Origin of the sequence: Treponema sp. UBA7567 (assembly GCF_002476655.1) — a bacterium.
GTDB lineage: Bacteria > Spirochaetota > Spirochaetia > Treponematales > Treponemataceae > Treponema_D.
On sequence record NZ_DLLH01000073.1, the window covers coordinates 1 to 57,671 of the forward strand.

Here is a 57,671-nt window from a genome sequence, read left to right on the forward strand (position 1 = left end):
TTGAGCACAAATGGCAGTATGACAAGCTCTGTTCTATGAATTGTGATTTTATTCAAGGATATTTGTTCAGCAAGCCGATTAGCGCGGATGATGTTCCTGAATTTTCAGTTGCGGTTTGATTTATGACTTTGCTTGAAACTTATTACAATAAATTTAACGAAGAGCATCGCCTTTCGACACGGCATGGAATTGTAGAATATACAGTTGCTCAAAAATATATTCACGAGTGCATAGGCGAACGGAAAAATCTTAAAATTCTTGATGTTGGAGCTGGAACCGGACGCTATTCTGTGGCTTTAGCTCAAGAAGGTCATTTTGTTACGGCGGTTGAGCTTGTTGAACGAAATCGGAAGGTAATTGAGTCAAAGCATCAGACTGGAGTTCATATCTGGCCGGGAAATGCCCTTGACTTGAGTTTTCTGGATGCGGATTTTTTTGACATAGCCTTGATTTTTGGGCCGATGTATCATTTGCACACGAAAGAAGAAAGAATTAAGGTTTTTGAACAGGCTAAGCGAGTAACAAAAAAAGGCGGTTTTATTCTTGTTGCCTATGTTATGAACGATTACAGTATAATCGAATACTGCTTTAAGAAAAACAAAATAAAAGAGTGTTTTGAAAACGGCAGCGTGACAGAAGATTTTAAAACCGTAAGCAGCGAAAAAGAGCTTTACAGTTACCTTCGGCTTGATGATATAAATGAATTGAATAAAATAGCTGGTCTTGAACGCATAAAAATTATTGCGGCGGACGGTCCTTCTGACTATATGCGCCGGGAATTAAATGCAATGGACGAAGAAACATTTGAGCTTTTTGTAAAATATCAGCTGGCAAATGCAGAACGGATTGAATTGCTCGGTGCTTCTAGCCATACTGTCGATGTTCTAAAAAATACAAAATAATTCAAAAATTGCGTTAGCGATGATAGTCCCAGCGTCAGCTGTCCCCGGAAGGGACGGAGCGAATGCGGAGGGGCGGTCGTAGCGACGGCGCAGCCGTAACGCCCTTGCATATTCCTGAAGAATTTTATAAACTGTGCAAAATGACATTTTGTTGATTTTTGTCAAACTCAATTTTTTTATTTTTATGGGAGAAAACTATGGCAAAGAAATATGCATTTTTGTTTCCTGGACAGGGTGCTCAGGCACAGGGAATGATTAAGGATATTTGTGAAGCATATCCGGAAGCGCAAAAGGTTGTTGACGAAGCTTCTAAGATTGCTGGAAAAGATGTTGCAAAACTTTTGTGGGATACTCCTCAGGAAGAGCTTAACCGCTCGGATAACAGTCAGCTTGCGATTACTACGGCAAGTATTGCGATAATGGCCGCTCTTAAAACAAAGGGAATTGAGCCTTCTGCTGCGATGGGATTTTCGCTCGGAGAATTTCCTGCTCTTTATGCCGCCGGAATTTTGTCTTTTGAAGATGTTATCAAAATTGTATGCCAGCGTGGTTCGATAATGCAGACTGTCTGTGAACAGATTGCTGAAGAGAATGCTGGAAATGCGCCTGGAATGAGCGCTGTTCTTGGTTTGCCGCCAGAAAAAGTTGAAGAAATCGCTGCCGGAATCGATGGCGCTTATGCCGCAAATTTGAATTCTGTAAAACAGACTGTAGTTGCAGGAACTGCCGACGGGCTTGCTAAGGTAGAAGAAGCGGCGAAGGCTTGCGGGGCGCGTCGTGTTGTACGTCTTGCTGTTGCTGGTCCTTTCCACTCGCCGCTTATGCAGAGAGCTGCTGATAATTTTAAGGTGGCGCTTGAACCTTTTACGTTTGCAGATCCAAAAATTACGCTTTTTTCTAATGTGACAGGAAAAAAAGTTACAGAAGGCGCGCCTGCAAAGGCAAGTGCGGTTGAGCATCTTACTAATCCGGTTCGCTGGACTGACGAAGAAAAAGTTCTTGCTGATTTGATTAAGGAAGATGGAAGTGAGTGGGCTGTTCTTGAAGTTGGTCCTGGAAAAGTTTTGTCTGGTCTTTGGGGACAGACTGAATTTGGTGCGACTTTGCCTGCTGTTGCTGTAAATACTGCTGAAGTTTTGGCAGCACTTTAATAAATTTGGGAGGAAGTATGTTGCTTCAGAATAAAAAGGCTCTTGTGACTGGTTCTAGCCGTGGAATTGGCCGTGGAATTGTTGAATCTTTTATTAAAAACGGTTGTGAAGTTTGGGGACTTTGTTCTAAAGAAAGTGCCGGAAAAGCAGAAATCGAAGCTCTTGCAAAAGAAAACGGTGTGGCTTTTCACGAAATTTATGCTGATGTAGGCAATGCTGAGCAGGTGACAGAAGTTGTAAAAGCCGCTCTTGCAGAAGCCGGCGGTTTTGATGTTCTTGTAAACAACGCTGGAATTACGCGCGATGGTCTTTCGTTCAGAATGAAAAAAGCTGATTGGGACGATGTTTTGAGAGTCAACCTTACGGCTGCTTTCTTAATCTGTCAGATTGTTTCTAACGATATGATCAGAAAACGTTCTGGTTCAATTATCAATATGTCTTCGATTGTCGGAGTTCATGGAAACGGCGGTCAGGTTAACTACGCTGCTTCTAAAGGCGGTCTTATTGCTTATTCTAAATCTCTGGCTGCAGAAGTTGGAGGCCGCGGTGTTCGTGTAAACTGCATTGCTCCTGGTTTTATCGAAACTGATATGACTAATGTTCTTAAAGAGGAATTGAAACAGGCTATGATTGAAAAAATTCCTCTCAAACGACCTGGAACTCCGGAAGATGTTGCAAATACCGCTCTTTACCTTGCGAGCGACTTGAGTTCTTATGTGACAGCACAAGTTATTGGTGTTGACGGTGGAATGGGCGCGTAAAATTTTACGCTGACAAAGACTTGTTTTTGCCGTATATTTCTTGCTTGCGCGCCTTTATGGCGCGTTTTTTTATTCTATTTTTAATTTTTTCAGGAATATTTCTGTAAAAATTTGCGGAGAATCTTTGTTCTGATAGTATATTCCCGCTTTAAAATAATTGCGTTCATCGGAGAGGACTATTTCTGAAAAGGTTATGCTTTCTTTTTTTTCTCCATCGCGGAAAATTGTGAGTTTTTTGTCTTCTGTTTGAATTTTGATTGTAGTCTCTTTTGAAGGAATCCAAGCACCAAGCTCAATTTTTATTGGATCACCGTTTATTTCGTCTACTTTATCTGCTTCGTAATAATTTCGGATCTTTGCAACGATTTTTCCTTGTTCTGCTTCGATTCGGCAGAGCGGACGGTCTGTTGCTTTTCCGTTTGCATTTGGGAGTTTGCTTGCCAAAAACTGCCCGACAGTAAATTTTGCTTCTGAGGCGTTGGAGCAGTTTCCGAAAAAAGTGTAGGTGAAAGAATGAGTTCCTTTAAGCGCCCATTTTGTTTTTTGGGCAAGTTCTACGCGGACTGAAGAACCGTTTGGAGATTTTCCCTGATCGGAGGCATCGAGTGAAATTCTTATCCAATCTGTGTTGTTTTTGTCCGTGTATTTTGAAAAATATTTGTTTTTGAAATTTGAGTTTTGGGCGAGAGATGCGGTTATCATGCCGCCGTCTTTAGTTCCTGACGGATACTGGAGATTAAAATCGATGTTTCCAGAACTGTCGGCTGGAATGAGCGGGACAGGACTTTGTCTTTTTTCGAGTTCTTCTGATGTGGCGTAAGGCATGACATAAGGTGAGTATTCGCCGCTGCTTGAAGCACAGCCTGCAAGAACTGCATTTAATGCGATTATTTTAAGAAATAATTTAGCGTTCATTTTTTTCTATTTTATAGTCTTTATTTTGAATTGTCTGCTTGTTATTTGATAGTTTAGCAATGAAAAAAACACTTGCTTAAAATGACAAAAACTGATATTTTGTCATAGTAAATTAAAAGAAAGTTAAAATCAGCTTGAAATTTTGCTGGTTTATTATTTTAAACAGTTTTGCGTGGCAAACTGGATTTTTCTATAGGAGGCATGATAAAAATTACATCCGTGTAATTTTTATCATTACAGTTTGCTCAAGCGTTGCTTTTACAAACTGTGATTCTCGCCATCTGTAGCTTGCCGCTAACGCGGAGTTTTATAAGGAGAAAAAGATGAGAAAAATTGTTGTTACAGGACTTGGTTGTGTAAGTCCAGTCGGAAATTCTGCTGACGAAACTTGGGCTGCCCTCAAGGCAGGAAAAAGCGGGGTTGCTCCAATTGCCGGATATGATGCAACTCCTTTTAAAGTAAAATACGACGCTGAAGTAAAAGATTTTAAAGCCAGCGATTATATGGATGCAAAAGAAGCTCGCAAAATGGCACGCTTTACACAGTTTGCTGTTGCTGCTAGTAAAATGGCTCTTGACGATGCAAAACTTTCTGGAAACGAGGCTGTGCTTGACAAGGCTGGTGTTTATCTTGGCGTTGGAATCGGTGGTTTTGAAGTTACAGAAGCCGGATTCAAATCATATTTTAGCTCAAACTTTACACGCACTCCTCCAATGACAATTCCTGAGCTTATTCCAAACGAAGCTGCAGGAAATATTTGTATCGTAAACAACATTCACGGTCCGGCTCACACTGTTTGTACCGCCTGTGCTTCTGGAACAGATGCGATTGGCTATGCTCTTGATCAGATTCGTGCAGGACGTGTGGATGTTGCTCTTGCCGGCGGAACAGAATCTGCAATCAACGGATTTACAAACTTGAGTTTTGGCGTTTTGCAGGCACTTTCTTCAAAATGGACAGACAATCCTTCAAAAGCAAGCCGTCCGTTCGACAAAGACCGTGATGGATTTGTTATGGGCGAAGGTTCAACAATCCTTATTTTGGAAGAATACGAGCATGCAAAAGCACGTGGCGCTAAAATTTATGCAGAAGTTGCAGGATACGGAGCAACAACAGATGGTTACCACCTTACAGCTCCAAACCCGAACGGAATCGAAGGGGCACGCGCAATGACTCTTGCTCTCGAAGATGCTCATGTAAAACCGGAAGATGTTGTTTACTACAACGCCCACGGAACTTCAACACACTTGAACGATGCTGGCGAAACAAAAATGCTCAAAAACGCATTTGGCGACGCTGCATACAAATTGCACATTTCTTCGACAAAATCAATGACAGGACACTGTCTTGGAAACGCAGGCTCGCTCGAAGCTTTTGTCTGTGTAAAAGCAATCGAAGACAACTTTATTCCACCAACAATCAACCTTGACAATCCGGACGTAGAAGGCGGATGCGACCTTGACTATACGCCAAACAAGGGACTTTCAATCGACGTTCCAGTTGCAATGAGCGGAAACTTCGGTTTTGGCGGACACAACGGAATCTTGGTTTTCAAGAGAGCAAACTAATTAAAAAAACTCTAAAAAACGCTTATTGCGAAAATTTTAGGGTTGATTTTTTACAAAAGAGGGCGTGCCGGCTTGCGCCGTCGCGCTTTTCGCGGTTCCGCTGACGCTCCATTGGACGCAGCGAGCTGCTTCCCAACGGCAGAGCCGCCGCTACAATCGCTCACGCGAGCAAAATGCCTGCTAAAAATGCAGGCTCTTTTTTTATAGGAGTTAAGATAAAAACAGCCGAAAATGGCGTCTGTTTTTATCTTTCTAAGTTTGCGTTGCAAACTTACTAATTAACTGCAATTTCTCACTTTGCTACGAAATTGCAATAAAAAGTCAATCCTAAAACTGAAGTTTTAATCTTGACTTTTTATAGGAGAAAAAAAATGGCATTTACAGATATTGAATCACTTTTACCGCACAGAAAACCTTTTTTGTTTGTAGATACAATCGAAAGTTATGACGAAAACGGCTGTGTATGTACACGCAAATTTACAGAAGAGGATTTTTTCTTTAAAGGACACTTTCCTGAATATCCTGTAGTTCCTGGGGTAATTCTTGTAGAAACAATGGCACAGGGCGGTGGAGCCGCATTGAGTCTTCAGAAAAAATTTGACGAAGGAAGCCTGTTCTTCCTTGCGACAGTAAACAACGTAAAATTTAAGCATCAAGTACGTCCAGGCGACACCGTAAGAATGGAAGTAGTAAACAAACGCTGCACTAAAAACATGGTTGTACAGGAAGGAAAAGCCTACGTAGGCGAAACCCTCTGCGCCCAAGCCGAGTGGATGTGTCTCGTAGGAAAAGGCAACTAGCAAAAAGAATGCAAAATAGCCTTTAAAAGAGGCGAGTGGGCACGATTGTGCGTTAGCGGCGGGAAGGGCGCGCTCTGCGCGTTGCGCAAGCAATGCAGGCGAAAGCCGGGAACCCTGGACAGAGTGGCCTGCCAAAGGCAGGTAACGCCCAAATTTTGCATTTTAATGAAAAAAAATTATTTCGTGATATAATTTAGTTATGTTTGATGCAGGATATATCTGTAAAAAAATTTATAAAGCTGTTTATCTCGTCAGATTGATGGGACATTCTCAAGACCCTGTGGCGTATATTCATATTAAGGCCGGGCGGGAAGCTTTTGTTGAAGCGAATGAACTTTATGAGCAGTTTGCGAAAATTAAATGGAACACGTCGCTTTCGACTGCTGATTTGGAAATTTCGCTTGATGAAAGTCTTGCGGAAAATGCCCTGAAAATCGAATTTGTTGAAGATTTTTTTGATGATGAAACTGGACGGACAAATAAATATCCTGTTCACGAAGAAGATTCGGTTATTGTTTTTTAGTTGCCGTAAATCTGAATTTTTCGAGCCCTGTTTTTTTTGAGTATTGAGCGCAAGAAAAGCAGGGTTATTTTTTTGAAGAAAGTGATTTTCTAAACTGGTTTGTTTTTTATGCCGATTTTCTAAAAGGAATAGTTTAAATTTTTGGTTTTTCTGAAATTTTGTGGGGGGGGCGGATTTTGGAAAATTGCCTTTTTTTGAACTGGATTTGAAAAAATGAATAATGTTTTTTTTAAGAAAGATTTTTATTTGCAGTTTATTGACGGAAAAATTTGCGGTTTAGGCGGAATTAAAAAGTTTTTGAGCGTTGCAGTGTTTTTGCTTGCGGCAACTTTTTTTTGTGTGGCAACGGATTATAAATGGAACGGCGCTTCGAGCGGAAATTGGGGCGAGGCTAAAAACTGGAATGTTATTGACGAAAACGGGAACGAAAGCGCTTCAAGTGTTTGTCCAGGAGCTGGGGATTCTGTGAGATTTGATACAGAAGTTACAATCACTGATTCTGTAATCGCCGGAAAAATTGTTGCAGAAAAAGGTCTTGTTTTTGAATCTGATTTAAGCGCGGCGGAAATTGAAGTTAAAAATGGAAATTTATCTGTTGGCGGAAATGTTCTTGTAAATGCAGATGTGAAGATTGAGTGCTCTAAAGTTACTTTTGAAGGAAATCTAGTAAGCCGTTCGAAGGATTCAAAAAAAGATGTTTCGATAACTGGCGACTGCGTTTTTAAGGGGACTGTTGGCTCGAAAGTAAGCGCTTCTAATAACGAAAAAATTAAGAATTTGTCAGTAAGCGGTTCTGTTACTGCTTTTGGCGATTTTTATACAAGCGGAACTTTAACTTTTAGTAAAGATGTGGTTTTGGCTGCGGACGATATTGTTTTTTCGGCAGAAAACAATATTTCGTTTAAAGGCGGCATAAAAGGAAGCGCGTCTGGAAACGGCACTGTTTATTTTGGTGGAACTACAGCAACGGCTTGCGAAATTGAACTTGACGGTTCCGTAATAGATGTGAACAATTTGGTTTTTAACGGAAATGCGGTTTTGAACTCAAGTGTTTCTGCGGCAAAAGACATTGTTTTTAATTCAAATGCAGTTTTGAACTCAAGTATTTCTGCGAAAAACGATATTCATTTTAATGGCAGTGAAGACAGCGTAAAAATCGGATGGTGGACGAATCTTTCTTCTGAGTCCGGCAGCATTTTTTTTGGAAGCGAAACTTCTCCTGTTAAGGTAAGCCTGTCTAATTCTTCTGGAACAATCAGCGTTAATACTAAAAATAGCGGAAAAACATTTTTTTACGGCGGCTTGAACGGAAATTTTGGACTTTATGTGAGCGGAAATGCAGAAATTTATGGAGACAATGTTTTTTCTGGAGAAGTAAACCTTGAAAATTGCAGCGAGTTGATTTTTAAGGGGGCAAATACTTTTGACAATCTTGTAATTGCAAAAAACTGCGGGAATTTAATTTTTATCGAAAAAAACAGTTTTAAAAATACTGTAAACCTTGAAAATTGCGGAATTGTTGAGTTTTACGGAAACAATACTTTTAGCAAAAAGTTTTTTATTAAGGCGGAAACTCTTGCATCAACTGTAAAATTTAAAAATGGTTCATATCAATCATTTTCTTCTATGGAGCTGAAAGGTTCAAGCTCTGAAAATACGGTTACTCTTTCTCTTTCTGTGTTGGATTCTTCTAGTGAAGAGAAGTGGTATGCGGTTTTTTCGGAAAATCCGGTTTCAGAAAACTTTAAATATTCAATAATCGATAAGTCTGTTTCTGTAGTTTCTGTCGGCTCATCGGAAGAAAAACTTCTCGGATTGATTCCTTCGGACAAAACTGTCAAAGATTCTGTGCCGGACAGCCCGACTTCTGAAACTTGGTTTTCGCACAAATATTTTTGGCTTGGAAAATCTGACTCAAACTGGGCAAATTCGTCAAACTGGGCTTACGACGAAGAGGGAAATTATTCGGCTTCTGTTTTTCCTTCGGTTGATGGCGGAAAAAGCGAAATTGTCGTTGCAAAGGGAAACTCTAGCTTAAGTTCTCCTTATATTTTGACGCTCGAAAAAGACGTTAACTTAAAAAGTCTTACTGTAAATAAAGACGCGGCAATTGATTTGCAAAATTTTAGTGTAACTTGCGCAGAAAATTTTACAAATAACGGAACTTTGCGGTTAAAGGGCGAAGGTCAGATAATTTCGGCAAAAATGATCAACGGTTCGGACAGCACTGTTGAATATTATGGAGATTTTTCGGATTTTGTTTGGAATGGAAGCGGCGCTGATTATTTTGAATACGAAAATTTAAAAATTACAGGCCGCGGTAAAACTTCACAGAAAATCAAGGTTTTAAAAGAAGTCTTTGTTGAAACGAGTGGAGATTTTAGTTTTGGAGCGGAGAATGTTTTTTTGGGCGCGGTGAATGTTGAAAACTGCGGAAATTTGGTTTTTGCTGAAAAAAATATTTTTTCTGATGAGGTGAATATAAAAAACTGCGGAGATTTAAGTTTTTTTGGTCAGAATGATTTTAATGGAACTGTCGCTTTGCTTAAGGTTGGAAATGCCGTGATAAACGGTGATTCTGACGGTTGTGTTCTTTCTGGCGGCGCAGAATGTAAAACTTTGAACGCGAAATGTCCTGTAAAATTGAATGGAGATGTGACGACGACGGAAACAAAAACTTTTGAAGAAATTGTTTGCGGTCAGTTTTATGAAAAATCCGTTTTTGCGGCTTCCGATGCTGTTTTGACGGACAAAAAAGCAGTTTATGTAAAAGGTGGCTTGAGTTCAGAGAATAAAAAATTAAAAATAGACGCCAGCGCATTTTGCAAAAGTTCCATTGACGGATTTTTAGAACTAGAAATAACAAAAACACTCGAAGTTGCAGGGAATGTCGGCAGCACAACGCCGCTCGGAGCAATCATTGTTTTAGAAAATGCAATTTTTTCGAGCGCAGAGCCTGTTCAAAAAGTTTTTTCTGTTGGAAATCAAAAATATTCTGGGAAGGTTACGGCTCGGTCTGGGCTTGAAATAAAGGCCGGGGCTGATGGCGCAAATGTTTCTGGCGTTGTATTTTCTGGTTTTGACGTTGCCGGCGCTCTTTCGTTGACTGCGGATTCTGCGGAACTTTTTTGTGCTGATTATATTTCTTCTGGCGAGCAAGTTTTTAATTGTGCTGGCGGAGTAAAAATCCTTTCGGAAAATACTGGAATTTCTGGAAACTGGCAGTGCAAAAATGGCAGAATTGAATTAAATGAAACTGCTTTGGTTTTAGATTTTTCGGACGGCTCGTTGGAAAATTCTTTTGAATTAAAGTCAGAACTCGAGGCTAAAGACGTTTTCTTTTATTCCGGCAAATTGACCGTTGCAAGCGGAAAAACTCTCAAAACTGGCAATTTTGCCGCTTTTGGAAAAAATTATTCTAAAAATGACTCTCGTTTTTCTGCGGAAGAAAATTCGCGGTTTGCATATTTTTGGGACGATACAGATTCATCAATTTTTAAATATAAAGAAAGCGGAAGCGGGGCGGAGCTTTCTGTAAACGGCGCAATTTTTGAAGTTTCAAAAAATTTTTACGCAAATGGACTTGATATAGAAGGTCTTGAATTAAAAATTCCGGACAATTCCGCATCAAATCCGCAGTTCAATTCAAGTTCCACTGTTACAAAAAATCAATGGGGAATTCCTTATGCGGTTGCATTCAATTCAAAAATAACGAAAACAACGGTCAAAGGCGGATGGCTTGCGGCAGGAGCGGATTCTCAAAATTGCGAGAACGGTTTGCAGAATTCAAATGTTCAGTTTGCCGTTCCAAAAATTAAAAAAGCATACTCGGTTTACGACGATGTAATTTTTGTTGAATTTGACTTGCCGCTTGAAAACTCGAATGGCGAAATTGCAGAAAATATTGCAGGACTCAAATATTCTAACGGTTCAGAAAATTTCGAAGGTGTTTATTCTGATTCTGATTGTGCAGAAAAATTGACGGCTGCAGACGGAGATGTGAGCAGTTTTTATTTAAAAGGTCAAAATTCATGGAATACAGATGCGACTGGAACTTTGGCGTGCAGTTCGGCTTTAAAATCTCTGGTTGATTCTACAGACCGAAAAGGCGTTCATAAAAATTTAACGACGGATTTGAGTTTTTTGGAAGGAATTTTTACTTCTGCTGACGGACACACAATGTGCGAAAATTACGGAGCTGGAAACAAAGATGGTTCTGTGCCAGAGCGGTATACTCTGACGGAAGACCGGGCAAGTCCTGTTTTGATTGCAGTTTACACTGGACAGGAGCTTCACACGAACGGAAAAGCCTCGGAGCAAAAGTCTTACGATTCTCACAATTTTATTGAATTTAGATATTCGGAAGCGGTGAACATTGCTTTTGACGATGGCACAATTTTACGGAGCGAAGGCGGAGATTCTAATATCCGTGCAACCGAAAATTTTGGCAAAACTACAGGAAGCGGAACTCATGACGAAAATGGCAACGGGCTTATCGTCAATGGTTTTGCTTCAATTGAAAACGGAAAATTGCTCGCTTTTTCGAAAGATGACTCAGATTCGCCTCATGCGCTTTACCGTCTTTTTAGCACAAAAGCCGGAGAAGAAGACAGCATTCAGACTCATCGCGTTCGTTTGAGCATTGCCGGGTGGACGAACGGAACTGTAAGTTTTACCGACAGTCTGAATCCTTCTTTTAACGGCGAATATCTTTATTGGCCGGGTTGCATTCAAAAAGCAGAAACCCCAACAGGAATTGTTCATTCTCTCGAAAATTCCGCAATAAGCGATCTTTTTGGCAACAGAATTGATTCAAAAGGTACGGAAACAAACCACAAGCTGCAGGTTTTGACAATAAATAACTATCCGTCAGACGGAGAAAAAGACGTTTCTAAAACTGACTCTCTTTACGGTGAATGGGACGTTCTTTGTCCTGTTGTTGCTCCAGTAATAAAGTCTGAAACTTCATGGAACAGCTGGGCTTTGGGAGAAGAACAGGATTCGTACGAAATTTTGGGAACTTCAAACACGGCTTCGGACACGACTTTAAAATTTATCGAAGTGCATTTTTTCGACAACGACAAAACTCAGGCTCAAAAATGGAATTCGTGGTGGCGGACAAGAAAAGGCTGGAACGAAGACGGAAAATTGCCAGAAAATCGTGGCGGTGCGCGTCCGGACGACAGTTTTGCAAATTCAAAAACTTTTGGCGGAATAAGGCTTTGCTCTCTTAAAAATGCAAATTCAAATTTCTCTTACAAAATAAAAAAATCTGACAATTCTGGAACCGAAGCCGAAACAGGAGAATTTTCGTTTGAAGGCGAAACCGACATTTCTCCTGTCGTTTACGGAAATATTTTTAAAGAACAGCATATAAAAACTCAAGCCGACGGACTTTATATTCGTCTTCCTTTGAAAGACAAAAAACTCGCTCTTCGGGCAACTTTTGAACTTTATTACGCTCCTCAAGACAGTTACATAACGGATCTTGCCGGCAATCTTCTTTCAGGTTCATACACGCAAAAAACAAAATTTACATCTCTCGATGTAACTCCTCCTTCAATTGTCATGACTCTTGCCCCGATTGGCGAAAATAAAATTTATGCGATTTTTTCAAAACAGCTGGCTTTTGGAAACGAAAACACATTCTTCAAAAATTTGAGCGAAGCGGAGTTGAACGAAGCATTGTCGCAGATTGCAGAAAGTTTTATTTTGGTAAAAAAAGGTTCTTCCGCAGGAAGTTCCGCCGAAGAAAACGCAATTACAAAAGCAGAATATGTTTCTTCTTCGGACGAATACACGGCGCTTTTGTTCACCCTCGAAAAAACAATAAATCTTTTAGACGTAGAAAACCTTTGGCTCAGAAATGTTGGTTATAATTCGCAAAAAGTTGAAGATGGACTTGGGCTTGCTGTCGCAGACACAAAAATCCACGACTTTTTAGGAAACTACATGACTGAAAATTCAGGACACGCTCTGAGCGATTTTGCAGTAAACGCGCTGGACGTTCTTTATGCCTATGCAGACTCAAAAGACAATGACGACTGGAACAAAAAAGGCATTTACGGCCAAAACCAGGCTTCTGTTTCTAGCGGCTACACTGTTCACGATTTTTCGGCGGAACAAGGAATTTACGATGCGCTTCTCGAACAGCGCGATATTACTCTCCAGATAAAAATAAACGGCGAAATGGAATCTGACAGAAGATTTTTACTCGTGCCTTCAAAAAAATCAGCCCTTTCTTCAGAAATGATAAGCGACAAAATAAACCTTTTGCTTGGAACAGACTGGCGGGTTTGGCTTCCAACTTCGCTAAAGGCAGTTGCAACTCAGCCGAATTCTTCTGTTATGAGCGAAAATTTTCCGGAAAGTGCGGACGGCGGCAACGGAATTTTGTGGAATTACACTCTCAAAAACGAAGATTACGATTTTAATAGCGGAGACGAGATTCAATTTTTGTTCAAATTTACAGACGCGGACGGAAACGACATTTTGCTCGACAACGACGCAGACGATTTTACAGGCGGTTCGGCAAATCCTTCTCCTCTTGTTCCTCTTTATGCGCTCAAAATGCCGCTTGAAAAAATAAATGCCGGCAATTTTTCATTTGTCGATTTGTGGTCGTTCAAGATAAAAAACATAAAGCAGCAGCGCGGTGGTGTTACAATTCTAAACAACGTGATAAACGTAAACGCGCGGGAGCAGACCGTGCTGGAGGTAAATGTGCCGGAAGGCGGAAATCTCAATGTTTTTGTCATGACTGTCGACGGAAACATTGTAAAACGCCTAAATCACGGACGCGTAGACTCCGGAACACATTATTACCGCTGGAACGGAACAAACAACGCCTCAAAACCAGTAGCGCGCGGACTTTATTTTGTGCGCGTTGTTGGTCCTGGAATTGACGAAACACGAAAAGTTTTGTGCGTAAAAGAATAAAAATAATAAAAATTTGGACGGCATTGAACTGTCAAACCGGTCTTTCGCAGTTCCGCTTTTCGCTCCATTAAAAAAGCGAATTATTTTCATAATCCGCTTTTTTAACGCTTCGCGCTGCTGCAGCCCGGCGTAAGTTTTTTTTACAAAAAGAACATTTTTGGCTTATAAAAAAACATTCCTTGACCTTAATTTTTTTATTGTTCATAATCTTACAAACATGGATTTAAATTTTCGAAAAAATATCCGCTTTAATGATTTTGGACGTGCCGAATGTACTGAGATTTCTCCTGTTGCAGGCGCTCTCGAAGATATTAGTTTGAGTGGCTGTAAAATTCATTATGACGCGCCTGTTTCAATCAATATGGAAAATGATTACGAAATTCATTTTCGGCTTTCTCGCGCTGGCAAAGATGCCCTAGTTTTAATGTGCCATCCGCAGTGGTTCAATCAAAAAGACGACGGTTCTTCCGAAGCTGGATTCCTTTTTCTTCATTCTTTGGATTCTGAAGCGTTGCAATCTTATATTTTGCAGCGTCAAAAAGAAGAAATGGTTGAAAAATTCGATGGAATAATGCCTCAAGGTGACACATGCCAGTTTGTATAACAAAATTAGAAGGAACTGCTTTTCTTGCGTTTCCTGAATGTAAAAATCTCCTTGCTTCTGAACTTTCCAGACGTTTTAATTATGGAAAAATTCTTTCTGCCGCGACAATTTCGGGTTCAACTTTTGCCAGCAAAAACTGCCAGTGGTTTGGCGATTTGCTTTATTGTCCTGATTTTTGCGTGGATTCCAGACCAGAAACTAAATCTGCAAAAAACGGAGATTTGCCGTATTGGGCGAGCGTTGCCCTGACAGAGCCGTTTTTGCTTCGTTTTGAATCAATAGGAGAAGCATCTCGCGCTCTAAAAGAAATTCAGAGGAATTGGGCGCCTTATCAGTATCAATTTTTTAGACGCGGAGCTTTAATTCAAGAAAAGCTTCCTTACATCAATTTAAAGGACAAGAATTTTTTTAAGGTTGATGAAGAAAACGGCGAAAAACATTTTTCTCTCGAAATCCCAAAGTCGCCGATGGGCCTTTACACTTTAATTGACGAAAAGACGATTTTTGCAGGAGCTGTAACTTCGAGCTCAATTCCTGCCGGACTTATAAATTTTGTAGAAGATCACGAAAATCCTCCGAGCCGTGCATATCTTAAAATCCAGGAAAGTCTGACACTGGCCCATCATTTTTTTGGAGCTGAGCTTCCCGGAAAAAACTCAAAATGCTTTGAAGCTGGCGCCTGTCCTGGCGGCTGGACTTGGGTTTTGCGCGGTCTTGGAGCGGACGTTTTTGCTGTTGACCGGGCCGAACTTGTTCCTTCACTTATGGAAGATTCCCACGTAAAATTTTTGGCACACGATGCTTTTACTTTAAAACCGGAAGAGGTTTGCGCAGAACTTGACTGTCAAAAACTTGATTGGGTTTTTAGCGATGTAATTTGCTATCCTGAGCGTCTTTTTGAATGGATAAGTCTTTGGCTGGAAAGCGGCCGCACAAAAAATATGATTTGCACGATAAAAATGCAAGGCGAAATCGACTGGGAGCTTGTAAAAAAGTTTGCCGATATTCCAAATAGCCGGGTTGTCCACCTTCATTACAATAAACACGAATTAACTTGGATTCATGTAGAAAAATAGCAGCCAGACTTCTTTGCCGCAACTCTCCTTTTAAAGGCCGAAAGTTGCAGTTTTTTTTAATGACAAAGTTTTGGTAATGCTAAATTTTTTCGAGATCGTATGGCGTGTCTTGGTAAACGTAATAGTTTAGCCAGTTGCTGAAAAATAAATGCGCTGTGCTTCTCCAAATGTTGTAAGGCTTTTGTTCAGGATTGTTTTTTGGAAAATAATTTAAAGGAATTTCTATCGGTAGTCCTTTGTTTTTGTCGCGCCAGTATTCTTTTGAAAGGGTTTCTGTGTCATATTCAAGATGTCCCATCATAAAGATCGAGCGGTTGTCTGAACTTTTGCAGAGAGTAATTTCGTTTTCCTGGTTTTCTGCTAAAACGGTCAAATCTTTTACTTTTAAGATTGAATTTCGGCTGACAGTTGTATGGCGGCTTGTCGGAACTGGAAAAATATCATCAAATCCGCGCAAGAGAGGGTCATTTTCTGTAACTTTGTGGTTTGGAATTATGCCAAATGCTTTTTTTTCGAGCTGAACTTTTTTTATGCCGTAATTATGATAAAGTCCTGCCTGCGCTCCCCAGCAGATGTAAAGCGTGCTGAAGACGTTCTTTTTTGCATAGTCCATGATGTCGCAAAGCTCATTCCAGTAATCGACATCTTCAAACGGCATTTGTTCGACAGGTGCGCCAGTAATTATAAGACCGTCGTACTTGTTTTTAAAAATGTCGCTCGACGGAATGTAGAATTTTTCAAGATGCTCTAAACTTACATGACTTGCAGCATGATTTTCCATTCTGACAAGCGAAATGTCTATTTGAAGAGGAGTGTTTCCCAAAAGCCGTAAAAGCTGTGTTTCTGTTGTTTCTTTTGTCGGCATTAAATTGACGATTGCTATTTTTAGAGGACGAATATCCTGTGCGGCGGCTCGGTTTTCCGTCATTACAAAGATATTTTCGTTTTCCAGCACTGTGCGTGCCGGCAAGTCGCTTTGAATTTTTATTGGCATAGCCTTAACTGTAGCAAAATTTTTAATATTATGCTATTGTGCTATTCTATTATGAATCTTTCCGGAAATCGCAAAGCCGCATTAAAAAAACTGAAAAATTTATTTTTCTCGTTAAAGTCTGATGTAAAATCGTTTAGAGCGAAATTTGATTCAGTTTTTACAAATTCAATCTTGCCAAACAACGTTGAATGTTCAGAACGTTCTTATGGCGGAGTTAGCTGCGATTTTTTTTTGCCGGAAATTTACATTACAAAACGGATAATTCTTTATATTCACGGCGGATGCTTTGTCGGCGGTTCAAAGCAGGCTTACCGTAATTTTGCCGCTTCTCTTGCTTCTGCTGCAAGCGCTCGTGCTGTTGTCCCGGAATTTCGGCTTGCTCCGACCCACGCTTATCCTGCTTCTCTCGAAGATGTTCAAAATGTTTTTAAGACGATTTATACTGAAGAGCTTGTTGCAAATTCACTTGAATACGATAATTCAAAAAATCCCGACGATTCAAAATCAGAAATAATTATAATGGCTGACGGTTCCGGCGCTTCGATTGCGCTTGGTCTTGTTTTGAGCCTTTCTGAAAAACTCCGCTCTTCGATTTCAAAAATCGTTCTTTTTAGTCCTTGGCTTGATCTTGGGGCTGATTCTAAAAAGTTTACAGAAAAAAAAGTTTGCGATGAGCTTTATACCGCAGAATCAATGTTCCGTGCCGCAGAAATGTACACTTTCCAAAATAACCGGAACATTCCTTTTGTTTCTCCGCTTCGCGCTACAGAAGAGCAGCTTCGTTTTTTTCCTCCTGTTTATATTCAAATGGGAGAAAATGAGTTTTTGCTTGATGACGCTGAACGAATGGAAAGAATTCTTCTTGAAGCAGGCGGAAAATGCACTTTGGATGTCTGGAAAAATATGCCGGCAATGTTTCAGCTTGCGGATGAATATTTTGAAGAATCGCATCTTGCCGTTGAAAAAATCGGACGGCTTTTTACAGTACAAAAAATTAAGGAAGGTTTATAACGATGGAATTGGTTTGCCCTGCTGGAAATATCGAAAAATTGTCTTATGCGTATAATTACGGAGCAGACACGGCTTACATTGGACTTAAAAAATTTTCATTGCGAGTAAAAGCCGACAATTTTTACGAAGACGAATACAACCGCGTAATTGAATTAAAAAAACGCTTTCCTGGAAAAAGACTTTTTTGCGCATTGAATATTGCTTTTCATAATCAGGACATAAAAGCTTTTTTGGACAACCTTGATTATTTTAAGCAGTATCCGATAGATGCATTTATCGTGCAAGATTTGGGAATGGTTGACATTTTGCAAAAGAATTTTCCAAAAGCACATCTTCATCTTTCAACTCAAGCCAGCTGCATGAATAAAGAAGCCGTAAAAATGTACAATAGAATCGGCTTTAAAAGAGTTGTTCTCGGACGCGAAACAAGTTTGAACGAAATTCGTGAAATCAAAGATGCAAATCCTGATGTTGAGCTTGAATGTTTTGCTCACGGCGCAATGTGTATTGCATATTCTGGGCGTTGTCTTATGAGCGCCTATCTTACAGGCCGCAGCGCGCAGTCGGGCTTTTGTTCGCAGTCCTGCCGCTGGGATTTTGACGTTGGCATTAAAAATCCTGAATTCCGCCTTTCTGACGGAAAAACTGTAAATCTTCTCGAAGCTGTCTCTTCTTTTTCTTGCGCAGATGGAACTCAGACAAAATTAACTCAGTCTCAGGCAAAAGCTCTTGCCCAGAGCGGAAACCTTGTTCTTCAGGAACATAAACGTCCGGGAGAATATTTTCCTGTTTTTGAAGGCGACGACTTTACAGCAGTTCTTTCTTCAAAAGACTTGTGCATGATTGATCATCTTGCTGATATGAAAAAGGCCGGAGTCGATGCAATCAAGGTTGAAGGACGAATGAAGTCGATTTATTACGTTTCGATGGTTACACGTGCTTACCGAAAAGCGCTCGATGCCCTCGAAGGAAAAATTTCTGCTGAAGAAGCGGCTCCTTTTATTTCAAGTTTAAAAGAAGTTCCTCACCGCGAAAGTACAACTGGTTTTTATTACAGCCGTGCTCATGCTGACGAGACTACAGTTGGAGCAAGCGACAGCCCTTATGATATGGCAGGTTCTATTATTGAAGAAATTACCGGAAGCGACTTGGAAAAAGTCTTTAAAAATGGCGAAGAACTCGAAAAAGCACGCCAGAAAGAACTTGAAGAAATGGATCCGCGCATGCGCTCCGCTGTAGAAAAAGACCTAGAAGAGCACCCGGAAAAAGTTGTTCACTCTGTTAAAAAAATTGACGGATACAGGCTTTATCTTTACGAGTCTCTCAACAAAACGGACAAAGGAACTGATTTGGAACTTGTAAGCCCGGATATTCTGTCAGAAAAACTGTGCGGAAACGACTACATTTTTGTAAATCCAAAAAACGGCACAATCCTTGACTGGGTAAATCCAGACCACGACTGTGCGATTTATACAAAAGCAAAAATTTCTGTTGGAACAATAATCCGCACAAAAAATCCGGATTTTGTTGAAGGCCAGATGCGTTATACAGGACGCTAAAAGTTTTGTAAAATTAAGCCCTGCCAGAGCATTATTAAAAAACTCGATGCAGGGGATTTTTTTGCAGATTTACACTTTTTTTTGAGGCAGTTCCCTTACAGCCCATGAAACATCGACCATTCTGTGCTCAATGTTTTCGATTCGCTGGAAGGTAAGACAGTCTGCCCTGTGAACCATGATTCCGTTGCGGGTGCTTGAGTATCCTACGATTACATCGCCCGGTTTTGGACGGCAGCAGCCTGCAAGTCTGTAGAATACGTTTTTCATTCCATCGACTTTTACTTCGCCAGTGTAACGTTCATCAATCTTTTTTTCTGCAAATTTCGGATTTACGGAACGTTTTTTCTTTTTTTCTTCCTGGATTGAGCGCGCTCTTTCGTTATTTGCCGCTAAATCTGCTGCTCTCTGAGCTTCTGCCGCCTTGTCCACAAAAGTAGGATCGTTTGTTACAAGCCAGCTGTGGATTCTGGAACGGGCTTTTGACGTGTGTACAGATTTTAACTGGCTTTCTGTTGGGTGAGCCTGCGGATTTGTAATAATTTCGATAATCTGTGTGTTTTTGAGCGGCTGTGTGAGAGGAATTATTTTTCCATCTGCCTTTGCGCCTACAATTTTTTCTCCAATTTTTGAATGTACGCAGTATGCAAAGTCAATTGCGTTGCTTCCAGCTGGAAGATGAATGACATCGCCTTTTGGAGTGAATACGAAAATTTCGTCAGAAAGCAGTTCTCCTTTTAATTCAGCAAAAAAACTTTCGTCCGAGAGTTTTTCATTTTTGAGAGTCTGCAATTGATTGAAAATTCCGAGATTGCTTATATCGACTTTGTCGTGATTTGTGCCTTTTTTGTAAAGCCAGTGGCTCGCAACACCGTGTTCTGCTTGTTCATGCATTTCTTTAGTACGGATTTGGATTTCGAGAGGCCGGCCTTCGCACATGACAGTTGTATGGAGCGACTGATAGCCGTTTGCCTTTGGCATGGCAATGTAATCTTTAAAACGTCCTTCCATTGGTTTCCATAGTCCGTGGACAATTCCAATCAAAGTGTAACATTCTGCATTTGTCTGGCAGATTACACGCAGTGCAAGAAGGTCGTAGAGCTGGGCTGCCGGAACGTTGCGTTTTTGCATTTTTTTGTAGATTGAATAAAAATGTTTTGCCCGGCTCGAAACCGTCACTTTTATTCCTGCTTTTTCAGAGGCCTTGTAGATTGATTGAACTGCTTTGTCGAGGTAAGAGGCGCGTTCTCCTTGTTTTTGATTTACAATCGCCTTAATTTGCTGAAAAACGTCCGGGTTTGAATATTTTAGGCTTAAATCTTCAAGCTCGTTTTTCATAGTTTGCATACCAAGACGGTCGGCAAGCGGTGCCCAAATGTCGATTACCTCAGCCGCAACAAGGCGCTGTTTTTTTTCTTCGATAGATTTTAGGTGGCGCATGCGGTCAAGACGGTCGGCAAGTTTTACGAGGATTACGCGAACATCGTCAATCATTGCAAAGAGCATTTTTCGGATATTGTCCGCTTGCTGGATTGAGCTTGCATTGATTTTCATGCCAGTGATTCTTGAAGTGTCATAAACAATTCTTTCGATGACTGTTCCGAATTTGTCTTCGACTTCTTTTGTTGTTATGTCTGGAATTTCAAAAATTGAATGCAAAAGACCGCAGACAATACATTCTCCGTCCATTTTTGATTCTGCCAGAATTGAAGCGACGCGCATTGGATGCAGATGATATGGTTTTCCGCAGGAACGTGTTAGAGCAGATGTTTTTTCGCAGAGAAAGTTCCATGCTTGTGTAAACAAGTCTTTTTCCTGCTGGGTATAATTTTCTCCAAATGTGGCAAAAAACTGATTTAACAGAATATCTTTGTCAAATTCCGTGCTGTTAGTAATGATGTCGAATGCCATAAAACATCTCCCATCAGATTTTTATGTATCTGAATACAGGCAAGTTTGTTTAGATAATATCACAATTTTCAGTCATTATAAAGTTACTACAAAATGTTAAAAAATGCTTTTTTTTGAACTGAAAAATTTAATAAAAATAAGCGTTTTCTTATTTTTGATTTTACATTTTCTAATGAAAAAACTGGAAATAAAAGATTATAATAGAAAAATAAAAATGATTTATAAGGGCGAATGTCGAGTTTTTGAAAAAACGGCTTACTAACTTAACAAGGTTGCCATTGCAGTTCTTGGCAATGCGATGTTTGCATAGCAAACTCGGTTAGCAGTCTAATGAAAATTTTCAACGGATTATCGGGTCAAGCCCGATAATGACAAAAAGCGGACAAGGGATTTGTGCGTGGCAAGCACGCTGCGAGATTTTGCTGGCGCAAAACTCGATTATCGACGTGTTCGCTAAAGCGAACGCCTTGTCCTTGCGGACAAGGGATTTGTAGTACCGCCGGAGGCGTTCCGGAGTGCAACGCAGGAATGGAGCGAAAAGGCGCGGAAGTACGGAAAGCCCGGTTTTTGCGAAAGCAAAAATGGCCCAAAAATATAAAACAGGAATGGCTTTTGATGAAAAAGACGGTTTTTAAGACAGTTATTTTTGCCGGAATGTTGCTTGCGGCAAATGTTTATGCGGCGGAAAATTCTAAAAAATATGTTCTTTCGGTGGAAGACGCAGTTAAAATTGCAAAAGAAAAAAATGTTTCGATAAAAAGGCAGAAAATTACTCTTGATGCGGCTTTGCGCGCAAAAAAGGACAGCTGGAATTCTGTGAGTCCGAGTGTGGCTGTTGGCGCAAGTTCGGCAGTTCCGGTTGATTTTTTGACGGGTGGCGACCAGTCTTCTGACTACAATGCGAGTTTTGGCGTTAATGCGAGCGTTTCTGTTTCGCTTTCGGCAAATCTTTTTACTTCGATGAAGAGCGCGCAGCTTTCTTTTGAGCAGAGCAAAATCAGTTTTGATGAGGCTGTCAGGCAGATTGAACTTTCTGTCCGCCAGTCTTATTACGGACTTTTGTACGAAAAGGAAAATATTGGACTTCAGGAAGAAAATTTAAGAATTGCAAAGCAGCAGTACGAAAGCAATCTTCAAAAATACAATGCCGGCAGGTTGAGCGAAGTTGACGCTTTGAGCGCGGAAGTAAACTATAAGTCGAAAATTCCGACGGTTGAAAACGCTTACACGGCTTATATCAACGACCTCGATAATTTTAAGCAGATTTTGGGACTTGCGGTTGCAGATGAAATTGAATTTACAGGTTCTTTGGACGATTATCTTTATTTGGGCGAAATTACGGTTGAAGAAAAAAATGTAACTTCGGCAGCTCTTCAAAACCTTGAGTCTCAGCTCGAAAGCGCAAAAGTTTCTGTAATGGACAAGCGTTTTTCGGCTTTTGTGCCGTCTTTGAATGCAAATTTGTCCTGGAGAGATTCTTCTTGGTATGTTGGAAAAGATGATGCTCCTGATCCTAAAAAAACGGCTTCGGTTAGTTTGAGCGCGTCAATTCCTTTGGATGGAGTTTTGCCGTGGTCGCAAAAAAACAATGCGATCGACAGCGCAAAGGATAAGGTTTCTGATCTTGAGCTTCAGATTGATAACGAAAGAAAAAATTTTATCCGGACGATAAATTCAAGCCTGCGTTCAATAAAGCAGAGCCAGGAAGCAATAAAATACAAGCAGGCGAATGTTGAGCTTGCCGAAAAAAATTACTCTATGACGAGCGAAGCGTACAATCGCGGAACAAAGGATTTGCTTTCCTTGCAGAATTCAAACAATACGCTTTTACAGGCAAAGGTTTCTCTTAACAGCGAGATTTTGACTCTTGCAAAAACTATAATGAAATTAGAAAGCACAATCGGTGCTGATTTCGGGAGCTTGACAAAATGAAAATACGAAAATCGTTTATTGTTGCCGCTGTTGCGGTTCTTGCAGTCGTTTTGACGGCAGTTTATGCAAAAACTATCGGAAAATCTTCTGGAAAACCTGCTGGTTTTGATGGAAGAGGCGGACGAGGCGGAAATAGTGCCGTTGTTTCTGTGCGGACAATGACGGCAGAAATTACAACACTTCACGGCTATGTAAATACGAATGGAGAGGTTGAAAGCCAAAATTCGGTTTCGGTTTATCCGGATATGGGCGGAAAAGTAATTTCGACTTCTGTAATGCTTGGTTCTAGCGTAAAGAAAAACGACATAATCGCCTATGTTGATCCGAGCGAGCCGGGAACAAATTACCGTTCAAGTCCAGTTTACGCGCCGATTTCTGGAAGCGTGATTTCGACTCCTCTCAAAAACGGCAAAAAAGTTACTACGAGCACGGCAATTGCGATAATCGGCGACATCAACAATCTTCAGGTTACGGCAAATGTGCCGGAGCGTTATGTTGCGGTTTTAAAAAAGGGGCTGAAGGCTGAAGTTTCTGTCGAGGCATATCCTGGCGTGATTTTTGCAGCAACAGTGAGCAGAGTTTCGCCTGTTGTCGATGCAACAACACGAACGAAAGAGGTTATTTTGACTTTTGACCGCCACGATGAACGCATAAATGCCGGAATGTTTGCAAAAGTAAAACTTTACACGGAAGATTATTCAGGGGCGGTCGTAATGCCGTCGGATGCGCTTGTTCAAAACGGAGATGACTTTTTTGCGTATATTGTAAATTCTTCTGGTGGCGGCGAAACCGTTTCTAAAGTAAAAGTCGAAAAAGGAAAAACCGTTGACGGATATGTTCAGATTTTAAGCGGCGTAAAAGAAGGCGATAAAGTTGTTATACAGGGAATGGCGAGCTTGGGCGACGGTTCAAAAATATTGGATATTTCCAGCCCGACAAAAAAGAACTGATGGCTGCGAAAAAAAAGCGAGGAACTTATGTCTATTTCAAAAAAAACTCTTGAGCATCCTGTTTTAACGTTAATCGTTTTTGCTCTGCTTGGAACAATCGGAATTTTTACTCTTAAAAACGTTGCTGTAAGTTTGATGCCGGATGTTGACTCTCCTTATATAAATGTTCGTACGACTTATAAAAATGCAGGTCCGGAATCTGTCGAAAAAACGGTTACGAAAGTTTTGGAAGGGCAATTAGTTTCTTTGAGCGGATTAAAATCTCTTACATCCACATCTTCAGAAGGATCNNTTCAATCAGCCTTGAATTTAACTACGGAACAGATTTGGAAAGTGTTACGAACGACATTCGCGACAAAATAAGCCGCGTAACGCGAAATCTTCCGGATAATGCGAGTTCTCCTTCGATTTTTAAAATGAATGCGGATTCAATGCCGATTATGAGAATTGCAGTCCGCGGGAACCGTTCAAACGACGACTTAAAAATAATCGCCGAAGACCAGATTGTCGATCTTCTTGAGCAGGTTGACGGAGTTGCAGAAGCGAGTGTTTCCGGCGGACGTGAAAAAATTCTGAGAGTTGATGTTTCTCAGAACAGGCTTTCTGCTTATGGGCTTACGATGGCAAATCTTTCGGCTGCTCTTTCTAAACAGAATCTTGAACTTGGCGGCGGAAAAATCAACGAAGGCGAAACAGATTACACTATCAGAACTACAGGAGAATTTTCCAGCGTAGAAGAAGTTGCTGGCACTATAATAACGGCAAAAAACAATTATGTTGTGCGGCTGAGCGATCTTGCAAACGTTTACATGGGTTACAAAGACAAGTCAAGCGAAGTTTACATTAACGGACTTCCGGGCATTTACGTTTCTGTTACAAAACAGTCTGGAAAAAATACTGTTACTGTTGCGAAGGCGACTCGCGAAAAAATTGCAGAAATTCAAGATATTATGCCAAGCGATGTAATCCTCGATGTAATTTCTGATGACTCAGAATCAATTAACGATACAATTGCGACACTTTTGGATTCGGCATATTCAGGACTTGTACTTGCAGTTTTGATTCTGTTTTTGTTCTTGAAATCCGGAAAATCAACCTTAATAATTGCAATTTCAATTCCTCTTTCAATTATAATCACTCTTTTAGCAATGAATTTTGCCGGAATCACGCTTAACATGATGACTTTGACCGGTTTGATTTTGGGCGTTGGAATGATTGTAGACGCATCAATCGTAATGATTGAAAATATCTATGTTTACAGAAGCCGTGGCGCAAAACCGAAAATTGCCGCTGTCTTAGGTTCGCAAGAAATGCTCATGAGTGTAACTTCTGGAAACCTTACTACAATCTGCGTGTTTTTGCCTTTTATCTTCTTTATAAAAGAGCTTGGAATGATGGGACAAATGTTCAAGGGAATTATTTTTACCGTTGTAATTGCTCTTGTTTCTTCTCTTTTTGTTGCAGTGTTTTTGGTTCCAGTTCTTGCAGGTGTATTTTTGCCTCTTACAAACAGGGCAGAAAAGCCGATTCGGTTTAAGCCGCTTGCTAAATTCTACGAAATCTTAGAAATTCCAATGACAGTTGTTACAAAAGCGTACAGAAAAGGCTTGAAATCTGCTCTTGAGCACAGAGCTTTGACTGTTTTTGTCTGTATTTGCGCGCTTTTGATGTCGTTTATTTTGATTCCAACATTAAAAGTCAACATGATGAACAACGGAACTGATTCGAGCGTGACGATGAATTTGACACTTGCAAACGGAACTCCGCTCTCTGAAACCACAGCTGTTTTAAGAGATTTTGAAAAAATTGTTGAAAAAGAAATTCAGGGCTATACGACTGTAATCACTTCGATTGGAACAGGCCGAAATTCAAGCACAAACAAAGGTTCAATTCAAATCAATTTGCCGGAGGATTCTAGCAAACAAATTGATACTTCCGATACAGTGCAGACTAAGCTCAGAAAATACTTTAATTCATATCCGGGCGCAAGATTTACTTTTAGCCAGGGATTTGGACGGCAGATGACAGGTTCTGAATTTAAAATCCGTGTGCGTTCCGACGATTTGGACAAGGCGATGAATGTTGCCTCTCAAATCCGCGAAGTAATGGAAAAAATTGATGATATTGGAGAAGTTTCAATAGATACGGATCGCGGACTTCCAGAAATTCAGGTTGTAATTGACAGACAGCGCGCTTATTCTTTTGGAGTTGATGTGACGACGGTTGCAAAAGAAATAAATTACGCAGTAAATGGTGTTACGGCGACTACTTACCGCGAAAACGGCAAGGAGTATGATATGATTCTTCTTTATGAGCCAGATGACAGAAAATCTACCGCAGACCTTGAACAGATTTACGTAAAAGGCACAAACGGCATGGTAAGCGTTGCAAATTTTGCGGAAGTAAAAAAAGGTCTTGGTCCTGTAACAATCAGACGCGAAAATCAGACACGGCGAGTTACTGTGACTGCTGACAAAAAAACAGACCGAAATTCGACAGAAATTGTTCAGGAAATAAAAGATGGAATTGCAGAAAGTTTTATTATTCCAGAAGGAGTTTCTGTTGTTTACGAGGGAGCATGGAAAGACACAAAAGATCAGGGAAGAACATATCTTTTGATAGGAATAATGGCGATTCTTCTTGTATTTGGCGTAATGGCAGGAACTTACGAAAGTTTTAAAGCGCCGATAATCAATTTGACGACAATTCCATTCCTGATAATTGGAGTCGTATTCATATTTAAATTTGCGGGGCAGGCGTTCAGCATGACAAGCGCAGTTGGAATCATCATGCTTGTTGGAATTGTAGTAAACAATGGAATAATTTTGGTTGACTACACGAACTTGCTTATAGACCGCGGACGAAAAATGAAAGATGCGTGCCTCGAAGCTGGAGTAAGCCGTCTGCGTCCAGTATTGATGACAACTTTAACAACAATTCTTGGAATGATCCCAATGTGCTTTGCGACAGAAGGAAGCGCGGCTATGGTTCAGCCTATAGCAGTCGCTGTTGTAGGAGGACTTACATCGTCAACTTTTGTAACGCTTTTCTTTATACCGGTTTTGTATTCACTTATAATGAAAGAAAAAAAGCGCGAAAAAAGCCGGATCGAAGTGATTTTGACGGGTGAAAAATAAAAACAAAATTGCATCCTTGCAATTTTGTTTTTACGAGAAAAATCTGTTCACCAAAAGGCAAACAGAATTTTCTCTCTTTACGTTTTTGCGCCATCCTTGGCGCACTAATTTAGGAGCTTTGCATGATTCGCTGTGAAATAATTGCCAATCAGTCGGTTCAGGAAGAAATAACGGTTTTGCTGGAAGAAAAAATTTCTGATATACAATATACAATCGTGCCACTTGTGACTGGGCGTGGAAAAAATAGTTATAAACTTGGAAATTCAACTTGGCCAGAAACAAATTTTCTTTTGATTTCGTATATTGACGACAAGGATTTATCCATGGTCAAAGCCGTTGTAAACGCTGTAAAACAAAAATTTACTGGTGAAGGCATAGAGCTTTTTTGCGTAAAATCTTTGACATAAAATTACGTCCCTGCAATTCAAGGTTTTATTATGCGTAAAAAACATATTCCGAAAATTAAATTTTATTTTCTCATGAACAAAAAGTCTGGGGTTGTCTGCTCTACGGTGAGCGACAGACGGCAAACTGTTTATGAGGTTTTTCCAAAAGAGATTTTGACTGACGAAAATGGCGCAAATCTTCATTCTATTGGCAGGCTTGACGCAGACACGGAAGGACTTTTGCTTTTTACAAATGACGGCAAACTTTCTGACTTTTTGACGCGTCCTCAAAACAAAATCGAAAAAACTTATCTTGTTGGTCTTAAAAATCCAGTTTCCTCTTCTGAACAAAAAGATTACGTTAAAAAAGCAGAGTTTGGGCTAGTTCTTCCGCCAGAAAAAAAAGCAGGCGAACAAAAAAGTTGTGGAGCAAAAATCGACTGGTTAAACGAAAATGAATGTAAAATCACCCTGACAGAAGGAAAATTTCACGAAGTAAAAAGAATTTTTTGTGCGCTTGGAAACGAAGTTGTTTTTTTAAAGCGGATAAAAATGGCAGGACTTTTTCTTGACGAAAATTTAAAACCCGGAGAATACAGGACTTTGACGGAAGCAGAAATTGAAGTTCTTTATGCAATGCTATGAGTTTTTGTTCCGATTACATCTCTTAGCATGTTGTTAAGGTCTTTTTCGATGTGAACGTTTTTAAAACCTGTCTTTTCAAAAAGTTTTGCGGTCTGTTCGGCATTGTATTCTCCTGTTTCCATTATCAGAGTTCCGCCACAGACAAGATGCTCAAAACACTGGGGAACAAGTCTTTTTATCAAAAAAAGACCGTCTTCTGTTCCCGAATATTCTCCGTCAGAGCAAACATCTCCGTCCAAAGCAAGCAAAGGTTCGCTTCTGCCGTCTTTTAAAAGTTCGAGACTCTCAGAATGAGGAACGTAAGGCGGATTTGTCAAAATGTAATCAAAAGAAAAAGGTACGTTTTCAAACAAATTGGACTGAATGAGCCGGATTCGCGAAAGAGCAGAAGTTAGGTTTTCTGGATTGCTTAGTTTTTCGCCTTCGCCCAAAAGCCTTTCTGCATTTTTTTTGGTAATTTCCAAAGCGTCCGCCGAAATATCGACAAATGTCATTTTTGGCAGGCAGTTTACCTGAATTCCGTCATTTTCTAAAAGCGCCTTGAGGACAGAAATTCCAACGCAGCCGCTTCCGCTGCACATGTCGCAGATTTCGGGAATTTTCTTTATACTTCCGTCTTTATTTTCGTTTTTTGAATAAAAAAGCGCGAGTGAATTTAATGCCTGCTCAATGAGGATTTCAGTGTCTGGTTTGGGAATCAAAACTGCCGGCGTTACATAAAAATCGTAACCGTAAAATTCCTTGTGCCCGGTAATATAGGCAACCGGAAGCCCCGTTTTTCGCCGCTGAACTGCATCTAAAAAGTTTGATTCCTGTTCTTTTGACAGATTGCAATCCCGTTTTAAAAGGAGCTGCGTTCTGTCAAAACCTGTAACAAACTGCAAAAGAACAGAAATGTCCAGGTCGGGAGAAGGAGAGTTTTTGAGCTGCTCCTTTCCGTATTTTTTTGCCTCAAGAATATTCAAGCTTGTATTTCCGTTTTATGCTTCAAGCTCTTTGAACTGTTCTTCTTTTGCGTAAACGTTCAGAGCATCGAGCATTTCGTCCATATTTCCCATCATAAACGAAGGCAGGTTATGCAAAGTCAAGTTGATTCTGTGGTCAGTTACGCGATCCTGCGGATAATTGTACGTTCTGATTTTTTCAGAGCGGTCTCCGTTTCCAACCATACTTTTGCGGGCAGCAGAGCGTTCTGCATCGAGTTTTGACTGCTGAAAATCAAAAAGACGAGCGCGCAAAACTTCCCACGCTTTTTCTTTGTTTTTGATTTGCGATTTTTGATCCTGCTGAATTACGACAATTCCGGTCGGAATATGAGTAAGGCGAACAGCAGAGTCGGTAGTATTTACACATTGGCCTCCAGGACCGCCCGCACGCATAACGTCAACGCGAACATCCCCCGGATTGATTTTTACGTCAGCTTCTTCGGCTTCCGGCAAAACCGCAACCGTAACAGTCGAAGTCTGCAGCCGTCCTTGAGATTCAGTCTGCGGAACACGCTGAACACGGTGAACACCAGATTCCCAGCGCAAAGTTCCAAAAACAAACTTTCCCTGGATTTGAGTTACGATTTTGTTAAAACCGCCAACTTCAGTCTCCTGTGCTTCAAGATTTTCGTATTTCCAGCCTTTTCTTTCGCAGAGATGGCAGTACATTTCCCACATATCGCGCACAAAAAGCGAAGCCTCGTCGCCACCAGCAGCAGAGCGGATTTCCAAAATAATATTTTTTTCGTCGAGAGGATCAGGCGGAATCAGTTTGAGCTTAATCTGTTCTTCAAGAACTGGAACTTTTTCTTCAAGTTCTTTCATTTCTTCACGGGCCATTTCCTTCATATCAGGATCATCTTCGGCTGTAATCATCATTTTGGCATCTTCAATGCCGGACAGACATTTTCTATATTCGTTTCCAACTTCAAGCACATCAGACAAATGTCCATGTTCACGCATAACATCCTTGTATTTTTTCTGGTCTTTAACAAGGTCTGGATCTTGAACCATTTCGTTAATTTCTGCAAAACGTTTGTCCAGTTCATCAAGTTTTTTTAATAAATCCATTCCCACATATTACAAAAAACACGAGGATTTTTCAATTATCGCGCAATTTTAAGCAAAAAAAACAGGACGGCATTTATCTTAAAAAACGGAATTCAGACAGGCTTTGTGTAGCAAATTACCTAAAAACCGGCTGCTTTGGGTTCGGTAACCCTCATTGGCGCGGAAAAACAGGTTAGTTTGGCAACCAACCCGTTTTTCCGCGTCAACTCCGCCCGCCGCATCCGGCGTAAGCTTCGGCCTCAAATCAAAAAAAACAAAATTTGACAAATAAAACAGCTTGTTATAAAGTTTAGAAAAAACAAGGGAAATGAATTTATGAAAAAAATCTATTCAATTGTTTCTATATTATAATTATATGCAAGACAACGGCGCAGATGGCACAAATTTTTACGAAAATTCAAAAAAATTAAATCAAATAGGAGCGGCAAAAGTTGTTAAAAAGTAAATATTTTTGCATTGCGGTTTTTGCCGCTTGTCTGTGGCTGTTTTTTGGCTGTAAAAAAAATGATGTGCAAGACTTTCTTGCTCATTCTCAAAACGAAAATGCTGTTATGCTTGCCGTTCAGTCTGGAAATTGCGGTGTTTTAAAGGAACTTTTGCTGGACGGGCAAAAACCGGACGCTTTTTCGAGTGGCAGAATAACGCCTTTAATGTGGGCTTGCCGTTGCGGAAATTTAAAACAGGCTAAACTTCTTATAAAATATGGCGCAGATCTAGATTTGGAAAGCAGCGAAGGAATAACACCTTTTGAATATGCATGCATTTCTAAAAATCTTTCGCTTGTAAGGTTTTTGCTAAAATTCAATCCGGATATAAATCATTTTAACAAAGGCGACATGACTCCTTTAATGACTGCTTCTGCCCAGAATTTTTCTGCGCTTGCAAAACTTCTTATAAAAAAAGGCGCAGATGTCAATTTGCAGAATTCAAACGGCGACACTGCTCTTATGTTTTCGGTTTATGCAAATTCTTTAAAAACTACAAAGCTTCTTTTAAAAAATGGGGCAGATCCGTTTCTAAAAAATAACGATGGATTGTCTGCTTTTGATGTTGATGGCGAAAACTGCGGGAAAAATGAACTCAAATAAAAAAGTCCGCAAATGCTGCAGGAGGAGAGGCATTTGCGGACAGAAAGTCATTTGAAATTCAGATTAGTATTTTGTTCTGCTTGAAATTTGACCTTCTTTGTTGTTCTTTACAGTGCAGTTTGTAATTGTCTGCTTTGCGGTGTTTCCGTTAGCATCAATTCCGTACTTGAGGTTATATGTTGATTTGCATGAAAGAACTCTGTGGCTTACATTTTTGTATTTTGAACCTAGTTTAAATCCGTTTCCATCGCCGTCAGGTGTTGTCTGGAGCGAAGAATTGATATATCCGTTGTAAGAAGCTTCGCAATTGTTGAGAGTTACAGGATATGCCTGACTGTAAAGATCCCAGCCGTCATCAGAATTATATTTTGCAACACAATAGTTGAATTTGATGTTTTTTCCGCCCGAAAGTTTTGCTGCAAAACCATCGGCATTTTCGCCTTTCGTCGCTTTGTCGTAGTTGTAGTAAGATTCACATCTTGTAATTGTTACATCGTGAGCCGAGTTGTAAACCTGAAGTCCTGAGTCGCCGTTATAGGTGAATTTGCAGTATTCAGCGCGGTTGTTTCCTCCGAGCTGGAAAACCATTCCGCAGTCTGAAGCTTTTGTAACTGTCAGTTTTCTGATTGTCCAGTAAGAGCCGTTTACTTTTACGCCCCAGCCTGTAAATGCAGAGCAGTTGAGCGTTTTTCCGTTTCCGTCAAGTGTGATCACTTTTCCGGAAGATCCGCTCCTTAAAAGCTGCAGCTGCTTTGTAAGGTTGATGTTCGCGGTCAGTTTGATTGTGTCGCCAGGATTTACCTTGTTTGCGGCTGTGTACAAATCAGAAGCTGTTCCTACAGAATAAGTTGTTCCCGATGAAGCTGCGCGGCTTGAATCAGAAGAAGATTCTGAGCTTTCGCTTAAATTGGAACAAGACACGAACATTGCTGCAGCCGAAACCAAAGCTGCCGCCATTAAAAATTTGGTTACTTTCATAAATAACACCTCACTTTTTTTAATAAACGTCGCTCACGTAAAATAACTATATATTATAAACTGCGCAATACTTTGGATTAAACAGACGTCGTTTTTGGATAAAAAGAAGTTTTGAGCATATTTTATAAAAAAACAGAAAAAATATTACGAAGAAATAGCGATAAAAATTGATTTGCAATATACTGTGGTCAGAATTTGTAAAAATTGCTGATATTTTGAATAAAAAAGATGCAAAAAAGCAAAAAAATGCACCAGCCCGGAGGAAGACTGGTGCAAGGAGCAAAGTAGGAAGTTTTTTGTAACATAAAGAGATTGTTTCTTGTCGCTCTATACTTAAAAAAACAGCGTAAAAGGAAAAGGTTACAAAAAAATACTTTTTTTTCAGAATTTTGTTTTGGATTTGATACAGAACTTTGATTTCACTATAATTTTCGTATGTCTTTTTATGATTCATTTGATGTTGCTGTAATTGGCGGTGGACATGCTGGAACAGAAGCTTGTCTGGCCTGTGCCCGAATGGGACTTAAAACTCTTCTTGTAACTCAGACAATTGATTCGATTGCGCGCTTGAGCTGTAATCCTTCGATTGGCGGTGTTGCAAAAGGAAACATTGTCCGGGAAATCGATGCTCTTGGCGGCGAAATGGGCAAACTTATAGACAACTCGATGATTCAGTTTCGTATGTTGAATAAAAGTCGCGGTCCTGCCGTTCAATCGCCCCGTTCTCAGGCAGATAAAATTCTCTATGCGTCTTTGGCCCGGCAGACTATCGAAACAACGCCAAACCTTTCTACTTTGATGGATACGGTCGTTGATATTTTGACAACGGCTTCTTCTTCTCCTTTGCCTCCAGACAGCGACACTGCCGCAGAAAAAGGCTCGATTCCTGGAGAATTTCGCTCCGAATGTTTAACGGAAGCTGCCCGTTCTGGAAAAAGACAAAAAGTTACTGCGATTGTTACAGAGCGCGGAAGAATTATTCCTGTTCGTGCTGTTGTTCTTACTACCGGGACTTTTTTGGGTGGACGCATTTTTATTGGCGAATACGATGCTCCTTGCGGAAGAATTGGCGAAGCCGGGGCTTTTGGACTTACTCATTCGCTCAATCGTCTTGGCTTTACAACTGGCCGCCTAAAAACTGGAACACCTCCGAGAATTTTGCGCCATACAGTTGATTTTTCAAAGGCTGACTTGCAGGAAGGCGATGAAGAAGTAATTCCTTTTAGTTTTGATGATGAAAAAATTGACCGTCCGATGGTTCCGTGTTATTTGGTTTATACAAACGAAAAAACTCACGAAATTATCCGAAAAAATATAAATCGTTCTCCTCTTTATTCTGGAAAAATCAGCGGAATTGGACCTCGATACTGTCCTTCAATAGAAGACAAGGTAATGCGTTTTGAAGAACGCGACAGGCATCAGCTTTTTGTAGAGCCTGAAAGTTTGCAGACGGATGAAATTTATCTTAATGGCTTGAGTTCAAGTTTGCCGGAAGAAGTTCAGGATTCGTTTTTGCGCACAATTCCTGGCTTTGAAAATTGTACAGTAAGCCGTCCTGGATATGCAGTTGAATACGATTATGTTGAGCCGACTCAGCTTTATCCGAGCTTGGAAACAAAACGCGTTGCCGGGCTTTTTGACGCCGGTCAAATAAACGGAACTTCTGGATATGAAGAAGCTGCTGGCCAGGGGCTTGTCGCAGGAATTAACGCCGCTCTTTATGCCAGGGCGCACAAAGAACTTTGCGGACCTCTCTGTTCTCCGTCTTCCGGAATGGGCCAGACTCCGGCAAGCATGGAAAAGGGCGCTTTTCAAAATAAGCCTGGCATGACAGACGAAGAAATTGCGGCTTTTGCAGAAATTTCTGCGAAAGAAACAAAGGCAATAAATTCAGCTTTGCAGAAAGCGCAGAGCGACAGCGGTTATGAAAATTTTGATTCAATTCCTGAATGGGAACCTCTTGTTTTAGGACGAGATGAAGCTTACATCGGCGTTTTGATTGACGATTTGGTTACGCTTGGAACAAAAGAGCCATACCGGATGTTTACCGCTCGCGCCGAGTATCGTCTAAAACTGAGGCATGACACAGCCGACCGCAGGCTTAGCGAAAAAGCCTTTGCTGTTGGCTTAAAAACAGAAAAGCAGATTCAGTCTATGCGCGCAAAATATGCTTTGATTGATGAGGCCGTGGCGCTTTTGTTAAAGAAAAAAGACGCTCAAAATCCAGGTTATGCGCCAGAAATTTGGAAAGTCGCCCAGGAAGATTTTAAATACAAGTATTATATTGAAAAACAGGATGCCCGCGTTGCAAAGATGCACAAAATGGAAAATCGCAAGATTCCGGCAAATTTTGATTACGGAGCAATTCCTGCTTTGAGCGCCGAAAGCCGCGGAAAATTGGAAAAAATCCGTCCGTTGACACTCGGTCAGGCAAGCCGGATTTCCGGGATTAGAAATTCAGATATTATGCTTTTGATGGTTTATCTTTAGCAGATTTTTAAGATAGAAAGCATTTCTTCTTTTGTAAAAAGTCCGGTGTTGCAAAGTTCGCTTGCAAGCTGGCTGATTGATTTATTAAAAAGAAGGATGCTCTGCGTTCCGAGAAAAGTTTCTATTCCCGCTTCTAAAAATGAACGCATTTTTTTTGCCTTTTCTGAAAAATCCATTTTTTTGTCTTTAAAGTGAGTTTCTGGCGTTATAACAGTTTGAATTGATTTTTTTTTGAGAAAAGTTAAAATTTCGCCAAAATTTGCGGCGTTGTCTGCGTTGATTAGAACCTGTGGCTCAAAAAACTCAAAAACCCTAAAAAAATCATTTGCCGAATCGACAGAACTTAAATCCACTCTGATTTTTAAGCCGTTTTTTTTGACAGTTTGAATCAGTTCCTTAAGTTCTGTTGAATTTTCTGTCAAATTGAGGATGTTTTTTCCGTAAAAATAAATTCCCTTGAATAGTTCTTTTGAATTTTCGTTTAATAAAAAGGATTTTGCGAACTGCAAATTTTTTTCTCTAAAATCGGCTGAATCGGTATCAAGCGAAAAAAAAGCGTCTGATTTTGTATGATCGCTGTATTTTTGAATTTTTGTCTTTAACAGCAGGAAGAATTCACAGTTTTTTTTGCAGTTTTGAAAAAGCTTGCTGTCGATTGCTGCGTTTGTTTGAATTATGTTATCGGCAATGTTTTCAGAAATTGATAGAAACAGAAGTTTTTTTATGTCGTCTTCTGTTGCAATTCTCATAGAAGTGTATTCGTGGACTTGGTTGCGCATTTCGATTTTGACAGGCGATCCATCTTCTGGAAAGCCTGGAACATAAAATCCTGCCCAGGTAACAAAAGAAGGATAGCGCATTCCTAAATCAAGGCTTGAATGAAAATCTTTTTTTGGAAGCTTTATAAAATCTGCAACTGACGTCATTTTCTGTTTTTCCAGTTTTTTTCAACTTCGGAAAAGGCTTTTTCTTTTTCTGTTTGGCTTAAGAACGACGCTTTAAAACTGTTTAAAATGACTTGTTTTAGTTCTTCGTGCGAAAAATTCATCTGGCTGTAGGCGTTCCAATATTCGTCTAAAAGTTCAACTCCAAAGAAAAGCGGATCGTCGGTGTTGAGAGTTACGAGCATTCCACGGTCAAAAAAAGCGCGGAATGGATGTTCTGAAAGTGATTTTACAAATTTTTTTGTAAAAACGTTGCTTGTCGGGGCAATTTCAAACGGAATTTGCCTTTTTGCGCAAAAATCCATAAGTTTTTCGTCCTGGATTGCAGAAATTCCGTGTCCAATTCTTTGCGCATGGCAGATTTCGAGTGCGTCCCAAATTGACTGCGGCCCCTGGTCTTCTCCTGCGTGTGCAACAGCATGGTAGCCGGCGTTAAGTGCTTTTTCAAAAACAGGGCCGAAATCTCTTGAAGGACCCTTTGATTCTGCGCCTCCAAGTCCGATTCCTATAAAACCTTCAAATGGATTTTCGCTGAACATTTTAAAATTGTTTTCAGCGTTTTCAAGTCCAAAAGTTCGGCTTACGTCTCCAGAGAGCCAGACTGTAATTCCTGTTTCGTCTTTGATTTTTTTTATATTTTTGGCGAAATTTTCTGTCATTTCTTTATACGAAAAACCTTTTTTTATAAAGGCTGAAGGAGCAAAAAAGGCTTCGCAGTGGATTATTCCATTTCGCAAAAGATAATTTTTTAAATCTTCAAAAACAAGATCAAAATCGCTTACTTCCGTAAACAAATCCTGAACTTGCAAAAACGCGGCGATAAAACCGTTCAGATCCGAGTATGAAAATAATTCTTCCAGCGAATTGTCAGAAAATTCAGTTCCGTTCTTTTTTAGATAGAGCTTTTTAATCGATTCTTTGCTTATTACGGCTTCGATGTGAATGTGAATTTCTGCTTTTGGAATGTTTCTGTAGAATGAATAGAATTCTGTTTTTTTCATACTTCTGTTCCTCGCAAATTTTTCTGTCAAAACGCCATTGAACCGTTGTTTTCAATGAACGTTCCGGCAGGCACAGCAAAAAAATTGTTGTACCAATGCCGCTAGATTATCGGCAGAAAAACTGCCGTTCTTTAATAAAATCCAAAGTCCGAGAAAAAAATTAGAGTTTTTTTAAGTCGTCTACAATCTGTGCAAAAGTATCCAATGCGTCTTGTACAGGCTTTGTCGAAGACATATCAACTCCGGCAATTTTTAAGCTTTCGAGCGGATAACGGCTTCCGCCAGACTTTAAGAATTTAAAATAATCTTCTTTTTCTTTTTCACCGCCATGCGTAACTCTTTTTGCAAGAGCGAGGGCTGCCGAAATTCCGGTCGAATATTTATATACATAGAAAGAATTGTAAAAATGTGGAATTCTCAAACCTTCCATGTCGCTTTCTTCTTCAAAAATCATTTCCGGGCCAAAATATTGAACTAAAAGCTCGCGGTAGATTTTTCGCAAAATTTCGGCGTTAAGAGGAGTTCCGTTTTCGACAAGTTCATGAGCCTTGAGTTCAAATTCTGCAAACATTGTCTGCCTGTGCAGGGTTGCAAGAATGTCGTCGGCGCGCATTGCCAGAAGGTAGGTTTTCATTTCCTTTGTTTTTGCGTTTTTTAAGAGATATTCAAAGACAAGCTCTTCATTAAAAGTTGAGGCAACTTCCGCTTCAAAAATCGTGTAGTCGTAGCACATAAACGGATTGTTTGTCTTTGAAAAATAAGAATGCATTGAGTGTCCGCCTTCGTGGGCCATTGTAAAAACGTCTCGGATTGCATCGTCCTTGTAATTTAACAGAATGTACGGATAGCCGCGGTAAGCTCCAGAACTAAAAGCGCCGGAACGCTTTCCTTTGTTTTCGTAGCGGTCAACCCAGCCATTTAAAAGACCGTTGCACAAAATGTCGGTATATTCTTTTCCGAGCGGAGCGAGTGCGTTGCGGCAAATTTCTACGGATTCTTCATAGCTTGTTTTTGTTTCAATGTCTTTTACGAGCGGAACATAAACGTCGTAATGGCGAAGTTCGTTTAAACCAAGCATTTTTTTTCGGAGCGAATAATAATCGTGTAGGGCTGGCAGATTTTTGTGAACAGTGCCGATCAAATTTTTGTAAACAGCCGGTTCAACTTTGTTTGAATAAAGGCTTGCTTCGAGGCTGGAATTAAAACCTCTTGCGCGGGCATAAAAAATGTCAGAATTTACATTTCCGGCGTAAAGCGAAGCAATAACATTTTGATGTTTTACGAACGATTTATAGAATTTTTTGTATGCGTTTTTTCGGACATTTCTGTCAGGGTTTCTGATTAAAAGTGAAAATGTTGACTGTGTTAGAGGTTCTTCCTTGCCATTTACAGTCACGCTTTCAAAATCCATGTCAACGTTTTCGAGCAAACTGAACGCATTGTCAGGAGTCTGCAAGGCTTCGGCGGCAAGCGAAAGAATTCGTTCTTCTTTTTCGCTTAAAACATAAGGTTTTTCGTGCAGTTCTTTTTGAATAAAAATTTTGTAGTCGGCAAATTCCGGCAGGTTAATCCAGTCGTTGAGTTTTTCGTCAGGAATTGCCATTAGTTCTGGAGAAAAAAATGAAGCTTCTGCGCTGGCTTTTGCATAAGCCATCATCGCTCTGCCTTCCATATCCTGAAAAGAACTGTCGCTTTCGTCGGAAGTGTGGCAGAGGCTTGCGTAGCAGTAAACGGTTTCGAGGGTTTTAAAAAGCTCTTCGTAGGCTTTGAGCGCATCCAGAAGCGATAGGGAAGAATCTTTGAGTTTGCCTTTAAAACTTGCAAATTTTTGTGTAAGAGAAGCAATTTTTGCAAGATCAGCCTCCCACTCCTCGTTAGTTTTATACAAAGTAGAAAGATCCCATTTGTCAGAAGCCGGGATTTCGCTGCGATTAGGAATAAAAGAATTAGACATACAATAGATAATAACACAAATTTTGTAAAAGTAAATGAATTGCGCTTTTCGTGTTTTGCGGTAGGGATTGGAAGGGCGGCGAAGCCGTTGCGGAGCAATGCCAACCCTGCAAAGCCCGACGGCACTTTGTGCCGGACCGCCCGAATTTTTCTTCTTATTGAGAAACTGAGCGTAATTTATTATAATTTTGGCTTATGGAAACTCGTAACATTTTTGAAAATCTTTCTTGTATCGACCACCGCTATTCTATTTCGGAAAAGGCGGTTTTTGACGGACTGTCGCAGTATATTTCTGAACAGGCTTCTATCCGTTCTTGCGCTAAATGCGAAGCGGCTCTTGTAAAGGCTCATTTGAAGGTTCGCGGCCAGCTTACTGACGAACTTGCTAAAAAACTCGACGATGTTGCTTCTGCTATTGACCCGGAAGAAGTTTATGCTGAGGAAGAAAAGACTAAGCACAATATCCGCGCTCTTGTTAACGTTATGAAGACGAAGGTTGATTCTAAAATCGGTCCTCTTATTCATCTTGGAGCAACTTCTGTTGATATTTTGGATACGGCTCTTTCTTGTCGTATGCGCGATGTTACTAAAAATGTTGTGCTTCCTGAACTTAAAAAACTTGAAAATTATCTTTGCGATATTGCGGAACGCGAAAGCGCGACTCCTCAGGTTGGACGCACTCACGGACAGCACGCTGTTCCTATTACTTTTGGCTGGGAAATTGCAGAATTTGTTGCCCGTCTTGGTAAATCAATCTTAAAAATCGAAGAGCTTTCTGACGATTTAGTTGGAAAACTTGCTGGTCCTGTTGGTTCTTACAACGGTCCTTCGATGATTGTAAAAGATCCTGAAGAACTTGAGCGCATTTATACTGAATTTCTGGGCCTTAAGCCGTCTGAATATTCAAATCAGCTTGTAGAGGCAGAGCACGTTCTTCGCCTCTTGCTTGAGATGAATGTTGCTTTCGGTATTATTGCCAATTTAGCGGACGACTTGCGCAACTTGCAGCGTTCAGAAATTGGTGAGGTTTTTGAATATTTTGCTGCAACTCAGGTCGGCTCTTCGACAATGCCTCAGAAACGCAATCCATGGAACAGCGAGCACGTTAAATCTTTATGGAAGGCTATGTGTCCTCGCGTAGTTACTTTCTATATGGATCAGATTTCTGAACATCAGCGCGACCTTTCAAATTCTGCAAGCCAGAGATTTATTACTGACTATATTGCCGGCTTTACAATGGCAGTAAGCAGAATGAATTCTGTCGTAAAAGGATTGCAGGCTGACCGCGGCAATATGGCAAAAAATCTTGAAAGCGCCGGCGGAAAAGTTAAGGGCGGCGTTCTTGCTGAACCTGCATATATTCTTCTTGGCGAAGCCGGATACAATGACGGACACGAAATTATCCGTCAGATTACGCTTGAGGCGGAAAAGTCTGGAAAAACTTTCTTTGAAGTGCTTAAAACTCACGAAAAAGAATATGCAGATATTACAGCCCAGCTTGAAAAACTCGGCGTAGAAAATCCTGCAAATTTCTTTGAACATCCTGCGAACTACTGCGGACTCGCCGCAAAAAAATCAGCGCGTCTTGCAAAAAAATACCGCGAACTGATGAAATAATCCGCGCCTTAAACGGTGTATTTTTTTGTTAACAACTGGATAAATTTTTTTCCGAATTTGAGTGAATGTAAAATCATCCGCTTAAATTCGGATTTTTTTAAATTTGTGCGGGGCGTTTTTATTTATTTTCGTTTTGAACTTCCGCCTGATGTAAAAAATCCTTTAAGTCTTCGATAACTTCGTCTGCGTTTAAACCGTGAACCATAGCCGCTTCTTCGAGAGTTTCCATTTGAGAAGCAAAACAGCTTATGCAGTGCATTCCCATGAGCATGAGAGGTTCTGTAAGTTCAGGATAAAATGCTACAAGCGTGCTTACGAGCATGTCTTTTGTAAGTTCCGGTTTTTTTGCTTTTTCCTGATTTTGTATATCGTTTTGATTTTCCATTTTATTTTTATCCTCAGTTTTTAGATTGAATTTTGTTTGCGTATTTTGTCCGAAATTTAACCTTATAAGAAAATTTTCTTCAATAAAGATAATAATAAAGATAATAATTTTTTTTTGAGATGTGTGCAAATCTTGCATAAAAATAATGTTTTTTTGATATAGTAATTATATGAAGAATTTTGGTTTTTTGCGTGTTGCGGCTGTTTCGCCGGAAGTTGTGGTTGGAGACGTTGAACAGAATGTGCTGAATATTTGCCAGTGCATTGACGAATTAAAACAAAAAGGCGTTCAAATTGCAGTTTTTCCGGAGCTTTGTATTACGGGCTACACTTGCGCTGACCTTTTTGAACAGAATCTCCTCCTTGAAAGCGCAAAAAATGCTTTGACCGAGATTTTGGCGCATACTCAGGGAATTGCGGTTTTTGTCGGTTTGCCGTTGCGTTCATTTTCTGGTTCTCTTTATAATGTTGCGGCGCTTTTGAGCAATGCTGAAAAAATTCTGATTTATCCGAAAACTTTTATTCCAAATTACGGCGAATTTTACGAAAAACGCTGGTTTACGCCTTTTGAAGCAAATTGTGGCTGCAATGAGCAAATGTTTGACTGGCCGGTTGGTGGACTCTTAAAAATAAATGACGATTCAGGTTTTACAGGTGCGGTTTTGGCGGCAGAAGTCTGCGAAGATGCCTGGGTTCCTCTTTCTCCTTCGACAGTTTTTTGTCTGAACGGAGCAAATGTGATTGTCAATCTTTCGGCTGGAAACGAAGTGATTGGAAAAGCTTCTTACAGAAAAGACTTGATTTTGGGAAACAGCGCAAAGAATGTCTGTGCCTATGTTTATGCAAATGCAGGAATGGGAGAATCGACACAGGATTTGGTTTTTTCGGGACATTCATTGATTGCCGAAAACGGAAGCCTCCTCGCAGAAAAAAAGCCTTTTGACGAAAAAAATAAATTTATTATAAGCGACATTGACATTGAAAAAATAAATCACGAACGTATAAGAATAGAAACTTTTTCGCAAAATAGCCGGTTTTTTAAGAATTCTCAAAGGTCAAGCCAGTTTTTGCCGGCAAAAATTCAGGAAATAACTGTAAAAAGCACAGATTTTTTGAAAAATAAAAATCTTGAGCGGAAAATTGACGGGCATCCTTTTGTGCCTCAGGTCCAGAAAAAAATGTGGGAGCGCTGTGCGGAAATCACGCAGATGCAGGCCTGGGGGCTTGCAAAGAGAATAAGGCATACTGGAGTTGAAAAAGTTGTCGTGGGAATTTCTGGCGGACTTGATTCTACCCTGGCTTTGCTCGTTGCCTGCCGGACTTTTGATATTCTAAAAAAAGACCGAAGCAATATTGTTGGAATTACGATGCCGGGTTTTGGAACGACTGGGCGCACTTACGAAAACGCAAAAATGCTTGTAAAAAGTTGCGGGGCTTCGCTTGAAGAAATTTCCATAAAAGAAGCGGCCGGCGGTCATTTGAAGGATTTGTCTCATGCGCTTGATGTTTACGATGTTACTTACGAAAATGCCCAGGCCCGCGAGAGAACTCAGGTTCTTTTTGACTGGGCTAACATGCACGGCGCAATTTTGATTGGAACTGGCGACCTTTCTGAACTTGCGCTCGGCTGGTGCACTTACAATGGCGATCAAATGAGCAATTATGGAGTGAATAATTCGATTCCAAAGACTTTGGTGCGCTGTCTTGTTCAGTATTATGCGGATTTTGTTTTTAAGGAAAACGAAAAACTTGCAGAAACATTAAAGGATATTATAGACACTCCTGTAAGTCCTGAACTTTTACCGCCTGACAAAGACGGGAAAATTGCGCAAAAAACAGAAAATACTGTCGGTTCGTATATTTTGCATGATTTTTTTCTGTATAACTGCGTGCGAAACGGTTTTTCGCCTGAAAAGATTTATTTTCTGGCGAAAATTGCGGTTAAACAGAAAAATCTTGAGCCGTTTAGCGACGAAACGATAAAAAATACGCTTAAAATTTTTTATAAAAGATTTTTTGGCCAGCAGTTTAAGAGGTCTTGTATGCCTGACGGTGTAAAAGTTGGAACTGTGAGCCTGTCGCCGAGGGGCGACTGGCGTATGCCGAGTGATTCGTCGGTTGCGCTTTGGTTAAAGCAGGTTGAGAATCTGAAATAAAATTTGGAAAGACTAAATCGGAGAGTGCAAAAACTGTTTTTTACACAGTTTTTTGTTTTGCTGTTTTGCTTGAATTGAACCGGATTGTGTTTTAAAATCGAAGAATGTTTTATTTTATAGTGAATGAGCACGGTGGCTCAGGACAGGCGGTCGGAGTTTGGAACAAGGTTCAGAAAATTTTAGATGAACGCGGTGTAAAATATCAAAAATTTGTGCCGGAAACAAAAGGCTATGCGGCGGTTTTGGCGGAACAGATTAGCGAAAAAGAAGATGATGATATTCGCCTGATTGTCGTTGGCGGTGACGGAACGATTAACGAAGTTTTAAATGGAATCCGCAGCTTTGAACGGCTAAAATTTATGGTAATTCCTACTGGTTCGGGCAACGATTTTAGCCGCGGATTGGGGTTGCCGTTAAAAAATACAGAAAAAGTTGTCGATATGATTTTGAATTCGACAGGAATAAAAACAATTGACCTTGGAATGGTTGAGTCCGGCGGAAGACGGCGGATTTTTGGAATTTCATCGGGATTTGGACTAAATGCTCTTGTCGGAACGGAAATTAACCGCTCAAAAATCAAAAATATAATGAACAAGCTGCATTTGAATTCTCTCAGTTATGCCGTTATGACGGTAAAAACGCTTTTTACAATGAAGACTTCGACTTTTAAAGTGAGTTTTGACGGCGGAGCGTTTCAGGAATTTGACAGGGCGATTTTTCTTGCTGCAATGAATTTTCCATGCGAGGGCGGAGGAGTTCCAATGGCTCCAAAAGCAAATGCAAATGACGGAAAACTCTCGTTTACTCTTGCGGCGAGAATTCCAAAATGGAAGTGTTTTATTGCGTTTCCTTTTTTGCTTGCGGCAAGGCAGGATTTAATAAAAGGATTTTTTATGAAAGAAGCCCGGACTGTCGATGTGTTCACCTCTGAACCAAACGTTAGCCACACTGACGGCGAACTTTTTGGAAAAGTTAATAAAATCCACTATGAATGTCTAGCGCAAAAACTAAAAATTTTACTTTAGTTTTTTGTTGTTTTTTTAAGGCGAAAGCGCGGACTTTTTGAAGTCCGCGTTTTTTGTTTTAATTGCCGCTAATTTGCAGGCTGTTGCTCTTCATCCTGCGGCTGTTCAATTTTTTGTTCAAGGTCTTCGGTTTTTACTTCAAAAATAGAACGCAGGTTTCTGTCAGCAAGCAAAGTTTCCGGTTTTTCGTCGAGCCTAATATAAGAAGAAAGATTTGTTTCGGAATTTTTGCCGATTTTTAAGGTTCGGATTGTTTTTCCAGATTTTTCTGCTTTGACGGTAAGTGTCTGCGAGTCTGTAAAACCGTACCTGTCGAGTTCGGAAACGGCCGAAGAGCGACTTACTGTTCCGAGCGTTTTTATGTTTTTGAGGGCGTTTACTAAAGTTTCGATTTTCTGGTCATCTCCGCTGATTTTTTCTTCACTTACGTACCACAGCCCGCCTTCATAAAAAAGTTTTACGGTTTGCGAAGAGTTTTCGATTATAAGTGTGTCCGGTTTTTCCCGCAGAATAAAGTTTTTTATAGGAGAACGCGAGCCGGTTACAAGTTGAACAGCGTAAATCGCTGCAAGAATGACGATTGCCGTCAATAAAACGATTTTTCTTATTTTTGCATTTTTTAAGTTCATTTTGTTTCCTCTGTCTTAATTTCGCGCTTGTCGTCTGGATTGTATTTTTCGCGGATTGCCCTTTTCTTAGCTGTAGTTTTTGCAAGAACTGCAAGACCGCACAGCGCAACCAAAATCACAAGTCCAAATTCGTTAAAATATTTTGCAATGTCTGCCGAAATGCCTTTTTTGATTTTTAAAGTGTTTAAGCTTAAGCCTTTTGTCCGCATTGAGCACAAATCAATTTCGCCGTTCATGTAATCGATGACGTTGCGCACAAACATTGCAACTGGCTGTTTGCCGCTTTCGTCCATAACTTGACCAGTCGTGATTTTTGAAGAACCTATTACAAAAATTTTGCCGTTTTGAACGCTTTTTGCGTAATGGTCGGTAAAATTAAATTCACCGTTTTGATTTTCTACTGGATTTTTTTCAAAAGCGCTTTTGAATTTTCCTTCTACAAGAACAGCAAGATTTTGGCTTTGCATTGCGCTTTTGTCGGTTGGTTTTCGAATCATCTGAGGAATTGCTGTAACGTTGTCTTTGACGAGCCAGCTGTTTTTAGAAGATGAAGCAAGAATTGTAACTTTTGCGTCTGCATTTTTTTGAGCGTTTTCTGCATTGATAGAACTGTTCTGAAGCATAATCACGTAGCCAAGATTTTTTGTAATCGGGCTGTTTTTTGCAAGATTTGATTTTTGAAGCACTGGAGCAAAGTAGAGCGGAGTTGAACCTGAACGCTGAGCCTGATTTACATAGCAATTTTCGTCCATAACGTAATCTTTTCCGACAGAAATTCCGTATTTTGAGAGAATTGTTTCAAGACCGTTGTCGACAGGTTTGTACTGCGGAATCTGGTAATATGCGTTTTGTCCCTGCGGATAAACTTCTTCAAACTGGTCGTCGAAAATAATTAAATTTCCGCCACGAAGCAAAAATTGGTCAAGCTTGTAAAGTTCAATTTCTTCGAATTTTTCTTTTGCGCCGTTTATAACGACACTTTTTATGCCGGAAGGAATTTCATCATCTTTTAAATTTAAATCCTTAAATTCGTAGCGGTCAGAAATAATTGAATTGAAAACCGCTGCATTTGCCTGCGACTGTGCGTTTTTGTAGTCGAGTTCGCGGTGTCCTGTTACATAGCCTATAATATTTGGTTTAGAAACAAGGCTTTTTAGGTTTTCATTCAATTCGTCTTCAAGGCTGTCTGTGCCAGAAATTATGTTTCCAAAAAATGAACGCGACATTTTTACGTTCAAAAGCCTAAATTCCTGTCCGTATTCAAGAACAAGCCCGATAACTCCAGTTTTTTCTCCGTCGGCGTCCTGCCAGCTCAGGCTTTGAATTCCGTATTTTTCGACGAGTTCCGGAATTTCTTGCTCAGAAGGATCTATTGTTTCAAATTCGATTCTATCCATATTTTTTGAGTTTACAGATTTGTATGCGGCAGAAACTGTTTTTTCAAGATTTTTGAGGCCGTTTATATTGAACTGTTCGAGTTTTTTTGTCAGATAGAGAGAAAGTTTTGCTTTTCCCTGCAATCCTGCAAGAGCCGAAGTTGTGCTTATAAGACGGCTCATTGTGGTTGTGATGGTGTATTCAAGGCCGTCGGCAGAACTTAATCCGTCGATTATTTCCGTTCGGTCGGCATAACTTACAGTCAAAGCCATCCAGGCCTGCTTAAAACCGACTTCGTTGTTCTTTAATTCTTGAATTTGAACTTGAGAGATTCCGTAATTTCTTGCGATTTTTTGATTTTCTTCTTTGTCCATGTCAAAAAATTCAGCAGAAAAATTTGAATTTGCGGCGCCTTTGTATTCAACCAGAAGATCGCGGATATACTGATCGATTGTGTTGTAGGGAGCCGGCAGATTTTTTGTAAAAAATACTTTTATCGAAAGCGGTTGTTCAAGATTTTTAACAATCTGCCTGCTCGACTGTGAAAGCGAATAAGATTTTGGGGCTGTAAGGTCAAGGCGGAAAAATGCCTTTGAGCATACAAGATTTAAGAGAAGAATTGCAGTTAAAAAGAGAAAAATGTCGCTTTTTGGACTTTTTAACCATTCAATAAATTTTTTCATATTGTTGTTTTAAACTCCAGTCTTATAGAATTTTTATTTTTGTCCATTGTTTACAGAGCGGACAGTCAGCGCAAAAAAGATAACCGTAAGCGAAACAAAATAAACAATGTCGCGGCTGTCGATAATTCCGCGGCAAATAGATTCAAAATGGCTTAGCGAAGAAAGGTAAGTTACCGTTCTTACAAGAAAAGCCGGCAGAAAAACCGCAAAATTTGAAAGCAGAGTCAGAATTATGCAAATTGCAAAAGCCTCAAAAAAAGCAATAATCTGATTTTTCGTTGTGCTCGAAGCAAAAATTCCAATCGCGCTAAAACCTGCTGTTAAAAAGATTGAGCCGAGATAACCGCCCAAAATCGGGCCTGCATCAGGAGAGCCAAAAATAAAGCAGGTTAAAACGTAAAAAAGAGAAGGAATTAAAAGCACAAGACCAGAAATAAAGACAGCCAGAAATTTTCCTTCGACAACATCAAAAACTGTTACCGGAAGGGTGAGCAAGGTTTCGAGAGAAGTCGATTTTTTTTCTTCGGCAAAACTCCTCATAGAAAGAGCTGGAATAAAAAAAGAAAAAAGTACCGGCAAAAGCCCAAAAAACTGTCTTAATTCGGCGCGGTTTGCAAGAAAAAATGTGTTAAAAAACAAAAAACCGGAAGCGAGCGTAAAAAGTCCGGTAACGATATAAGCAATCGGGCTGGAAAAATAAGATTTTAATTCGCGGCACATAATTACAAAAGCCGGATTTTTTGTTTTTGCTTTTTTCCTTGAACTTATCTTTGCCATTGAACTTGCGTTAGAGAGCGGATTGTTAGATTCTAAAATATCAGTCATTTTTGTATCCTCTTTAGTTTTTTTGTGTTAATGCGTTTTCCGAAGGCGAATCTTCCGTCAAAGTATGGAAAATATCTTCAAGACTGTTTCTTCTGAGCGAAAGTTCATAAAGCTCAAAACCAGCTTTGTTCACGGCCGCTGCAATCTGCGGCCTGATTTCCATATTATCTTTAACCTGAACAAGAGCTCCGGCAGTTTTTTCGTTGTGTCCCAAGTTTGCATTTTCCGTTTTTTCTGCCGTAACAGCACCAACACCGTCAATTTTTTTCAATATTTCAGAAAGTTTTTCAAAACCACAGCCAGAAGCTTCAACAAAGACACTTGCGCTGGTTCCGTATCGTTCCCTCAGTTCGCCGGTCGGACTGTCGGCAACGAGTTTTCCGCCAGAAATAATAATAACTCTGTCGCAAATCATTTCCACTTCGCCGAGAATATGTGTCGAAATAATAACTGTTCTTGTTTTTCCGATTTCTTTAATCAAGGCGCGTACTTCGCCAATTTGGTTCGGGTCAAGACCAGAAGTCGGTTCGTCCAAAATTAAGATTTCCGGATCATTCATCAAGGCGTGCGCAAGACCTACTCTCTGCCTGTAGCCGCGGCTCAAATCAGAAATATTTTTGTGCATGACTTCTTTAAGTCCACATTCCCTGCACAAAACCGGAACTTTTTCGTCAGGATTCTGTCCCTGAATCTGGGCAACATAGCGCAAATAATCGTCAACAATCATTTCGCCGTACAAAGGCGCGCTTTCCGGCATATAACCGATTTTTTTCTTGCATTCGACGGCATTTTCTTCAATATTTTTGCCATCAATCTTAATCAAACCGGAAGTCGGCTGCAAAAAACCGGTAATCATTCTCATTGTCGTCGATTTTCCGGCGCCATTTGGTCCCAAAAGTCCAACAATTTGCCCAGTCGGAATCGAAAAACTGATTTCATCGACTGCCTTAAAAGTTCCAAAATGCTTTGAAAGCTTAAAAACTTCAATCATTTAATTTTACCTTATCTCCTTTTTTTTGGACGGCATTCAAATTTTAAGCCGAATTTTGCCTGTCTTGGCGCTGAATTTTCAAGAAATTCCGGCTGCTACGGGTTCGGTAGCCCTCATTGGCGGCTTCGCCTCCAACTGCGCCCTTCGCATCCGGCGTAAGTCCACCGTCAACTTTTGTAAACTACAATAAAATATAACAAAAAAACAATATTTTAGTTACGCAAAACTACAGAGATAAAAAATTACAAAATTCACCACTTTTATAAAAAAACATTGTCCTGTATATTAGGACAATGTTAAAAATTTTTCTTATTGTTTTTGTTATTTCGATGATTCCGCTGATTGAGCTTCGGGGCGCTATTCCTGTCGGAGTTGCGCTTGCTTCTTCTTTTTTGGGGCTTAGCGAAGAATCTCTTTCTGTAAAATATATTGTTTTAATAAATCTTTTTTCAATGCTTGGAAATATGCTTCCAGTTCCGTTTATCTATTTTTTTGCCAGAAAATTTCTTGAATGGGGAAGTTCAAAAAAATACATTGGAAAAATGTGCAATTTTTTTCTTGTAAAAGGTAAAAAAGGCGGCGAAAAACTTGAAAAAAAGGCTGGCAGCGGTTTGTTTTTTGCACTTTTTTTATTTGTCGGAATTCCATTGCCTGGAACAGGCGCATGGACAGGCACTTTGGCTGCCAGCCTTCTAGACATGAAGCCGCGCCAGACTGTTCTTGCAGTTTTGGGCGGAGTTTTCTTAGCGGCAGTTGTAATGACTCTTGCTTCGTGCGGAGTTTTTGGCGCGGCTGGAGCGATTTTTGGAAAATAGCGGCATAAAAGTAAAAATAATTCGCAAAAATATGCGGTCAATCCGTCTTCACGTAAACCGTTTTGGCGAAGTTGTCTGCACGGCGTCTTTTTTGGAAAGCGAACAAAAAATTCAAAAATTTATCGAAGAAAAAAAAGACTGGATTGAAAAAAGTGTTCAAAAAGTAAAAAAATCAAAGCAAAACAGCATTTTTCTAAATCCGGACGGAGTTGCGGCAAAGTCGGGCTTTTTATCTTCCGACAGAATTTTCGGAAAAACAAATTTTAATTATTCAGCCTTGTGGAAAAAATCTGCGCTAAAAAAATTTATGCAGAGCGCAGACATGCTTTCTTCGTTTTTTGAAAAAAACGCATTGCCGGAATTTACTGTAAAAGGGCGTTCAATGCACTCAATGTGGGGCAACTGCAACACAAAAAACAAAACAATTACTTTATCCTGGGAACTTTTTAATTTTCCGCAGGAATGTATAGATTATGTTGTTTTTCACGAAATGACTCATTTTCTGTATATTTATCATGACAAAAATTTTTATTCCTATATAGAACGCTTTATGCCTGATTTTAGAAAAATTGCAAAAAAATTATCTTAAAAAAATTCTAAAACGTATTTTTCTTCTTTCCTGCTAAACAAAAAAAATCAATTGCCGAAAATATAATGAAGAATATCTCTAAAACTGCATTTTTAAAGATTCTCTTCTATAAAAATGTGGGAGGCTGAAAATGGGATTCATGAACAATGCTTATACGGCATATAAAAACACAGGAATAAAAACAGCGAGTCAGGGAAAACTTGTTGTTTTGCTTTACGAAGGCGCTATAAAAAATTTAACCAACGCATTGGAATGTTTTGATTCAGATTCAAAAATTGAAGCAAAAAATATCGAAAAATTTGGAAATTATATAATGAAAGCGCAGGATATAATCAGCGAGCTTCAGGCGAGCCTCAACATGTCGGCTGGCGGAGAAATTGCTTCAAACCTTATGTCTCTTTACATTTATTTTAACCGGGAACTTATGTCGTCAAATATCAACAAAGACAAAAAAAAGATTGAATTTGTCCTTAATATGCTCAATCAATTGTCTGCTGCTTGGGTTCAGGCGGCAAACAGTCAGTCAAATGCTGTAAACACCGGTTTTGGTGGCGGTCTTAATATCGAGGGGTAATTTATGGAATTAACTCAGGCACAGATTGACGAAAGAATTGCTGTTTTAAAACGTTTTAGAACTTTGCTTGAACAACAGCGCAATAAATTTAGAGAATATCTGCATGTGCTTGAGTGCCAGCAGAATAAGATTGAAGAAGAAGATGGAGATGCGCTTGTAGCTCATGCTGAGCTTGAACAGCAGATTGTTTCAAATATTTCAAATTTGCAGAAAGTGATTGAACCTATGCAAAGCATGTACAATGCAGTTTCGCATGGAACGGAACTTGGCGCAGAAGATAAAATCAGCGTAAAAAAAATGCAGGCGGAGCTTGCAGACTTGCAGAAAAAAGTTCTCGCTCAAAATGCACGCAATCAGGATCTATTAAAAGAACATATTGAAAGCGTAAAAAAACAGCTTGCAGAAATTCATAATGCCAATCCTTATTTTGGAAAGCGTTCAGTTTATTCAACAACTGCCGCCGTAACTGGAAATTTTGTTGCCGAAGCTTAGTTTTTCTGTTTGTATAATGATGCAAATTTTATTATATTTATAGCGTGCCATTCTAAAATTTTCCTTTGGTAAATTTTTAGAAAGTTTGGCAAGTTTTAAGACGTTACGATACAACGATTTTATCAACACTATAAATTTTTGAGGAATAAATGAGCGACGATCAGAAAAACGAACAGGACAAACCGTCATTTGTGCCGGAACCAAAAGAAAAAAAAGACGAAAACAAGCAGAAAAAAACGTCAGAAAAAAAGCCTGCAGACAAAAATAACGAAAACAAACAGAATTCTCAGGATTTTGATCCGTATAGTTTTTTTAAACTTTCAATTGATGAGCCGGAAAACGGTGACAAAAACGGTGGAAAAAAGCCTTCGCGCTTTCCTTTTTTTACAATGCTTGCCGTTACAGTGCTCGCGCTTGCATTCATCAATATGTTTTTGCTTCCAAAAGCCGACAACACAATTCCTTTTTCGGAATTCCGTAATCTTGTAGAAGATGGAACAATTGTCTATGTCGAAATGGGCGAAAATTCATTTACAGGCTATGGAGTTCCTGTTGCTGAGAATACAACTGCAACTCAAAATGATTCTTCTGATTCAGTTTTAAAATCGCCTCAGCTCCCATGGAACAAAATTCGCAGGGTTCAGAGCGAAAGTCGAAAAGTTTACCGGACAACTGGCGTTTTAATGCAGGATTTTGTTTCTCTTTTAAACGAAAAGCATGTTGAATATAAATTTATCATAAAACAGACAAATTGGTTTGTTCAGCTTCTGTTGAATTTTGCATTTCCGATTGGAATCCTTCTTTTAATGTATTTCTTTATTTTCCGCAAAATGGGCAGCGGAATTGGCGGAATGGGTTCCCTTTTTGGAGCAGGCGGAAGCCGTGCAAAGACAGTTGAAGAAGGCAAGGTAAAAACGCGCTTTTCTGATGTTGCCGGCGTTGACGAGGCAAAAGAAGAGCTTGTCGAAGTTGTTGACTTTTTGAAGGAACCAAAAAAATATACTGACATTGGCGGTAAAATTCCAAAAGGCGTTTTGCTCGTTGGTCCTCCTGGAACAGGAAAAACTCTTCTTGCGCGTGCAGTTGCCGGCGAAGCTGGAGTTCCGTTCTTTAGCATTTCGGGCTCTGACTTTGTAGAAATGTTTGTCGGTGTTGGAGCAAGCCGTGTACGCGATTTGTTCCGTCAAGCCCGCGAAAAAGCTCCGTGCATTATTTTTATTGACGAAATCGATGCCCTTGGAAAAAGCCGTATGAACGGTTATGGCGGTGGAAACGACGAGCGTGAACAGACTTTGAACCAGCTTTTGGTAGAGATGGACGGTTTTGACAACGAAAAAGGACTTATCATTCTTGCTGCTACAAACCGTGCAGATATTCTTGATCCTGCGCTTTTGCGTCCAGGCCGCTTTGACCGTCAGGTTCCTGTTGAAAAACCGGACGTAAAAGGCCGCGAAGACATTTTGAGAATTCACTCTAAAAATGTAAAGCTTGATAAAGACGTTGATTTTGTTTCTGTTGCCCACGGAACTGTAGGCTTTGCGGGTGCAGACCTTGCAAACGTTGTAAACGAAGCTGCGCTTATGGCAGTCCGCAATGGCCGCAAAAAAGTAACAATGGAAGACTTTAATGAAGCAATCGACAAAGTTAGCATTGGTCTAAAAAAGAAAAGCCGCAAAGACAACAAAAAAGAAATGCGCCTTGTTTCTGTCCACGAAACTGGACACGCTCTTGTTGCTGCCTTTACTCCGGATTTTGCCCCTGTCAATAAAATTACAGTTGTTCCGAGAAGCCATGGCGTTGGCGGATTTACACAATATCGCGAAGAAGAAGAAAAAAACTTTATGACTCGCAAAGATATTATAAACGAAGTTGACAGTTGTCTTGGCGGACGTGCTGCGGAAGAAGTTGTGCTTGGCGACATTTCTACTGGCGCTTCAAACGACATTGCCCGCGCAACAGACCTTGTAAAACGCATGATTACAGATTTTGGTATGTCTGCAAAATTCAGAAACATGACGCTTGGAAAAGGTGTTTTGGGGCATCAGGGCGCAGATCCAAATATTTACCGCGAATTTTCTGAAGAAACACAGCGTTATGTCGATGAAGAAATTGCCCGCGTAATGAACGAACGCTATTCTCATGTTGTTGAATTGATGAAAGAGCACAAAGATTTGCTCGAATTCATTGCAAACCGCCTCCTTGAAATCGAAACAATGGACGGAAAAGAATTCTACGAAATTGTAAAGAGCGAAGTTCATTGCCGTGAGCTTGCAGAACAGGCAAAACTAAATGAAGAAAACACAGCTTCAACTGATGAGGAAAAATAATGAAAAAAATATTTGTATTGACAGCGTTGATTTTTACCTGTTTTTCCAGATTTTCTGTTTATGCTCAAGGAATTTTAACTGCGGCGGCTTTTTTTCAGAATGTTTCAGCTGAATATGGAAAAATTGAAGATTATGAGGCTGATGTTTCAATTAAGGCTGCAAAAAAAGTTATGGAAGGGCATGTAAATTTTAAACGTCCGAATCTTTTGCGCATTGATTTTACAAAACCAGACAATCAGGTAATCTGTTTTAATGGAGATTTGCTTACGATTTATCTTCCTGAATCCGCCGCAATCTTAAATCAGACAGTTGAATCTTCGGGAACAGGAAGCGCTGCAAACCTTGCGACTGCACAAGGGCTTTCTTTAATGAGCAGGTATTATTCTGTTGCGTACGAAAGCGGACAGGAAGCGGTTCCTCTCGAAGACGGAAGCACGGAAAATGTAGTAAAATTGGTTTTGAGCCGTCGCAATACTTCTGAAGCGTTCCGTTACATCAACCTTGCAATTTTGCCCGAATCAAAGCTTATCCGTAGAATTGAAGCAATTACGCCTCAAAACGAAAAATTCCAGTTTGATTTTTCAAATTACTCGATAAATCAGGGAATTTCGGATCAGCGTTTTATTTATGATCCGCCAACTTCTGCTAATAATTACAACAATTTTCTGTTTACTGAACAGTAATTTGTAAAATTTTAAGTTATCGCATTTTTTTCAGGTTGCCTTTGAAAATGTATTTTTTTAAGGCAGCCTTAAGATTTTTTAAAGTATATTTTTCAGGGAAGAACAAAAATGGAAAGTTATGGCACAATTCTAAAAAACAAAAGGGAAGAAAAAGGACTGGAACTTGAAACTATTTCCAGAGAAACTTCAATTACTTCCACCTATTTAAAGGCTCTTGAAGACGAAAATGCCGTAATTTTTCCTGGTGAGCCATATCTTGTCGGTTTTTTGAAGAATTATGCTGAATACCTCGGACTTGATTCTCAAAAATTGCTCCAGCTTTATCATGCAAAAACATTGCAGGAATCTCCGATTCCAGACGGTTTGATTGTCCGCAGGCGGCCGAAAGTTTTAATTACTGTAATCATAATAATTTCGATTCTTGTTTTTGCAACTGGAGTTACTTTTGCTGTTCTTTTTATGAAAAAGAAAGCTGAAGAGCATGCAGTTCTTGCTGCTTTACAGAACGATTTTCAGTCAAAAAAATACGAACTTACGGAAAAAACTCTTGCTACAAGAATTTACAAAGGCGACCAATTGATTTTGGGAACTAGTGGCGGAGATGTTGTCGTGACTGTTGCAAATACTGTCGGTGATTTGTGTTTGGAAACTCCTGCTGGAATTCAGCATATTGAACTTTCAGAAGAGCTCGAAGTTGATGTTGACGGCGATTCAAAGCCAGAGCTGATTGTCTATGTTTCAGATGTTTCCACTGGAACAAATGACCGTGGCGCTGAAGTTAGAATTCTTCTTAAAAATGCTTCGAATGCTGTCGCAGGAGAAACAAAAGCTTCTGAAATTCCTAGCGTTGGTGAACTTCCTCAAAACCAAAAACGCACTGTTATTCTCGAAGATACAAGGGCTTATCCGTTTACGGTTCGTGCGGACTTCCGTGCAGGCTGTCTGTTCCGTTATCGTCTGGACAGAAAAGATGCTGTCGAAGATTATCTTGCAAACGGCGACACTGTAAATATGACTGCAAGTAACGGCGTGCGCTTGTGGATTTCTAACGGAAATACTGTAAAACTTCAGGTAATTGTTGCTTCAAAAACTTACGACATTGGAGTTACAAAAGCCGGAGAAGTTATTGTTCAGGATATTCGCTGGATAAAAGATACAGATGGAAAATTCAAGCTGGTAATAAATGAACTCGATTAAATTTTTTATTGATCAGCACGGTTGTGCAAAAAATCAGGTGGATGGAGAAATTTTAATTTCGCATTTGACAGGAACTCAAGAGTGGGAACAGACTTTTGAACCTTCTGAGGCGGATTTAATCATCATCAATTCGTGTGGCTTTATTGAATCTGCAAAAACCGAATGTTTGAATGCAGTCTTAAACGCAAGAAATAATTATCCGAACGCAAAAATTCTTTTGGCAGGTTGCCTTGCTGAGCGTTACGCAGAGGACTTAAAAGAAAATTTGCCGGAAGCAGACGGCTTTTTTGGAAACGGTGATCTTTCAAAAATCGTAATCACTGCAAAAGAAGTTATGCAAAATAAGCGTCCAGTCCATAAATTTGCTCAAAAAGGAGTTTGCGGCGCAAACCGGAATCTGCTTCTTTCTTTTGCTGGAACCGCCTTTGTAAAAATTACTGAAGGTTGCAACAACCGCTGTTCCTTCTGTGCAATTCCAATCATCCGTGGAGAATTGCGTTCTCGTCATGCTTCTGAAATTATTGAAGAAATTAAAATTCTTCTCAAAAAAGGCGTTTACGAAATCAATTTAATCGGACAAGATTTGGCAGCTTACGGAACAGGCAGTTCTGACAATGTTTTTGGAACAGGGCGCACTTATCTTCCTCTTGGAACTCCAGGAAGCGATGCTGAACTTGCTTGCGAAGACAAAGGCGAATCTGGACTTTGCCGTTTGCTCAAAGAAATTTCAAAAATCGAAGGAACTTTCCGTCTTCGGCTGCTTTATATTCATCCAGACCATTTTAATCCTGACATTTTGCCTGTGATAAAATCCGATAGACGCTTTTTGCCTTATTTTGATATTCCTTTTCAGAGCGGAGATGACGAAATCATTCTCAAAATGCACAGAACCGGAAATCACAAAAAGTATGCGCAGACAATCGAAAAAATCAGGAGCTTTTTTCCAGACGCAGCGATCCGGACGACTTTTTTGGCAGGTTTTCCTGGTGAAACAGATGCTCAGGCAGAAAATACTCTTAGCTTCTTAAAAGAAATTTCTACAGATTGGTCAGGCTGCTTTCCGTATTCAAGGGAAGATGATACTCCGGCTTACAACTTAAAAAAACAGGTTCCTGCAAAAAAAGCAAATGAACGTGCCGAAAAACTGGTTGCGCTTCAGGAGCAAATTACAGCACAGCGCTTAAAGGAGCGTTGCGGCAAAGATTACGATGTTTTGATTGAAGAAGTTCTCGCTCAAAACGAAGATTCTCCTGAAGAAGGAATTGCAATTGGAAGGGCATGGTTTCAAGCGCCGGAAGTTGACGGTTCGGTTGTCGTCAATTATGACCGCTCAAATCCAGAAGAGCAAAAAGCGGTTCTTTCCGGAAGACTTGTGCGCGTTCATATAAACAGCGCCGGCACTGTTGATTTAAACGGCGACTTTGTCTGCGACAGTCCGCTTAACGAGACAATCAAAAGAAGCAAGTTGAAATTTGCGCAGGAAATAAACGGTTAAAACTGCAAAGGTGGCAAATGCAAAATGAATGAGTTTTTAAGCGTCTTGAATCCTGAACAAAGGGCGGCCGTTGAACATGAAGGTTCTCCTCTCTTAATTCTGGCAGGAGCAGGTTCAGGAAAAACACGCGTAATTACTACAAAAATTGCTTATCTTATTTCTGAACGAAACATCGATCCGTATCAGATTCTTGCAGTTACTTTTACAAAAAAAGCGGCAAACGAAATGCAGCAAAGGGCTGTTGCTCTCGACAGCCGGGCGCGTTATTCACAAATCAGGACGTTTCACTCTTTTGGCGCCTGGTTTCTCCGTCTTTTTGCAGCGCAGGCTGGAGTCGACCCGAATTTTACGGTTTATGATGACGACGACATGGTAACTCTCCTTTCTAGGGCAAATCCAAATCTTGCCAGAAAGCAGGCAAATCATTACGCGCATTTAATCAGTCTTTGCAAAGATTACGCTTTAACGCCGGACGATTCGGTCGAAATTGCCGAACTTATGGAAGAACTTGGCGAAGAAATTGACAGCGAAGATGATTTTGCGCAAATTTATTCAAACTATACAGCCCGTCTGCGCGAAACCGGCAATGTTGATTTTGGAGATTTGATTCTTCTTCCAATGCTTGTTCTTGAAAAAAACGAAGCAGTCCGCACAAAAATCCAAAATCGTTTTCGAGTAATAATGGTTGACGAGTATCAGGACTCAAACGTGGCGCAGTTTCGGCTTTTGCAGGTGCTTGCCGGAAAACAGACCTATGTTTGTGTTGTTGGCGATGATGATCAGTCGATTTACCGTTTCCGTGGCGCTGAAGTAAAAAATATTCTTCAATTCAAAAATCATTTTCCGGGAACTCAGATAATCCGTCTGGAAAGTAATTACCGCTCAAAATCAGAAATTTTGACGGTTGCAAACGACGTTATAAAAAATAATTCGGCTCGTCTTGGAAAAGAACTTCGTGCCGAACGTGGAGAAGGAAAAAAGCCTGTACTGATTTTTTTGCCTGATCAAAACGAAGAATGTCAATTTTGCGGAGATTTAATCGAGCAGACACACAAAACAGGAATTCCATACAGCGACTGGGCTATTCTTTACCGCACAAATGCTCAGTCAATGGGATTTGAATCAGAATTTTTGCGAAGAAAAATCCCATACCGCATTGTCGGCTCTCTAAAATTCTACGAACGCGAAGAAATAAAAGATATTCTCGCTTATCTTGCGCTGCTTGCAAACCCAAAGGACGAAATCGCATTCAGAAGAATTATAAATAAACCTGTGCGAGGAATCGGAGCAACGTCGCAGGATAAACTTGTAGAAGCCTGCCGCCAAGAGATTTATAACTCTGTTATGGAAGAAGATAGCAGCCAGAACGAAGAAACTTCTCAGGAGCAGATTCAGAGTGTAAACTATGTAGAAATTTGCCGCAAAAACGGAGCGTCTTTTTCAAAAAAGGCAAGGGAAGGAATTGCTTCTTTTGTCGAGGCGATGGACGCTTTTTACGAAAAAATAAAAGAAAATATTAAGCAAAAAGACGAAAACGAGC

General features: G+C 40.1%; 43 protein-coding genes and 1 pseudogene (1 of these 44 running past the window's edge). 30 read left to right on the forward strand and 14 right to left on the reverse strand.

Annotated elements, in window-relative coordinates; genetic code table 11:
- The first annotated feature begins 122 nt into the window (after nt 1-122).
- The 3 genes from B3Y13_RS09080 to fabG all read left to right on the forward strand — a co-directional run bounded on the left by B3Y13_RS09080 (nt 123) and on the right by fabG (nt 2,814).
- Nucleotides 123-902 carry a class I SAM-dependent methyltransferase gene (locus B3Y13_RS09080; protein ID WP_296667732.1) on the forward strand — a complete coding sequence of 260 codons (780 nt, stop codon included), beginning with the start codon at nt 123-125 and terminating at the stop codon, nt 900-902.
- Between the two features lie 197 nt (nt 903-1,099).
- Nucleotides 1,100-2,053 carry an ACP S-malonyltransferase gene (locus B3Y13_RS09085; RefSeq protein ID WP_296667730.1) on the forward strand — a complete coding sequence of 318 codons (954 nt, stop codon included), beginning with the start codon at nt 1,100-1,102 and terminating at the stop codon, nt 2,051-2,053.
- 17 nt (nt 2,054-2,070) lie between these two features.
- A complete protein-coding gene (gene fabG / locus B3Y13_RS09090; protein ID WP_296023040.1) occupies nt 2,071-2,814 on the forward strand; it encodes a 3-oxoacyl-[acyl-carrier-protein] reductase in 744 nt (247 codons plus the stop codon).
- 69 nt (nt 2,815-2,883) lie between these two features.
- Here the strand turns inward: fabG and B3Y13_RS09095 are convergent, their stop codons facing one another.
- Nucleotides 2,884-3,729 carry a polysaccharide lyase family 7 protein gene (locus tag B3Y13_RS09095; protein ID WP_296694079.1) on the reverse strand — a complete coding sequence of 282 codons (846 nt, stop codon included), beginning with the start codon at nt 3,727-3,729 and terminating at the stop codon, nt 2,884-2,886.
- Between the two features lie 323 nt (nt 3,730-4,052).
- On the opposite strand from B3Y13_RS09095, the gene fabF reads away from it, so the two are divergent.
- The 6 genes from fabF (at nt 4,053) to B3Y13_RS09125 (ending at nt 15,239) form a co-directional block, all read left to right on the forward strand.
- Nucleotides 4,053-5,297: a beta-ketoacyl-ACP synthase II gene (gene fabF, locus B3Y13_RS09100; protein WP_296694084.1), complete on the forward strand. Its 1,245-nt coding sequence runs from the start codon at nt 4,053-4,055 to the stop codon at nt 5,295-5,297.
- A 371-nt stretch (nt 5,298-5,668) separates the two neighbouring features.
- The gene (fabZ, locus tag B3Y13_RS09105; protein WP_078930743.1) at nt 5,669-6,097 is read left to right on the forward strand and encodes a 3-hydroxyacyl-ACP dehydratase FabZ; all 429 of its coding nucleotides are present in this window, start codon (nt 5,669-5,671) and stop codon (nt 6,095-6,097) included.
- A 199-nt stretch (nt 6,098-6,296) separates the two neighbouring features.
- Nucleotides 6,297-6,620, forward strand: coding sequence for a hypothetical protein (locus B3Y13_RS09110; protein ID WP_296023051.1), 324 nt, complete (start codon nt 6,297-6,299; stop codon nt 6,618-6,620).
- A gap of 213 nt (nt 6,621-6,833) precedes the next feature.
- On the forward strand, nt 6,834-13,559 hold the full coding sequence (locus B3Y13_RS09115; protein WP_296694087.1) for a hypothetical protein: 6,726 nt from the start codon (nt 6,834-6,836) through the stop codon (nt 13,557-13,559).
- Between the two features lie 157 nt (nt 13,560-13,716).
- Entirely contained in the window at nt 13,717-14,163 is a 447-nt protein-coding gene (locus B3Y13_RS09120; protein WP_296023055.1) for a PilZ domain-containing protein, read from the forward strand.
- A complete protein-coding gene (locus B3Y13_RS09125; RefSeq protein ID WP_296694090.1) occupies nt 14,148-15,239 on the forward strand; it encodes an SAM-dependent methyltransferase in 1,092 nt (363 codons plus the stop codon). The genes B3Y13_RS09120 and B3Y13_RS09125 overlap by 16 nt, the downstream gene beginning before the upstream one ends.
- A gap of 79 nt (nt 15,240-15,318) precedes the next feature.
- On the opposite strand, the gene metA is transcribed toward B3Y13_RS09125, so the two are convergent.
- Nucleotides 15,319-16,233, reverse strand: a complete 915-nt coding sequence (gene metA, locus B3Y13_RS09130; RefSeq protein WP_296668727.1) for a homoserine O-acetyltransferase MetA — start codon at nt 16,231-16,233, stop codon at nt 15,319-15,321.
- A 51-nt stretch (nt 16,234-16,284) separates the two neighbouring features.
- Between metA and B3Y13_RS09135 the strand changes: the two genes are divergently transcribed.
- Nucleotides 16,285-17,244, forward strand: a complete 960-nt coding sequence (locus B3Y13_RS09135) for an alpha/beta hydrolase fold domain-containing protein (RefSeq protein WP_296668729.1) — start codon at nt 16,285-16,287, stop codon at nt 17,242-17,244.
- Between the two features lie 2 nt (nt 17,245-17,246).
- Nucleotides 17,247-18,803: a peptidase U32 family protein gene (locus B3Y13_RS09140; protein WP_296668732.1), complete on the forward strand. Its 1,557-nt coding sequence runs from the start codon at nt 17,247-17,249 to the stop codon at nt 18,801-18,803.
- Between the two features lie 69 nt (nt 18,804-18,872).
- Here the strand turns inward: B3Y13_RS09140 and B3Y13_RS09145 are convergent, their stop codons facing one another.
- Nucleotides 18,873-20,711, reverse strand: coding sequence for a RelA/SpoT family protein (locus B3Y13_RS09145; protein ID WP_296668734.1), 1,839 nt, complete (start codon nt 20,709-20,711; stop codon nt 18,873-18,875).
- A 528-nt stretch (nt 20,712-21,239) separates the two neighbouring features.
- Here B3Y13_RS09145 and B3Y13_RS09150 point away from each other — a divergent pair.
- The 5 genes and pseudogenes from B3Y13_RS09150 to B3Y13_RS09170 all read left to right on the forward strand — a co-directional run bounded on the left by B3Y13_RS09150 (nt 21,240) and on the right by B3Y13_RS09170 (nt 27,761).
- On the forward strand, nt 21,240-22,643 hold the full coding sequence (locus B3Y13_RS09150) for a TolC family protein (RefSeq protein ID WP_296694091.1): 1,404 nt from the start codon (nt 21,240-21,242) through the stop codon (nt 22,641-22,643).
- Nucleotides 22,640-23,593, forward strand: a complete 954-nt coding sequence (locus tag B3Y13_RS09155; RefSeq protein ID WP_296668736.1) for an efflux RND transporter periplasmic adaptor subunit — start codon at nt 22,640-22,642, stop codon at nt 23,591-23,593. The genes B3Y13_RS09150 and B3Y13_RS09155 overlap by 4 nt, the downstream gene beginning before the upstream one ends.
- Nucleotides 23,594-23,620: 27 nt before the next feature.
- Nucleotides 23,621-26,730 (forward strand): annotated as a pseudogene (locus B3Y13_RS09160) (efflux RND transporter permease subunit).
- A gap of 122 nt (nt 26,731-26,852) precedes the next feature.
- Nucleotides 26,853-27,137, forward strand: a complete 285-nt coding sequence (locus B3Y13_RS09165; RefSeq protein WP_296023080.1) for a PG0541 family transporter-associated protein — start codon at nt 26,853-26,855, stop codon at nt 27,135-27,137.
- A gap of 72 nt (nt 27,138-27,209) precedes the next feature.
- A complete protein-coding gene (locus B3Y13_RS09170) occupies nt 27,210-27,761 on the forward strand; it encodes a pseudouridine synthase (protein ID WP_296023083.1) in 552 nt (183 codons plus the stop codon).
- Here the strand turns inward: B3Y13_RS09170 and prmC are convergent.
- Both prmC and prfA read right to left on the reverse strand, forming a co-directional pair.
- Nucleotides 27,746-28,726: a peptide chain release factor N(5)-glutamine methyltransferase gene (gene prmC, locus B3Y13_RS09175; protein WP_296023087.1), complete on the reverse strand. Its 981-nt coding sequence runs from the start codon at nt 28,724-28,726 to the stop codon at nt 27,746-27,748. The two genes, B3Y13_RS09170 and prmC, sit on opposite strands and share 16 nt — an antisense overlap.
- Before the next feature lie 15 nt (nt 28,727-28,741).
- Nucleotides 28,742-29,818 (reverse strand): peptide chain release factor 1, encoded by a 1,077-nt coding sequence (gene prfA, locus B3Y13_RS09180; RefSeq protein WP_296023092.1) that lies wholly within the window; start codon nt 29,816-29,818, stop codon nt 28,742-28,744.
- A gap of 431 nt (nt 29,819-30,249) precedes the next feature.
- Here prfA and B3Y13_RS09185 point away from each other — a divergent pair, with 431 nt between their 5' ends.
- Nucleotides 30,250-30,906, forward strand: a complete 657-nt coding sequence (locus B3Y13_RS09185; RefSeq protein ID WP_296694095.1) for an ankyrin repeat domain-containing protein — start codon at nt 30,250-30,252, stop codon at nt 30,904-30,906.
- Between the two features lie 63 nt (nt 30,907-30,969).
- Here the strand turns inward: B3Y13_RS09185 and B3Y13_RS09190 are convergent, their stop codons facing one another.
- Nucleotides 30,970-31,884 carry a right-handed parallel beta-helix repeat-containing protein gene (locus tag B3Y13_RS09190; protein ID WP_296668742.1) on the reverse strand — a complete coding sequence of 305 codons (915 nt, stop codon included), beginning with the start codon at nt 31,882-31,884 and terminating at the stop codon, nt 30,970-30,972.
- Nucleotides 31,885-32,319: 435 nt separating this feature from the next.
- Here B3Y13_RS09190 and B3Y13_RS09195 point away from each other — a divergent pair, with 435 nt between their 5' ends.
- Nucleotides 32,320-34,374 (forward strand): tRNA uridine-5-carboxymethylaminomethyl modification enzyme MnmG/GidA, encoded by a 2,055-nt coding sequence (locus B3Y13_RS09195; RefSeq protein WP_296694098.1) that lies wholly within the window; start codon nt 32,320-32,322, stop codon nt 34,372-34,374.
- Here the strand turns inward: B3Y13_RS09195 and B3Y13_RS09200 are convergent.
- The 3 genes from B3Y13_RS09200 to pepF form a co-directional block, all read right to left on the reverse strand.
- Complete coding sequence (locus tag B3Y13_RS09200; RefSeq protein ID WP_296668745.1) at nt 34,371-35,300, reverse strand: hypothetical protein; 930 nt, start codon at nt 35,298-35,300, stop codon at nt 34,371-34,373. The genes B3Y13_RS09195 and B3Y13_RS09200 overlap by 4 nt on opposite strands.
- Nucleotides 35,297-36,319, reverse strand: a complete 1,023-nt coding sequence (add, locus tag B3Y13_RS09205; RefSeq protein ID WP_296694101.1) for an adenosine deaminase — start codon at nt 36,317-36,319, stop codon at nt 35,297-35,299. The genes B3Y13_RS09200 and add overlap by 4 nt, the downstream gene beginning before the upstream one ends.
- Before the next feature lie 160 nt (nt 36,320-36,479).
- Nucleotides 36,480-38,273 carry an oligoendopeptidase F gene (pepF, locus tag B3Y13_RS09210; RefSeq protein WP_296668749.1) on the reverse strand — a complete coding sequence of 598 codons (1,794 nt, stop codon included), beginning with the start codon at nt 38,271-38,273 and terminating at the stop codon, nt 36,480-36,482.
- 194 nt (nt 38,274-38,467) lie between these two features.
- Between pepF and B3Y13_RS09215 the strand changes: the two genes are divergently transcribed.
- Nucleotides 38,468-39,889, forward strand: coding sequence for a lyase family protein (locus tag B3Y13_RS09215; protein ID WP_296694105.1), 1,422 nt, complete (start codon nt 38,468-38,470; stop codon nt 39,887-39,889).
- A 118-nt stretch (nt 39,890-40,007) separates the two neighbouring features.
- On the opposite strand, the gene B3Y13_RS09220 is transcribed toward B3Y13_RS09215, so the two are convergent.
- A complete protein-coding gene (locus B3Y13_RS09220; RefSeq protein WP_296023130.1) occupies nt 40,008-40,274 on the reverse strand; it encodes a DUF1858 domain-containing protein in 267 nt (88 codons plus the stop codon).
- Between the two features lie 169 nt (nt 40,275-40,443).
- Between B3Y13_RS09220 and B3Y13_RS09225 the strand changes: the two genes are divergently transcribed.
- Both B3Y13_RS09225 and B3Y13_RS09230 read left to right on the forward strand, forming a co-directional pair.
- Entirely contained in the window at nt 40,444-42,429 is a 1,986-nt protein-coding gene (locus tag B3Y13_RS09225) for an NAD(+) synthase (protein WP_296694108.1), read from the forward strand.
- 104 nt (nt 42,430-42,533) lie between these two features.
- Nucleotides 42,534-43,454 carry a diacylglycerol/lipid kinase family protein gene (locus B3Y13_RS09230; RefSeq protein WP_296694110.1) on the forward strand — a complete coding sequence of 307 codons (921 nt, stop codon included), beginning with the start codon at nt 42,534-42,536 and terminating at the stop codon, nt 43,452-43,454.
- A gap of 68 nt (nt 43,455-43,522) precedes the next feature.
- Here the strand turns inward: B3Y13_RS09230 and B3Y13_RS09235 are convergent, their stop codons facing one another.
- Genes B3Y13_RS09235 through B3Y13_RS09250 form a run of 4 tightly spaced genes read right to left on the reverse strand, consistent with a single transcriptional unit; the run spans nt 43,523 to nt 47,959 of the window.
- Nucleotides 43,523-44,083: a DUF4340 domain-containing protein gene (locus B3Y13_RS09235; RefSeq protein WP_296023141.1), complete on the reverse strand. Its 561-nt coding sequence runs from the start codon at nt 44,081-44,083 to the stop codon at nt 43,523-43,525.
- A complete protein-coding gene (locus B3Y13_RS09240) occupies nt 44,080-46,143 on the reverse strand; it encodes a GldG family protein (protein ID WP_296694113.1) in 2,064 nt (687 codons plus the stop codon). The genes B3Y13_RS09235 and B3Y13_RS09240 overlap by 4 nt, the downstream gene beginning before the upstream one ends.
- Before the next feature lie 33 nt (nt 46,144-46,176).
- Nucleotides 46,177-46,968, reverse strand: a complete 792-nt coding sequence (locus B3Y13_RS09245; protein WP_296694115.1) for an ABC transporter permease subunit — start codon at nt 46,966-46,968, stop codon at nt 46,177-46,179.
- Nucleotides 46,969-46,981: 13 nt separating this feature from the next.
- Entirely contained in the window at nt 46,982-47,959 is a 978-nt protein-coding gene (locus tag B3Y13_RS09250; protein ID WP_296668762.1) for an ABC transporter ATP-binding protein, read from the reverse strand.
- A gap of 293 nt (nt 47,960-48,252) precedes the next feature.
- On the opposite strand from B3Y13_RS09250, the gene B3Y13_RS09255 reads away from it, so the two are divergent.
- The 9 genes from B3Y13_RS09255 to B3Y13_RS09295 form a co-directional block, all read left to right on the forward strand.
- A complete protein-coding gene (locus tag B3Y13_RS09255; protein ID WP_296023167.1) occupies nt 48,253-48,774 on the forward strand; it encodes a COG2426 family protein in 522 nt (173 codons plus the stop codon).
- Nucleotides 48,764-49,363 carry a M48 family metallopeptidase gene (locus B3Y13_RS09260; RefSeq protein WP_296023170.1) on the forward strand — a complete coding sequence of 200 codons (600 nt, stop codon included), beginning with the start codon at nt 48,764-48,766 and terminating at the stop codon, nt 49,361-49,363. Before B3Y13_RS09255 ends, B3Y13_RS09260 begins: the two co-directional genes overlap by 11 nt.
- A gap of 130 nt (nt 49,364-49,493) precedes the next feature.
- Nucleotides 49,494-49,937, forward strand: a complete 444-nt coding sequence (gene fliS / locus B3Y13_RS09265; RefSeq protein WP_296023174.1) for a flagellar export chaperone FliS — start codon at nt 49,494-49,496, stop codon at nt 49,935-49,937.
- A gap of 3 nt (nt 49,938-49,940) precedes the next feature.
- Nucleotides 49,941-50,429, forward strand: a complete 489-nt coding sequence (gene flgN, locus B3Y13_RS09270) for a flagellar export chaperone FlgN (RefSeq protein WP_296023177.1) — start codon at nt 49,941-49,943, stop codon at nt 50,427-50,429.
- Between the two features lie 149 nt (nt 50,430-50,578).
- The gene (gene ftsH, locus B3Y13_RS09275; protein WP_296668765.1) at nt 50,579-52,756 is read left to right on the forward strand and encodes an ATP-dependent zinc metalloprotease FtsH; all 2,178 of its coding nucleotides are present in this window, start codon (nt 50,579-50,581) and stop codon (nt 52,754-52,756) included.
- Nucleotides 52,756-53,439 carry a LolA family protein gene (locus B3Y13_RS09280; protein WP_296023183.1) on the forward strand — a complete coding sequence of 228 codons (684 nt, stop codon included), beginning with the start codon at nt 52,756-52,758 and terminating at the stop codon, nt 53,437-53,439. Before ftsH ends, B3Y13_RS09280 begins: the two co-directional genes overlap by 1 nt.
- A gap of 108 nt (nt 53,440-53,547) precedes the next feature.
- The gene (locus B3Y13_RS09285; protein WP_296694117.1) at nt 53,548-54,636 is read left to right on the forward strand and encodes a helix-turn-helix domain-containing protein; all 1,089 of its coding nucleotides are present in this window, start codon (nt 53,548-53,550) and stop codon (nt 54,634-54,636) included.
- Nucleotides 54,623-56,131 (forward strand): 30S ribosomal protein S12 methylthiotransferase RimO, encoded by a 1,509-nt coding sequence (rimO, locus tag B3Y13_RS09290; protein ID WP_296668769.1) that lies wholly within the window; start codon nt 54,623-54,625, stop codon nt 56,129-56,131. Before B3Y13_RS09285 ends, rimO begins: the two co-directional genes overlap by 14 nt.
- 24 nt (nt 56,132-56,155) lie before the next feature.
- Nucleotides 56,156-57,671: the 5' portion of an ATP-dependent helicase gene (locus tag B3Y13_RS09295; RefSeq protein WP_296694119.1), read on the forward strand. The gene runs 827 nt beyond the window's last position; the window shows 1,516 of its 2,343 coding nt (coding positions 1-1,516); the start codon lies at nt 56,156-56,158; its stop codon lies beyond the right edge, outside the window.

Excerpts from the sequence above, each read along its gene's own strand:
- B3Y13_RS09080 (WP_296667732.1), top strand. The coding sequence starts at position 123 with ATGACTTTGCTTGAAACTTATTACAATAAATTTAACGAAGAGCATCGC.
- B3Y13_RS09085 (WP_296667730.1), top strand. The coding sequence starts at position 1,100 with ATGGCAAAGAAATATGCATTTTTGTTTCCTGGACAGGGTGCTCAGGCA.
- fabG (WP_296023040.1), top strand. The coding sequence starts at position 2,071 with ATGTTGCTTCAGAATAAAAAGGCTCTTGTGACTGGTTCTAGCCGTGGA.
- B3Y13_RS09095 (WP_296694079.1), bottom strand. The coding sequence starts at position 3,729 with ATGAACGCTAAATTATTTCTTAAAATAATCGCATTAAATGCAGTTCTT.
- fabF (WP_296694084.1), top strand. The coding sequence starts at position 4,053 with ATGAGAAAAATTGTTGTTACAGGACTTGGTTGTGTAAGTCCAGTCGGA.
- fabZ (WP_078930743.1), top strand. The coding sequence starts at position 5,669 with ATGGCATTTACAGATATTGAATCACTTTTACCGCACAGAAAACCTTTT.
- B3Y13_RS09110 (WP_296023051.1), top strand. The coding sequence starts at position 6,297 with ATGTTTGATGCAGGATATATCTGTAAAAAAATTTATAAAGCTGTTTAT.
- B3Y13_RS09115 (WP_296694087.1), top strand. The coding sequence starts at position 6,834 with ATGAATAATGTTTTTTTTAAGAAAGATTTTTATTTGCAGTTTATTGAC.
- B3Y13_RS09125 (WP_296694090.1), top strand. The coding sequence starts at position 14,148 with ATGCCAGTTTGTATAACAAAATTAGAAGGAACTGCTTTTCTTGCGTTT.
- metA (WP_296668727.1), bottom strand. The coding sequence starts at position 16,233 with ATGCCAATAAAAATTCAAAGCGACTTGCCGGCACGCACAGTGCTGGAA.
- B3Y13_RS09135 (WP_296668729.1), top strand. The coding sequence starts at position 16,285 with ATGAATCTTTCCGGAAATCGCAAAGCCGCATTAAAAAAACTGAAAAAT.
- B3Y13_RS09140 (WP_296668732.1), top strand. The coding sequence starts at position 17,247 with ATGGAATTGGTTTGCCCTGCTGGAAATATCGAAAAATTGTCTTATGCG.
- B3Y13_RS09145 (WP_296668734.1), bottom strand. The coding sequence starts at position 20,711 with ATGGCATTCGACATCATTACTAACAGCACGGAATTTGACAAAGATATT.
- B3Y13_RS09150 (WP_296694091.1), top strand. The coding sequence starts at position 21,240 with ATGGAGCGAAAAGGCGCGGAAGTACGGAAAGCCCGGTTTTTGCGAAAG.
- B3Y13_RS09155 (WP_296668736.1), top strand. The coding sequence starts at position 22,640 with ATGAAAATACGAAAATCGTTTATTGTTGCCGCTGTTGCGGTTCTTGCA.
- B3Y13_RS09165 (WP_296023080.1), top strand. The coding sequence starts at position 26,853 with ATGATTCGCTGTGAAATAATTGCCAATCAGTCGGTTCAGGAAGAAATA.
- B3Y13_RS09170 (WP_296023083.1), top strand. The coding sequence starts at position 27,210 with ATGAACAAAAAGTCTGGGGTTGTCTGCTCTACGGTGAGCGACAGACGG.
- prfA (WP_296023092.1), bottom strand. The coding sequence starts at position 29,818 with ATGGATTTATTAAAAAAACTTGATGAACTGGACAAACGTTTTGCAGAA.
- B3Y13_RS09190 (WP_296668742.1), bottom strand. The coding sequence starts at position 31,884 with ATGAAAGTAACCAAATTTTTAATGGCGGCAGCTTTGGTTTCGGCTGCA.
- B3Y13_RS09195 (WP_296694098.1), top strand. The coding sequence starts at position 32,320 with ATGTCTTTTTATGATTCATTTGATGTTGCTGTAATTGGCGGTGGACAT.
- B3Y13_RS09200 (WP_296668745.1), bottom strand. The coding sequence starts at position 35,300 with ATGACGTCAGTTGCAGATTTTATAAAGCTTCCAAAAAAAGATTTTCAT.
- add (WP_296694101.1), bottom strand. The coding sequence starts at position 36,319 with ATGAAAAAAACAGAATTCTATTCATTCTACAGAAACATTCCAAAAGCA.
- pepF (WP_296668749.1), bottom strand. The coding sequence starts at position 38,273 with ATGTCTAATTCTTTTATTCCTAATCGCAGCGAAATCCCGGCTTCTGAC.
- B3Y13_RS09215 (WP_296694105.1), top strand. The coding sequence starts at position 38,468 with ATGGAAACTCGTAACATTTTTGAAAATCTTTCTTGTATCGACCACCGC.
- B3Y13_RS09220 (WP_296023130.1), bottom strand. The coding sequence starts at position 40,274 with ATGGAAAATCAAAACGATATACAAAATCAGGAAAAAGCAAAAAAACCG.
- B3Y13_RS09225 (WP_296694108.1), top strand. The coding sequence starts at position 40,444 with ATGAAGAATTTTGGTTTTTTGCGTGTTGCGGCTGTTTCGCCGGAAGTT.
- B3Y13_RS09230 (WP_296694110.1), top strand. The coding sequence starts at position 42,534 with ATGTTTTATTTTATAGTGAATGAGCACGGTGGCTCAGGACAGGCGGTC.
- B3Y13_RS09235 (WP_296023141.1), bottom strand. The coding sequence starts at position 44,083 with ATGAACTTAAAAAATGCAAAAATAAGAAAAATCGTTTTATTGACGGCA.
- B3Y13_RS09240 (WP_296694113.1), bottom strand. The coding sequence starts at position 46,143 with ATGAAAAAATTTATTGAATGGTTAAAAAGTCCAAAAAGCGACATTTTT.
- B3Y13_RS09245 (WP_296694115.1), bottom strand. The coding sequence starts at position 46,968 with ATGACTGATATTTTAGAATCTAACAATCCGCTCTCTAACGCAAGTTCA.
- B3Y13_RS09250 (WP_296668762.1), bottom strand. The coding sequence starts at position 47,959 with ATGATTGAAGTTTTTAAGCTTTCAAAGCATTTTGGAACTTTTAAGGCA.
- B3Y13_RS09255 (WP_296023167.1), top strand. The coding sequence starts at position 48,253 with ATGTTAAAAATTTTTCTTATTGTTTTTGTTATTTCGATGATTCCGCTG.
- fliS (WP_296023174.1), top strand. The coding sequence starts at position 49,494 with ATGGGATTCATGAACAATGCTTATACGGCATATAAAAACACAGGAATA.
- flgN (WP_296023177.1), top strand. The coding sequence starts at position 49,941 with ATGGAATTAACTCAGGCACAGATTGACGAAAGAATTGCTGTTTTAAAA.
- ftsH (WP_296668765.1), top strand. The coding sequence starts at position 50,579 with ATGAGCGACGATCAGAAAAACGAACAGGACAAACCGTCATTTGTGCCG.
- B3Y13_RS09280 (WP_296023183.1), top strand. The coding sequence starts at position 52,756 with ATGAAAAAAATATTTGTATTGACAGCGTTGATTTTTACCTGTTTTTCC.
- B3Y13_RS09285 (WP_296694117.1), top strand. The coding sequence starts at position 53,548 with ATGGAAAGTTATGGCACAATTCTAAAAAACAAAAGGGAAGAAAAAGGA.
- rimO (WP_296668769.1), top strand. The coding sequence starts at position 54,623 with ATGAACTCGATTAAATTTTTTATTGATCAGCACGGTTGTGCAAAAAAT.